The following is a 57,671-nucleotide window of genomic DNA, read 5'->3' as shown; positions in this document are numbered from 1 at the left end:
ATCGGCCAGTCGTTCGGCTTCGTCGATGGCCTGCCCCGGTGTCCTGGCGAACACTACGACGGGTGATCGACCGTCGGGGGACCAGGTCTGCCAGTAACTGCTCACTTTCCCGTTCTTGTCATCGAGGATCACATGGGGCAGGCCCATGAGCAGACACAGCAGGTGGGCATGCAGCCGGTCAGTGATGACGACCCGGGCGGTGCCGAGCAGACGGCAGCCACGCAACAGTTGCTGTTCGGCATGTCGGTCGTAGGCATTGAGCAGACCGGTAACGGAATAGGCCGCCGATCCCGCCTGTTCCATCGTCTGCTGAGTGGTTCGCAGCCGCAGATTCCAGCTTGGCTCGGCGCCTTGTGCGCCGGTCCAGTCGGTAGCGTGCATGCCGTCGACCGGCGGCGGATCGCCACCGTTGGCGGACTCGTGATCTGTGCGCTTCAGCCAGAGAATACGGCGGTGCGCCACCGCGGGAGGGGGAAGCTCAGGCAATGCCATGGCCGAATCCGGACAGAGGATGCAGCGAGCCCGAAACGCCCTGCGCGCCTGGCGAAGACTGCGTCGGTCGCGCAGCAGCAAGGTCAGGTCCGGGTGAGCGTCGAACACGGCACTGGCCCGAGAGAGGTTGTCGGGGTCTTCGAAATGCACAGACTGCGGTAGTTGGATGATCCGATGCTGGGCAAAGGAACCGATGATCTGCTCGCGCAGCCGCTGATGGTGCGGCCACAGATCGCCCAGGTTTCCCCCGCCGTGCACCAAAATGGTGTCGCCAGGCGGCACACGGTCGGCCAGCTGATCCGCCGAGTAGGTGCGCAGATCGCAGGTGTAGACGAGATCAACCCCTAATGCATGCAGTAAAGCCCGCTCTCCCAACCAGATTGCACTGTCGCCGACATTGGAATGCCGCGGAAAGTCCACCAGAGCGCACCGGGAACCCGGATCGAGCAGGCCTGCGAGGACGGTGGCGACTCGGCGTGCGGCGTGAGTTGTCATCGCGACCGCCCGGACTGTGCTGAGGACTGCCGCCGCAGCGCTTCCTCGGCGGCATCGGCGATGTCGAGCCGCCGACGGATCCTGGCGTCTCGGGCAATCGATCGCATGGCGTCGGCAGCGTCCGCCGACCCCATCGACACCCCGCGGAGCAGATCCAGATCGAGGTGGTTCGGTAGGGTCTGGCACCGATCGAGGCACCCGGCGAGTTCGAGGGCGATCATCGTCCGCAAACACTTTTCGCAGACACCGCAGTTGTGCGCCGGTCTGCTCCGCCAGCACACACCGAGGTTCGCCAGCGCCAGCGGCGAGTGGGCGAGTTGGCGTTCCACCTTCTGCGTGCGGGTCGCCTCGGCGCCGTCGTGCACGACCTCCAAGCGCTCGCTGGACCACAAGTGGTCCAGCACCGGGTGCGAGCCGAGCGCGGGGAGGTGGCAGTAGTGGTCACTGGCCGCGATCACACATCGGCCGAGCAGCCCGGACAGCGCCAGTGCGACGCTGCCCAATGCCGCACCGTGATAGGCCTCCCATTCCACCGAGAGGTCGGTCATGGCACGAATATTGGTGTCCACCACCACGGTTCGGCACCCGGTCATGGCAGATATCTGCTGGACACGACCGAGCAACCGGTCGTAGTCGGGACCGGACTGCTGCTCGAAGTTGACGAACAACAACTCGGTGATCGGCTCATAACCAGGTTGCGTGCCACGTTCGCGGTCCTTGAGCAGGCTGTAGAAGCAGTCCACACCGGTGGTGAAGAACAAACCGACGCTGTTGCCGCTGTGCGTCGACGCTGCCACTTCGGCCGTCGCGAGCCGGATTCCGTGGAGTTCACCCCACCAGGCCGCATAGATATCCATCACGGTGTGCACGGATCTCAGCAGGCGAGGCGATACCGGTGCGTCGATCACCAGTTCCTCACCGAGGCTCATAGCCGGCATCAGAAGCGCCGCGAGGAACGCGTCGCCGCGCTCGGGCATCCAGTCGGGCATACCGCCGTGGACTTCGAAATAGAGCCGACTCGCGGCCAGCCTCGGCCTAGCGCGGACTGCGGCCGACAGCCGCCAACCCTGTGCGGTTTCCTGCCGCACGACATCGTCGACAATCATTCCCCCGCCCACCTCTCCGCTACGAGTAGACATTGCGCGCGGCTGCGAGTACGTCTCGGGAGTTGTTGTGCCGCTAGATGATCAGCATCGAGTCACCGAATTCGTAGAAGAGATATTCGCGGGGGATCAATTCTCTCGCGTAGATGTCGAGGAGGGGTTCGCGGCCGGTGAAAGCGGAGGTGAGCAGCAGTTCGGAGCTCTTCGGCCGATGCAGATTGGTCAGGAACGCATCGACGGCCAAGAACTGATGTCCCGGAACGATTGTCAGCGTAGTGAAGCCGGTGGCTGCCGTGATTCGGCCGTGTTCTCCCGCGACGGTCTCCAGCGTACGCAGTGCCGATGTCCCGCACACCACGATCCGGCCTCCGCCGGCTCGCCGCTCGTTGATCAGTTCGGCCCCGGCTGCGGAGACCTCGTAGCGTTCGGCCCTTGGGAAATCGAAACCCTGGGTCTGGGTGGCCCTGTCGACCTCGTCTTCGGCTGCGACATCTCCGACGCCGCCCGCGGCGATCTGCTGCTTGAACAGCTCACGCACGAAGAAATGCGTCCTGGCGGCGAGCCATAATGTCACCTCGGCCACGGCAACGCCCTTGGCCCGCAGGTCGTTCAACACCGCTGGAGTGAAATGGCGACCGGCCGACGGAAAGAGAACAGCACCCGGTCGCGAGCCGTAAACAGTCTGGTAGTGCTCCGGATCCGCAGGGACCTGCTTGAGATAACCGGGATAGATCGGCTCCGCCAACCGGTAGAGGGTGTCACCGTCGGCCGGGTCGAGGTCGATCTGCCACACCCCCGCATCGGCCTCGGCAAGCAAACGGCCCGTGACCTGACGGTCCGGGCCGAGTGCGAATTCGCTGCCGGGATGACAGACCGCCGCGGGCGCCACCAGACAATGCCAGGTGCCATCCTCCCGCGGCGAATGGATGCTCACCGCGACCACACGCCCGTCCTGGTCCTCACCGGACAGCAGAGTCGGCACCACCCGGGCATTGTTGACGACGAGCACGTCCGACGGTTCGAAATACTCGACGATGTCGTGGAATCCGCGATGCTCCACCCGATCCGTACCCCGCCGCACCACAGCCAGACGCGCGTCACTGCGCTCACCACCGCGAGCTTCGGGCGGTTCCTGCGACACCAGCCCGTCAGGAAGATCGAACTCATAATCTTCGGGATTCTCAATCGATCGCACAGCCGTCCCCTCCTTTCCCTGCGTCCCACCAACGAAGTCCGGAATATCAGGGAGACACTCGTTTTCGATAACTCATCGTGACAGACCAGCAGCGGGCTCCGAAGCGTTTTCGATCACATCGCCCGCATCGACCCAGACCGCGACACCGATGGCAGCCAGCAACAGCGGTGATCAGGTAGCGACGGGAACCGTATCCTCGTAGTAGTCGTCTTCGGATCGCTCCAGCGGCTGCTCTCCAGCCTCGGGGATAGTGAGCTTGGCCCACCGTTCGTGGGCGGATCGGTGCTCATGCCTGCGGTCTTGCCGATGGTGCTCCAACTCGCCCCGGCGGCGCGGGCCTGCCGCACAGCCTCGGTGAGCAGTGCCTGGGCTACGTCGACCTCGCAGGCAGCATCTTCCACCGATTCGACGGCGGCACCTGAACGCTCATGCTCCGCCCGTGCGAGGTGTCGATCTGGGGTACACCCCAACACCACATCGGTGATTAGCCGGAATGCCGTCGAGGCAATGTCTTTCGCTGAATTTCTTGACAACAGTCCGCCAGGCTCATGGAGGCCATCTGGTCAGAGGGATGAACGACTTGACCCCCGAACCCGCTGATCGCAGTTCGGGGGCCGCAGCCGTGCCTGGGCAGACAGCGGCTCATCTTTGTTGCCAGGTGGAGGTCAGCCGCGGCGCTGTGGTGGTTGGTCAGGCACTGACCAGCTCGAACTCACCGCTGGCGGCGAATCGGTCGGCGGTCACGTATGCCTGCCTCACTGTGTCTATGCCGGGGTGGTGTGCCTCGCAGACCACGACCATGCGCCCTGACGGCTGGGGCTCGAGGTGATCGACGTGCAGCATCCGCTGCTGGCCGTCGGTCTCGCGCCACGTCTGTCCGAGCGCCACCAGCACACCGCCGGGCAGTCGGTAGGACACCTGGTGGCCCGACAGTGCCGCCAGCGCCGCGGCGCACGCCTGCCCGCTGTCCAGCGACTCGCGTAGCAATTGTGCGATCAGCCCTGCAGACCGCTCAGCCCCAGCTGCAGCGATCAGCGCACCCATCCCCGCACCGAACTCATGATCCGCAGTGTGATCAGCCATGATTCATTCTCCTTCTTCGTTATTCGGTTTGGTCGCTGTCGGCGAGTTCGGCGAGGTAGCGGTACAGGGTGGCGCGGGAGACGCCGAACGCGGCGGCGACCTGCTCGACAGGCTGTTCGTCGGCCAGCGCGGCGCGTGCCGCGGCGAGTTGGGCGTCGGTGAGCTTGCGTGGCCGGCCCGCGCGCACGCCTCTGGCGGCGGCGACCTCACGGGCGTGGGCGGCGCGTTCCCGCATGAAAACTCGTTCCATGTGTGCGAACAGCGCCAGCAGGGCAACGGCTAGTTCGGCCATGGGTGAGGCGTCGCCGGTGTCGATCGGGATCGGGTCCTTGAGGGTGGTGACCCCGACACCCTGCTCGCGCAGTTCGTGGACGATGTTGAGGCACTCGCGCAGGTTGCGGCCGTAGCGGTCGAGGTTGGTGGCCACGATCCGATCCCCCTCGCGCAGCATCTGCTGCAGACGAGCCCATCCGGGGCGGTCCATGGTGGCGCCGGTTTTGCGGTCGGTGTAGATCCGCTCGTCCGGGATGCCGTACTCGCGCAGCGCGACGAGCTGTCGTTCGAGGTCCTGGTGGGTGGTCGAGACCCGGGCGTATCCGAATTCCATCAGCACACCAGCGCCTGTTGGAACAGGAGTTCTTCCTTGTGGCGGGTGGAGGTCAATCGGCGGGCGGTGCTGATGGGTCCGTGGCGTCCCTGCACCAGCACTGTGCTCTGAGCGCTATGGGTGTGCACGACCCAGATGTCGGCAACGTCGAATTCTGTGAGTGTCCACCGGGTCGGGCCGTGGAGCCCGGAGGCGATCCAGAGTCCGGCACCGTATCCGGCGAGGGAGTCGAGCGCGTGCAGCGCTGATGCCGGCCGGGTGGCTGTCGAGATGAACCCGACGATCGAAACCGCTGACCGGAGTGGCGGCTTGCCGAGGTCGGCCGTCCAGGCTTCCCAGATGGCGAGGGTGGATCGGTCGAGCTCTGGTCCCTGTCGTTTGGTGACGCGTTCGGTCCAGACGGCCGGGTCGATGTTGATGACCGGATACACGGTGTAGTCACTGATTCGGGTTTCGGGCAGCACGATCCCGGGCCACCCCGCTGCCCGAAGTCCGGCGTGTACGTGTTCGGGGACTGCGGATGCGTGGCGCGCCATCTCTTCTCCTGCTCCTCAGATGTCTCATAATTTTACCCCGTAACGGCTTTTCGCGACGTAATTTCGAGATTAAATTTCGAGACTCGATGACCTGGGATTCCATGGGCGGCAAGCGCTTCCCGAGGCTGCGTCTCGAATCCTTGGTTTCAAGACACATGGTGTGGTTCATGTCGGAGGCCCCGTCTACCGGCTCGATTCCGCGCTCCGATCACCGGCCGCGCGTTTATGCTCGCGGCTGTGACTCGCGGCGGAAAGTGGCGGTGTTTTCGCGGTGCCAAGTGGCGTGTCCCTGCCCCGCGGCCTGTGGCGCTGTCAGTCGATGGCGGCGACGACCAAGGCGAGGGTTCCGGCGGTGCGGTCGATGAGGACGAGCTCTTGGAACTCCCACAGGACCCAGCCCCAGTCGTGGAGCGCGGACTCGCCGAGGTCACGTAACCGATAGACGGCCCTCGACGCGTGATCTTGTAAAAAACAGCGGTAGCGAAGATCGGTTCGGGTCTTGGTGTGATGGTGTCGGCGCTGTCGTAGGCCGGTGCCATGATGGGGCGGTGAGGCCGGTGTCCGGTTCCCCTTCCGGGACAACGGTCGGCATGGAGGGAGTCCTGGTCTGTGTTTCCGGGGTTCCCCTTGGCGTCGCGAGGCGGGGATGTCGCCGGGTGTTTCGCATAAATGACCGGATGTGCGAGTTCTGAGAATCGGTCGGATCGACCGGAGTTCCCCCAGGTCGAGATTCGCAAAACATCTCTCATATCCCGCGTGTTCTGCGACTACATTTTTGCGAGAATTCTGGAGTGCAATTGACTCCCGAGCAGGCCGCGACGGCGGTCGAGCGCCATCGGTGCCCGAAGTGCGACGCCCCGGCAGGCAGCGCGTGCCGAACCCGCGCCGGCAAGGTCGCCGCCAAGTACCACACTCCACGGTTCATTTTGGTGCCCGCGGTGCGCGAGGATCTGGCGGTGCCCTCCCCGCCCGACCGGCGGCCGGGCTCGGTGTGGAAACCGGGTCCGGCGGTGGAGCCCGCGGCACCGATCGCGACGGCCGCGCCGATCCGCATCGGGTACGCCCGCTGCTCGACCGCGCAGCAGGATCTTCAGATCCAGCTCGACGCGCTCGCGGACGCGAACTGTCGCAGCGTGTTCTCCGAGAAGATCTCCAGCCGGATCAAGCACCGGCCCGAGTTCGACAAGGCGCTGACGTTGGCGCGCGACATCAAGGCGGCCGCGCCGGATCAGGCGGTGATCCTGTGCGTGCACGAACTCAAGCGCCCGGCCCGCAACGCCGCCGAGTTGATGGAGCTGGCGGCGACACTGGACACCGGCGGCATCCAATTGGAGTTGCTGACCGGGCCGATGGCCGGGATCTACGACCCCAACGGCATGGGCGCGATGCTGTTCGCGGTCCTGGCAGTGGCGGCCCAACTCGACCGCAACTACATCCGGGAGAAGACCCTCGAGGGACAGCAGGCCGCCGCCGCGAAGGGCAACCACGGCGGGCGGCCGAAGGTCATCGACGACGACATGCTGATCCTGGCCCGCGCGCTCAAGGACAAAGGCGTGCCGATGAACGCGATCGCCGGGCGTCTGCGGATCAAGATCGGCAAGAACGCTGGCGAGCATCCCTCGGTCGCATCGCTCTACCGTGCCCTGGCCGACGCTGCGCGCTGACCGTGTCCGAGCCTGGGGTTGCCCTGCATGTCGAGCATTCGCAACTCAGGTAAGCCGTTCGAAGATCTGACGGAGCAGACCGGGTTCGCGGTTGTCGAGCGCGATCTGGTGCAGCAGAAACGGCACCGCCATCTCGCCATTCGGGATGAACTGGTCCAGGAACGGACGACCGACGAACATGTTGTCTCCGTCGGGATCACCGGGGCAGTAGCACCATTGCGCGCGCATCGCCGGCCGCAATACCTCGCCGAGGTACCAGCTCGATGCCGAAACTTCGCCAGTGCTACCCACTTATGTCGCTGGGCCAGCCAGCAAACTCCCAGAAGCCGTCGACGCCGAGACGGAGCGCAGGGAGCGGGTTGCCATCATCGTCGTGCGTCGAGTTGGGGTAGCGGATGATGTCGTCGGCGAGGGGGAGTGTCCACGCACGATCGAGAAGGGCTGGCGGGAGGTAGTCCGAGGCAACGGTGAGCGGTAGACCGCGATCGGTAGCGAAGCAGGCCAGTGCGAGCAGATGCCAGGCGACGAAACCGGCTGATATCGGGCTTCTTTCGTTCGTTCCCGAGAAGCTTCTGTACTGCCACAGGGCGTCGAGAAACGCGGTGTTGAACTCGGTTGCCGTACCACTGACGGCAGCCTGTAGCGCCTGGATCGCTGGAGCTGCGCAGAGGGTAGCGTACTCGTCGCCCGCCGCCTTGGCGGCACTCTGGGCTGCGTGCAAGGTGTCGTGGACTGCCGGGGCGCCGCAGTGGATTTGTTGCCACGCCAGCCCCCACAGACTCGCGTAGTCATTCGTCTCAGCGAGCGGGTAGCCGGGGCGGTCTGCACTGCCCAGCAGAAACATCAGCAGCCGTGGGTTGCGTGTGACAACGCTGATCCACAGGGCGGACAGAAAATCCGAGGCCGGCAACGGTGGTGTCGTGCCGCCCGTAGCCGGGATCTGGTATACGTCGTCATCGATGATCATCGAGACGTAGCCAGCACCTACTGGCTGGCGCGCCGACTGTAACCGGGCCACCAACGCGTTGGCGGCCGAGTCAGCGTGGGAACGGACAATTCCCGAGCCTTCACCGAATTCGCCGCGGCTGAAATACCCTGCGAGACCTAGGAAATGGGGGGCGACGTCCTGCAAGGCGGTGAGCGGGCTGTCGGTCAAGCGCTCAGCCAGAATGGTTCGGGCGGTCCGCTCAGAATCGACCACTTGGTGGTGCACGATATCGGTGACAATATCGCTGGTATCGAGGAAACCGTCGTAGTGGGTTGTCGAGGTCATGTGGTCTCCCGATGTCGCAACGCTCTGCGGGTCCCGATCCATCGATTCGGTCGTCACAGCCGCCTCGGAAAGGCGGGACCATGCAACGGGGTCGGGCCAGTCGACCGCACGGTATCGAGTCGGGCGAAACCCAGGGATCGGCGTGATGCCGGTGATCTCCACCGCGGCCTGGAACGGAACCATGAGTGTCTGTTCCATGTCCTCACATGTGAAAGCGATGTAATCCGCCTCGGGCAGCGACGTGTGTACCCCTTCGCCCCACACCGTCACCATCTGTGGCGAACTATCCTCCTTCTGTTGCCGCACCATGATGTCGGCGACAAAGAGAGACGCAGACTCGTCATCGTCGAAGTCCCCGTCCACCACCGCGTCGGAGTTGTATTTCTGCTGCAGCCAGTCGCGCTGCGCTTCGTATCGGTTGTAGGCCAGCAGCGTGCGGGCTCGGTCGACGGCGGGCGGCAACGGTCCGGTGATCGCCCGATCCAGTGGGACCACCATCCCGTTGTCGTCGACTGTGTAGGCCTGCGGTGACAGGGGACGGGCGGCGTCACGGACTTCCTGCTCCACGGTCTGATACAGATGCTCGAGCAGTTCCGGATCACCTGGAGCGACGATCAACGACGTGTAATCCGGAATGAATGCCACCGGCCGATGCCGGTAGCTGCGGGTACACGCCGCCAGCCAGCCCGGGACGAGCAGCCACGACGGGAGATAGCTCGGGTCGTCGACGACGATGCGGACTATGGCATCCTCGTCGAACTCGGTGGTGATGACCGTTTCAGCGAGATTCTGCCGCGCGGCCTCGAACACCTCCTCCGCGCCCACGCCCCATTCGACCAGCTGCTGTTGTGCCGGGAGTCGGATCCGGCCCGGCTCATCGATTGCCACCATCTCGTCGATGAACGGAAAAGCCGGCCGCTGCAACCGGGAATCGGAATCTTCGAGCATGTACGCGGCGCAGGGCCGCAGAACAGGTCGCAACAGCGGACGAACCTGGTCCCAGCTCGACAGTGCCAGAGCTGGAGCGAGCATCGCGGCGACGAACCGCTCCACCTCAACCTGTTGTTCCGCGGCAGAGAAATCCCGCACCTGCTGGAAGATGTTGCTCAGATTGAGCACCACGCCGTCGTTGTATCGGATGACGAACTCATCCGAGTCATACGCCACTGCACTGGCGCCGACCTTCATCATCTCCTGATAGACCTGCAACGCGAACTGCCGTTGCGCAGTCTGCTCCGAGGGAATCGACATCCACACCTACCTTCACGCCACATCCACCGACCCACCTCAGAAACGGATCCTTACCCCGTCGGGGCGACCATTCCGCGCTGACATCCCAGCACAACCTCAGGCATCCACCTTTCCCACCTCTGGAAACCAACTGGCGGGGCGGGGCTCAAAGAAGGCGACAGTTGGACACGCGACCTCACCAGTCCGGAACGACGACCTCGCCGAGGCCATCGCGGCGCGCGAACACGTTCAGTCTTCGTCCGCGGCGGGGTCGCGCAACGGCCTGATCGCGGCGTCGGGGTCGGGTGGGGAGAACGCGTAGTGGCCGTGGACGTTGATGTGCGCGTACAGGTACGGGTGCAGGCGAGCGACATCCTCGTCCCGGACTTCGTGACCGCTCTCGCGGAGCTGGGTGAGGATGCGATCCAAATAGACTGTGTTCCACAGGGTTATGCAGCCGATCACCAGGCCCAGCGCGCCGAGTTGGTCCTCCATCCCGGCGTGGTACGCCTCCCGTAGCTCGCCTTTGCGGCCGTGGAACACGTGCTTGCCCAGCCCGTGGCGCTCTTCTTGGAGGTTGCGCATTCGTTTGATGTCGCGCCGGTAGGGTTCGGCGTCGACGTAGGACAACACGTGCAGAGTTTTGAAGATGCGCCCGAAATGCGCCAGTGCGATACCGAGTTGGGTCGGGTTCCCGCCGTGCTGCAACATGCGCATCACGTCGGAGGCGGCTACCGCGCCATCATGCACCGAGCCCACGATCCGCAGAATGTCGGGCCAGTGCCGCGCTACCCGTGTCAGGTCGATCTTTCCCCGGGCGGCGGGATCGAGCAGACCGTAGTCCGCGCCCTGATCCACACGCCACAGCTTCTGATCGGGCAGGTCTGCCAGCTCGGGGCGGTAGTCGACGCCCAGGAGTTTGAGCAGTCCGAACACCATGTCGCTGTAGGAACCGGTATCGGAAATCAGAACTTCCGGTCTTCGGCCGCCGTCGCGCCGATACATCAGGTCCACCGCGTAGAGGGAGTCCTTGGGCGTGCCCGAGAGCACCATCGCCGAGCTGCCGACGGCCTGATCGTTGATCATGTTCAGAAGGGTGGCGCCCTTGCGCCGGTCGAAATATTTCGGGTTCGGTCGGGCGTCGTTGCTGCGCACGGGCACCACGAACCGGGTGCCGTCCACCGCGGCGACCAGCCCGCCGCCCCACAGTTGCGCGGTGGCGATCCCGGCTTGCCCGGCGATGAGATGGGAGTTGGCGGCGGCGTGGGTTTCGGCGCGGACATAGTTTTGGTAGACGTGGCTGATCCGGGCCTTGCTCACCGCGGCCACGCCCGGGGTGATCACCGGGCCCCAACCGACGTTGAGCGCTTGTGCCGTCAGTACCGCCGCCACCGTGACAGGTAGGTCACCGAGGCGGGGTTCACCGCCGGACAGGTGCGTGTAGGAGGCCACGAAGCCGGGATGCCAGCCCATCACCTCCAGGATCAGATCGCCGATATCGACCCGTGGCATCATCGCCTTGCACCGGTTGCGCAGCTCGATCAGTGTTGCGGGGGCGTCGATGGCTTCCAGCGCCGCGGTGTGCACCCTGCCCTCGGCGTCGACGCTGAGGGCCCCGGCCGCCGCACGGGCGGCCATGTATCGCCATGTCGCGTCGAGCTGCTCGGCGTAGCCAGCCAGCAGGTCGCCGGGGTCTTCGGGGAGTTGCAGCTCGTCGAGCAACGCCTCGCGTTTGGACTCCCACACCGGCGCACTCAGCAATTGCGCGCGCGGGTCCGCCCAGCCGGCGGACGCCGCGGCGAAGATGTCGCGGCGCTTGAGCCGCTGATGGAACAGGTGCAGCACACAGAACACGTACCCGTTGCGGTCCACCGTGGCTTCGGGGCGGCCCTCACGAAACACCTGCACACGCCAGCCGGCAGGGACGATGTCCACATCGACCTTGCGTGCGTCCAGATACCCGGCCGGTACCCGTTTCGTCGGCCCGGCGTCGAGCAGATCGGGCAGCGCGGTGAACGCAGCCAAGATCGGGGCCGCGTCGGTGCTCGCCCCGAACTCGATCGTCTCCACGAGGCGCCGCAGAAATTTCCGGACCAGCGGATAGCGGGTCATCAGCACCGAGCGCCATTCCCCGTCTGGGTCGGTTCCCGGCGGTATCACGGCGTTGATATTGGCCACGCAGGCGTGCAGCTCGGCGCGAGACACCACGTTCTCGATCGCGTCCCACACCACGGTGAGGGTGACGTCCTCACCCCACTCGCGTGCCTCCAGCAGCACCGCCACCGCCGCCGCCAGGCGGCTCGCGTCCCTGCTCACGCGTGGATACCGTTTGATTCTGTCGTCGTCGGTTCGGCGTTGCGCGCGGGCTAGCAGCTCGTGAGTCATGACGACGTCGAACAGCTCCAGGGCGTCGTCGGTGGCCTTGGCCTGCAGCCACACCACCGTCGCCAGCAAGATCCCCAACTTCTTCGGGTACCGCTTGCCCCGCAGAGTGGTCGCGGTCGCTGCCCGACCGTACTTGGCCAGCTCGATCACCCGCCGCCGCGGCACCACCGACAAGTCCACCTCCCCCAGCCCGATACCGGCCACCGCGGCCACCCGCCCCAGCGCGGCGACCAGCGCCTTCGCTGTCGTGTCGATCTGCCCCTTGCGCAGCCGTTCCAGCGCCGAGACCCGCTCTCCGTCGCCGACATCGAGCAGAGCCAACAGCAGCCGCGCCTGCTCGGCGGTGATCAGGCCCAACAAGGTGTCGAACAGGCGAGTCTCCGCCGCGGTCACGACTTGCCCGATCAGCCGTTCCAAGGTGCTCATCGCCGGCAGCAGCACCCGGCGGTGACGAAGCCACGCCAGAGCACCGTCGAAAATGGTGTTGCGGCCATCGCCCGTCGTCCACGCCCGCCGATCCACATGTAGCCTCAGCAGCTCCCGGAAATCGGCGTAGTCACCCCAGCCGTCGACCCGGGCAATCTCCCACCGATGCTCCAACCGGGTCTGATCCCGCCGCACGTACGTTTTCACGCACGACACATCCGCGATCCCGAGCTGCTCGGCCAGATACTCCACCACGACCAACGGAACATCGATCGGATCCGCCAGGAACGTGCCGAGAAAACGCACTGTCGTCAACTGCAACGCAAAACCCAAGCGCGAGCTGTCATCTCGCCTCTTCGCGATCAGCTTCCGATCCGCGTCGTCGAGGACGAAGAAACGCTCCAGCTCCTCCTCCGACGGAGGACCACCGAACCTGCCGTACAGCGCGACCTGCCGAGCAGTCAGGAAGCTGTCCTCATCCAATGACACGAATCATCAACATACGCAAAACCATCCATGATCACATGCGGATGCGATCCGACCCGAACAGGCTTCGCTACCGCTGTTTTTTACAAGATCACGCGTCGAGGGCCCACACCCGAACAGCGCGAGCGGTTCCTGGCCGCCATGCCCGGCCCGGTAGCAACGCTAAACAACCTGCTCTGGGAACATTGATACCGCACCCGGAGGCTGTGGACGCACTGACCGGTCCACAGCCTGTTCGCGAACCGATTGTCGCCACGTCCGATGATCAGAACAGAGTGTCGCGGACCCGTAGCGGCCGGCAGCCGGTGGGACCGAGCTGGGCGAGTTCGGCGTCGATGTCGAACGCCAGATCCGCTGGGCTGAGGGTGAAGCACCGGAACAGCTCTTCACGGCTGATCTCCGGGAACTCCCGAAGCCGTTGCAACTCCTCGTCCGCGAATACCCCCCTTGCCACGAACCCAGCCCTCGGGCACCCCGACCAACCTCATCGGCAGCCAAGCCGAGCATCAACCACCGCCCGCCGCATCCGGAACCGGCGAATCACCCTCTACTAGTGCACATCCAGAACTTCGTGGGATTTTCGGCGAGTCCGGGACCCCCACTGACCGACGGTGAGCACAACAGGGACCGGTATGCCAGACCAGAAGCCCCCAGCGTCGAGTTTCCTTGCGACACAACAAAACCAACTGGAGGCTTCCGCAATTCTCGAACACTGTCCAGTGCGCCGCCCTTCAGGGCGGTGGTGAAGGTCCACCCGGGAGGCCTGCCAGGGCCGGGCGCGCCCTGAACCGGGCGGTCCTGCTGCTCGATGTGCTGGTGCAGCACCGGGATAGGGGCACCGCCTACAGCACCGCTTGGGTCTGGGTCACCTTCGCGACCAGCTTGTCGGCGTCGTCGCGGATCACCGTCTCGACCACGATGAACGAACGCCCGGCGTGCAGCGGGGTCGAGGAGGCGTTGGCGTATCCGGAGCGGACGGCGCGCAGGAAGTTCGTCTTCGACTCGACCGTGGTGGTGCCCTGCTTGCCTTCGGGCAGGTTCAGGAACGCACACACCGCACCGGTCGCGTCGGCGAGCGACATCAGTACCCCGCCGTGCAACACGCCGCCGAGGGTGCAGAGCGATTCGCTCCAGGCGAGCCGGCTGCGCACCAGCTCGGGTCGGTGCTCGACGACCTCGACACCGAGACGCTCGGTGAACGGCATGGTCTGGTGGAACAGTGTGGTGCCCGTCGCATCGATCATGGACATGATCCTGCCCGAGGCCTGCGCGCCGAGTCGACTACTCCGGAGGTAATGGTCACCGATCCGGCGAGGTGCGTCCCTGTGCGCGGTGTGCCCACAGGGCCGCTATCGCCAGCGCGGCGGTCACTCCGCCGAGCGCCATAACAGTGCTGGGCGAATCGTGGTCCACGACGATGCCGCCCGCGAGCGCGCCGAGCGAGATCGTCGCCTGGAACGAACTGGTGAACAGCACCGCCGCCGCCTCCGGCGCGTCAGGCGCCGCCTTTGCGAACCACGCCTGGGAGGAGACCGGCACCGCGCCGTACCCGACTCCCCACACGACCAGCAGAACCAGTGCGCCGAATCCCCACCGGCCCGGCACGGGCAGCAGCAGCGTGGCGCCGGCGATCAGCGCCGCGGCCGCGGCGAAGGTGGCGCGGGGCCTGCGCATGATCCAGGCGCCACCGAGAAAGTTGCCGAGAATGCCCGCGGCGCCGTAGCTCAGCAGCAGGATAGTGACCACGCCGGGGCCGACCAGCGTGACCTGTTCGAGGAACGGCGTCACGTAGGTGTACGCGCCGAAATGGGCTAGCACGATGAGAAATGTTGCCAGCAGGGCGAATCGGATGTCGCCGCGGCGCAGCAGCGCACCCAGCAGCGCGGGCCGCGTGATCTTGCGGGCGGGTAGCGCGGGCAGGAAGGTGACCAGCATGGCCGACACGACAGCCGTCAGGACGCCGACCACGACGAAAGTCGTTCGCCAACCGGCGATTCCACCCAGCAGCGTGCCCGAGGGAACACCGAGCACGGAGCCGAGCGGCACCGAGGAGAAGATCACCGCGTTGGCCTTGCCGACCGAATCGGCGGGCACCAGGCGTTCGGCCAATCCGGCCGCGATAGACCAGAAGCCGCCGACGGTGACGCCGACCAGCACCCGCGAGACCAGCACCACCCAGTATTCCGGTGCGGCCGCCACCAGCGCGTTGGCGAGGACGAGCAGAAACATGAACAGGCACAGCATGAGTCGCCTGTCGATACGCGCGGTGGCGACGGTGACGACCGGCGCCGCGACGGCGGCGACCAGTCCCGGCATGGTCATCATCAGCCCGGCCATGCCGTCGGAGATGGTGAAGTCGGCGCCGATCGAGGTGAGCAGCCCGATCGGCAGTATCTCGGTGGTGACGATCGAGAAAATCGCGAGCATGACCGAGACGACTGCGGGCCAGCCGGTCAGCGTGGTGCGGCGGGGCGTCGGTGCGGTGGTGTGAACTGTGGACACGAGATCGAGTCCAGCAGTCACGTGGTGCTCGAGCTGGCGGGTTCACGCCAGCACCGTCGGCCGTGGCCGAGGTCACTCAGCCGCGGGCGGACCGCATCGGGGCCAGGAACTCCGCGTTGGTCTGGGTTTTGCGAAGGCCCGCCAGCAGCAGGTCGAGTGCCTGCTGCCCGTCCAGGGGAGCCAGGGACGCGCGCAGCTTATGGGTCGCGGTCAGTTCGTCCGGAGTGAGCAGCAGCTCGTCTTTGCGGGTGCTGGACTTTGCGATGTCGACGGCGGGGAAGACGCGCCTGTTCGCCGCGGCGCGGTCCAGTTTGAGTTCGGCGTTGCCGGTGCCCTTGTACTCCTCGAAGATCACCGTGTCGCCTAGGGAGCCGGTCTCCACCAAGGCGGTGGCGATGATGGTGAGCGAGCCGCCGTGCTCGATATTGCGGGCGGCGCCGAGGAAGCGTTTGGGCGGGGCGAGCGCGGCGGCATCCACGCCACCGGACAGGATGCGGCCCGATCCGGGGGCGGCCACGTTGTAGGCGCGAGCGAGGCGAGTCAGTGAGTCGAGTAGGACGACGACGTCGCGTCCCATCTCGACGAGCCGCTTGGCGCGTTCGATGGCCAGTTCGGCCACCGCGATGTGCTCGCGCGGCGGCTGGTCGAAGGTTGCGGCGGCGACATCGGCGGACACCGCCCTGGTCAGGTCGGTGACCTCCTCGGGGCGCTCGCCGACCAGCACGAGCAGCAGCTCGCATTCCGGGTGGTTCTTCACGATGCCGTGCGCAATCGCTTGCAGCACAGCAGTTTTTCCCGCCTTGGGCGGCGCGACGACGAGCGCACGCTGCCCCTTGCCGATGGGCATGACCAGGTCGGTGACACGTGTGGTCATAGCATGCTGTTCGGTTTCGAGGCGGAGGCGTTGGTCGGGATAGATCGGGACCAGATCGGCGAACTCCGGGCGGCCGCGCAGCCGGTCCGGCCGCTGCCCGTTGACGGTCCGCACCGTGTGCAGTGTGGCGGGCTTGTCGGATCGGGAATCGGATTGCGCTGTGCCGGTGACGAAGTCGCCGCGACGCAGTGCGTTCTCCCGGATCAGCCTGGTCGGGACGGTGACGTCGTGCGGACCAGAGAGGTAGCCGTCGACGCGCAGTGCGCCACGGTTGCCCACGATGTCCAGGATGCCGGTCACGGTCTGTGCCTCGTCTTGCCGATCAGGCGACATCTTCTCAATCATGTTGGGGATCATGGTTTTTCCATTTCAGGTAGGTGCGGTTCATGTTCAGGTAGGGGTAGTTCATGGATGCGGCGAATGCCGTGACATGCAGTGGAACTGCGGCGACGATCCCCCGAGTTGCGGAACGATGCACGAGTCCGGTTCGGAACGGGGGCCTCGGAATTCTTGTGGGAGGAACACCTACGTCCACAAGAGCTAGACATTCCTGAGGCTACCGGGGTGCCCGTCGACGCGCAAGGCGGGCGAGCGTGCCTCGACAGCGCGTCGGCAACGCTTCGGTATCGTTCGGCACCGACGGTAAACGAAACTCCCCGCTCGCGCGTATCAGCTGATGAGGCCCGATGAACAGGAGAAACGTGATGACCGACCTCCCGCCGTTCTATCGGCAGGTGCAAGCGCACTACGACCTGTCCGACGAGTTCTACGCGCTATTCCTGGACCCCTCGATGACCTATAGCTGTGCCTACTTCGAGCGCCCGGATATGACGCTCGAACAGGCACAGCGCGCCAAGATCGATTTGGCGCTCGGCAAGCTCGACCTGCAGCCGGGCATGACCCTACTCGATATCGGATGCGGTTGGGGCGCAACGATGGTGCGTGCCGCAACGGTGTACGGGGTCAAGGTTGTCGGGCTCACGCTCAGCCGCAACCAGTACGAATACGTGCAGGCCATGATCGACCGGGAGCGCATCCCGGGCGCCGAGGTCCGGCTGCAGGGCTGGGAGGAGTACGAGGGCGGCGCCGACCGGATCGTCAGCATCGGCGCATTCGAGCACTTCCGGCGTGAGCGCTATGAGGCCTTCTTCGAGTGTTGCTACCGAATGCTTCCGAACGACGGGCGGATGCTCCTGCATACCATCATCGGCCACACGCTCAACGACCTACGGCGCATGAATATTCCCGTCACCCGGGACAACGCCTTGTTCCACATCTTCATCAAGCGGGAGATCTTCCCGGGCGGACAGCTGCCGCAGCCCGCGGTGGTGACCCGGCTCGCCGGTCGCGCCGGGTTCGGCACGGAGAAGATCCAGGAGTTGCAGCCGCACTACGCGCGCACACTCGACTGCTGGGCCGCCGCGCTACGCGACCACCGTGACGAGGCGATCGCGCTCGCGTCCGAGGAAGTCTACGAGCGCTATATGAAGTACCTGACCGGCTGCGCGGCCAACTTCCGCAGCGGGCACATCGACGTCATGCAGTTCACTTTGGTGAAGTGAGCCGCCGAGGGCGCGCCGTTCACCTCATCCGCGCCACGACGGCCTCGGGCAGCTGGGGCAGCACCAGATCGATCGATCGCCACGGATGCCGGGATGGGCAGCCATGCGCTCGTCATGCGGCCGACCCTAGTGCCTGTTGAACGTGAGTCGATACGCGGACGAGGCGTTTCCCCGCGCGGTCAGCCGCCGAAGGATCCGGTGCTCGGCGGCGGGGGCAGTAACCGCCACGGGCCGCAGTTCTCGGTCTTGAACGCGACATCGGTCGGCTTGATCTCCACTCGCACGGGGCTGAGGCGGGTGAAGTTGTTCGCGATGATGTTCTTCATGTCGGTGTTGTCGCCCTCGACCTTCCACAGCCTGCGCCAGTCGCAGCCGTAAGCCGGATCGGGGGTGCCCGGCGCCTCCCAGGTGCCGGGGAAAATGTCGACCCCGACCAGGTAGAGGCCGTCGTCCGGCATGGTGTTCGCGGGTTCGGCCGCAGCTGTTCCTGCTCCGAGCAGGGTCGCCGCGGCGGCCATGGCCCCCGCGGTCAGGAGCGTGCTTGCACGCATGACGATGTTCTCCTCGACTGTCTTCTGCTGCCGCGTCGCGGCTGACGAGGGAGATCCCCGAAATCTCCGGGGGCAAGGTTTACCAGAACCGCCCGAGGTATGTGATCGAAACCGGAATTCCGGTCGACGGCAGCACTGAATCGTCGGCGATGTTGTCATCCGGTCGGATCGCCGCGATATCCCGGTATGAGATGTGCTCGGCTTGCCTCCCGCGTCGGGCAGGTGCGCTCTGTCCCGTGTGGCCTGCGTTGCGCGCGATTGTGCACCGACGAGGGCCTCGCCACCGTGCTGACCAGCGAGCGTGCGCTGCTGCACTGGCGGGCCTCGCGATCGTTGGACGATCCGGGGCTCGCAGAACAGGCGGTACAGGAAACCCTGCTGCGCGCGTGGCGTTCCTGTGGGAGGTTCGACGAAGCCAAGGGCGCGGTCCGGACCTGGCTACTGGCCATTCAGCGCAACGTCGTCATCGACATGGCTCGCGCGCGGGCCGCACGGCCCTGGGATGCCGACTGGGACGAGGTCGACGAACTGACCAATTCCCGGTATGCGCACCCCGATTTCACCGACGGGCTGGTCGACGGCCTACTGGTGGCGCAACTGCTGGCCCTGCTGCCCGCCGCCCAGCGGGAGGCGGTGACCGAGGTGATTCTGCGGGACCGGGCCTACCAGGAGGTCGCCGACGACTTCGGCGTCCCCGTGGGCACGGTGAAGACGCGGGTGCACTACGGCCTTCGGTCGCTGCGCAGTCTGCCGCTGGCTTCTGAGCAGCCCGAACATGCCATTCCGCTGAGTAACGGTTCGATAACTGGCCTTGCTTGCTGATACCCACGTTGCAAGAGTGACTATTGGGTTTGGTGTTACTAGTGGGAAGGGAGGGGTGCCCTGTCTCGGGGCGCCGACCGCACATGAAGCCAAGCATCATCAAGGCCGGTAGCTGTACCGCCGTCACGGCCGCGGTGACATTGACGCTCTCCGGACTGCTCCCGATAATTGCGCAAGCTACACCGGCAGCGCCGGACATAACGAACAAACTCGCAGGCAAGACCATATTTCTCGATCCCGGCCACCAGGGGTCGAATCACTCGGAGGACCTGGCCAGACAAGTCGGCGATGGTCGCGGCGGTACGAAGGACTGCCAGACCACCGGTATGACCACGATGAACGGCATCCCCGAGCACACCATCAACTGGAACGTCGCGCAGTTGGTCAAGGCGTCGTTGGAGAGTCTCGGCGCGCGCGTGGTGTTGAGCCGCCAAGACGACACGGGCTGGGGTGGCTGCATCGACGAGCGGGCGCGTGCGGCCAACGAGTCCGGCGCCGCGGTCGCCGTGAGCATTCACGCCGACAGCGCTCCCGCGGAGTACCGGGGCTTCCACCTGATCATTCCAACACTGCCGATACCGGACGGGACGGTGAATCAGGTCCAGTCCGGATCAGGATATGCCGCATCGAAGTCGGTCCGCGACGCTTACCTGCACGCCGGGTTCCCCTCGGCGAACTACGCGGGTGTGGCGGACGGGCTACAGACCCGCAAAGACATCGCCGGACCCGCGCTGACCGCCGTCCCCGACGTTTTCGTCGAGATGGGCAACGGCGCGAACCCTGAGGACGCCGCCCTACTGGAGAGCCAGGAAGGGCAGCTCGAGCACGCCATCGCGATCACTACCGGCTTGGTCGGCTATGTGCTCGGCGCTCCGCAGACCGGCTCGTCGTCGGATCGGCCCGGGGCATTTCCGGGCGCTGCGCGGTCGGGTGTTCCGTCGGATCGGCCAGCGATGGCGCTGAGCGTGCCGCAAGCTGTCCCGGGCGCACTACCCGGTCAGACGGTTTCGACTGAGCCGCAGTCTCGGATCATTCCGGATGTGCCGCCGGGCCAGGCAGTTCCAGGTGAACCGCAAGCGCGGATCATCCCGCTGCCGGGTCAGGTTGTTCCTGGTGGGCCGCAGTCTCAGGTTGTTCCTGGTGGGCCGCAGTCTCAGGTTGTTCCTGGTGGGCCGCAGTCTCAGAGCACGCCCGGTACCCAGCAATGGGCCGGTCCCGAAGGGAGCGCCGGCGGGAAGGTCGTTGAGCTGCTGATGCCGTTGGCGAGGTCGCTCGGCATCGACACCACCGTCATCACCCCCGAGTTGGTCAATCTGGCCGACACCCTGTTGGGCCTGCTGCACGGCCCCTCGAAATAGTCCGCACACCGAACCCACCGGACGCCATCCTCGCCACATCGAGGGTGGCGTCCGGCTTTGCAGGCGGCACCGCGCCGCGCAGTAGGCTGAGCGGAATGGCTGACCGGATTCCTGTTGTGCTCGTCGCGGGGTTTCTCGGCTCCGGGAAGACGACCTTGCTCAACCACTTGCTGCGCGACAACCTGGGAACCCGGATCGGGGTGGTGGTCAACGACTTCGGGGCGATCAACATCGACTCGATGCTGGTCGCCGGGCAGGTCGACGCCATGGTCTCGCTCGGCAACGGCTGCGTATGCTGCGCGGTCGACGTCACCGAACTGGATGAGCTGTTCACCCGGCTCGCGCAGCCACGTGCCAAGATCGACGTGATCGTGGTGGAAGCCAGCGGCCTCGCCGAGCCGCGCAACCTCATCCGGATGGTGGTCGGCAGCGACAACCCCCGAATCCGCTACGGCGGATTGGTCGAAGTGGTAGACGCCGAACAGTTTCCGCTCAGTAGCGCACGTCATCCCGAGCTGGTCACGCATCTGCGGCTGGCCGATCTGGTGGTGGTGAACAAGGCCGACCGGGTACCCGCCGCACAGCTGGCCCGGCTGCGGAACCACATCGCGGAGCTCGTCGGCCCGGTGCCGGTGTACGCGACCACGCACGGCCGGATCGATCCCGGACTGCTGTTCGACGAGCCGCTCCGCGAGATACCGCGGGTGGCAGAGCAATTGAGCTTCGATGAACTGCTCGTCGAGCACAACCACGACACGGACCACGACGACCACCGCCATTTGCACGACGAGTACACCAGCGTCTCGTTCACCAGTACGCGAGACCTGGACCCGCGCCGACTGATCGGTTTCCTGGAGGACCCGCCGCCAGGTCTGTTCCGGGCCAAGGGCTTCGCGACATTCGGTGTTGCGGGCGAACGCAGGAAGTTCGGCTTGCACATGGTTGGCCGCCACATCGTCTTCGAACCGGGTAGCTGGGCGCGCGGCGAATCTCGCGGCACGCAGCTGGTGCTCATCGGGGCGGGCCTGCACACCGACACCGCCCTGGCACGCCTGCACGACACGGTGCATGCCGCCACCGATCCGCTCGATCCGCAGACCATGCTCGGCGTCTGGCGCCGCGTGCCGCACTAGCAGGCGTTCACCCATTCCGACAGGCCGTCGGCGAACAGTTGGCGCTTCCAGATCGGCACCTCGTGTTTGATCCGATCCACCAATTCCGCGCACGCGGCGAAGGCCTCGGCGCGGTGTGCGGCCGCGACCGCGACCGCGATCGCGAGATCGCCGATGGTCAGCTCGCCGACGCGGTGCACCGCCGCGACGGGCAGGCCGCGGGAGGCGGCCAGCTCCGCGCACACTGTGCGCAGGAACCGCTCCGCCTGCGGGTGCGCGGAGTATTCCAGGGCCGAAACAGCCTGTCCGCCATCATGGTCGCGGACCTTACCGGTAAACAGAACGACCGCGCCGTAGTGCGGTCCGGTCACCGCCGCATCGACCTCGGCGGGATCGAGTAGGCGGTCGCTGATCCGCGCGAGCCGGACGGTCGCCTCAGCTGTTGTCATGATTGCCGCCTCCGGCCACTTGTGCGAGTAAATGAATCAGTAGCGGTTCCAACACCGCGATGCCGTCTTTGACGCCGCCGGGCGAGCCGGGCAGGTTCACGATGACCGAGCGGCCCGCGAGCCCGGCCACGCCCCGGCTCAGCGCGGCGAGCGGGAACTCGGCAGTGCCGCGTTGCCGGATCGCCTCTGCCACGCCGGGCAGTTCGCGGTCGAGTACCGCGAGAGTGGCTTCCGGTGTGGCGTCGGTCGGGGAGGCGCCGGTTCCCCCCGTGGTGATCACGAGCGCGGGCGCGAAGCGCAGCGCGTCGGCCAGGCCGACCTCGATCTCGGCATCGGCGTAGACCAGCGGCCCGCGCACCGAGAAGCCGAGGCCTGCAAGCCATTCCACGAGAACAGGGCCGGTGGTATCGGCGCGGATGCCCGCCGCGGCACCCGTGGAGGCGACGAGGACCACGGCCGAGAGGGATTCCTCGCCGAGCTCCCGATCGATCTCCTGGTCGGTGTCGGGAAGCTCACCGGCCGAGGATTTTTCGTCACCGATCAGCCGATTCGTGGCCTCGCTCGGTGCTTCGGCGGCGGGACGCTCCCAATGGCCGTGCTTGCCGCCCTCCTTGGTGAGCAACCGCACCGCGTCGAGCGTCGCCGCCGGGTCGACCGCCTTCACCATGTCGTGCAGGGTGAGCCCGGCGACAGCGACAGCGGTCAGTGCCTCCATCTCGACGCCGGTGGGGCCCTTGGTCTTCGCGGTGGCCTCGATAGTTATCGCGGCCTCGGTGAAACCGAACTCGACCCGCACCGAGGACAGCGCCAGCTGGTGGCACAGCGGAATCAGTTCCGAGGTCTTCTTCGCGCCCGCGATGCCGGCGATGCGCGCGGTGGACAGCACATCCGCCTTCGGCAGGTTGTCGGCCCGCACCAGCGCGACCACCTCGGCGGTTGTCCGCAGTTCGCCCGCCGCGACGGCGATCCGGGTGGTGTCGGTCTTCGCAGTCACATCGACCATGCGGGCGCGACCTTCCCGGTCGACATGGGATAGCTCGCTCACGTCTCCGCCTCGCTGGCGCTCGGCTCCGCCGCGACCGAGCGATGCTCGGCTGCGCCTACTGTTCGCTCGCTGCGCTCGCTCACGGTCTCCGCCTCGCTGGCGCTCGGCTCCGCCGCGACCGAGCGATGCTCGGCTGCGCCTACAGTTCGCTCGCTCATAGTGACCACACTCGCACAGTCGCGCCCGCAGGCAATGCGGAAACCTCGGCAGGTACGTCGATCAATGCGTCGGCCCACGCCATGCTCGCCACCAGGTGCGAGCCGGGCCCGGACACCACCTCGACCGCGATCGGATGTCGGAGCGAACCGGGAGGATCCCCGGACTGTCCGCGGACCAGCTTGCCGCGCAGGAACTGCCGCTTACCCTCCGGCGAGCGAGGCACGGTGGTGCGCAGCGGTAGCTCATAGGTCTCGACTTCGGGCAGGCCCGCGAGGTGGCGCAGGATCGGTCGCGCGAACACCTCGAACGACACCATCGTGCTGACGGGGTTGCCCGGGAAGCTGAGCACCGGGACGCCGCCGACGACGGTCAGCCCCTGCGGTCCGCCGGGCTGCATCGAGACCGAGCCGAACTGCCCGCCGAGCGGCTCGAGCACCTCCTTCACCACCTCGAAGTCGCCCTTGGATACCCCACCGGAGGTGAACACCACATCGGCCGCGCTCGTCGCGGCGGACAGCAGCGCGCGAAAGCGCGCCGGATCGTCGGTGCTGTGCGTGACCGAGACGACCGTGACGCCGTTCGCCGCCAGTGCCGCGGCCAGGGCAGTGCCGTTGGAGTTGTAGATCTGCCCTGGTCGCAGGATGGTTCCCGCGGCTACCAGTTCGTCGCCGGTGGTGATGACCGCTGCGCGCACCGCGGCGAACACCGCCACCATCGGGATGCCGACCGCGGCCAGTGCCGCGATGTGCCGGGGCGCCAGCGCGGTCCCCGCGGTGGCCAGCAGGTCTCCGGCCCGCACGTCGGTGCCTGGTTCGCGCACGAATTCGCCCGCGCTGCGGCCGTGTTCGACGGTCACCGTGTCGCCGTCGGCGTGCGTGTCCTCCACCGGAATCACGCAGTCCGCGCCCGGCGGGAGCGGGGCGCCGGTCATCACCTTGACGGCCGCGCCGGGCGGTAGCGGTGTCCGGCCGGGAGCACCTGCCGCGACCACGCCCGCGAGCGGCAGCGTCACCGGCGCGATTGCTACCGACTCGGCACGCACCGCGTACCCGTCCATCGCCGAGTTACGGAACACCGGAAGATCGATCGGCGACCGGATGTCGTCGGCCAACTGCCGGCCCAACGCCTCCGGCACCGGGGCAGACTCGACCGCGCGCGCGGCCAGCGGCCGCAACAGCTGTTCGATGCTGTCGCGGTAGTCGTCGACGAGCCGGGTCGAGACACTGGCGGGCCGAGGGTTCATGCGAGTCAGCCTAACGCCGGATGCAGGGACTTTCCGCCTCCGCCGACGGCCGCCGGCCCGGTGATCCAGGCGGGCCGGCTGGTGCGGAACGCACACTCGCCGCCCCGCTACGGTGAGCGATTTCGGTACCTTGCGCCGCCGACGATTCTCGGCAGGCCGTCATAATGGACATGTGACTCTGGTCGAGGTCGGGATTCCCGTCGTGCGTTCGGGGCGTCCCTCGCTCGACGGCCGCCCCGACACGCCCTACTTGCTGGATCGGTTCGGACGTGTCGCCCGTGATCTGCGCGTCTCCATCACCGAGAAGTGCTCGCTGCGCTGTACCTACTGTATGCCGGAGGAGGGTCTGCCGGAGATTCCCCGACACGAGCTGCTCACCACCGACGAGATCGTGCGGCTGGTCGGTCTCGCGGTCCGCGAGCTGGGGGTGCGGGAGGTCCGCTTCACCGGAGGCGAGCCGCTCATGCGCCGCGACCTGGAGCAGATCATCGCCGGATGCCACGAAGCGGTGCCGCACATCCCGCTGGCCATGACCACCAACGGCGTCGGGCTGGAGCACCGTGCCCGCGCGCTCGTCGTCGCCGGGCTGCACCGGGTGAACGTGTCGCTGGACACCGTCGACCGGGTCGGCTTCGCACGGCTGACCCGGCGCGACCGCCTCGACTCCACGTTGGCGGGCATCCGCGCCGCACGGCTGGCCGGTCTGGCGCCGGTCAAGGTGAACGCCGTGCTGATGCGCGAAACCCTTTCGGGTGCACCAGATCTGCTGCAGTGGTGCCTGGACGAGAGTTGTGAGCTGCGGTTCATCGAGGAGATGCCGCTGGACGCCGACCACGAGTGGGCTCGCACCAACATGGTCACCGCCGCCGAGCTGCTCGACGTGCTCGGCGCCCGGTTCGAACTCACTGCGGTGGGCCGTGCTGATCCGTCGGCGCCCGCGGAGAAGTGGTCGGTCGACGGCGGCCCCGCGACCGTCGGCATCATCGCGACAGTCACCCGCAAGTTCTGCGACACCTGCGACCGCACCCGGCTCACCGCGGACGGCATGCTGCGCTCCTGCCTGTTCAGCGATCAGGAGTTCGACCTGCGCCAGGCACTGCGTTCCGGTGCCGACGACGACGAGCTCGCAACCCTGTGGCGTGGTGCGATGTGGAGCAAATGGGCAGGCCACGGCATCGACTCCGAAGGGTTCGTCCCCCCGGAACGGACGATGGGAGCCATCGGTGGTTGAGATCCGATACTTCGCCGCCATCGCCGACGCCGTCGGTAAGGACCGCGAGACCCTCGAATTCCCGGCCGGCGCCACGATCGCCGACCTGCGCGCCACCCTGTCCGCCTCCTATGGCCCCGACCTGGACAAGATGCTGTCGGTCTGCGCCTACCTGATCGGCGACGAACTCACCCGCGACCCCGGTGTCGCGCTGAGCCCCCAGGTGGACGTGCTTCCGCCCTTCGCAGGCGGATAATTACGCGGCGCCCCGGCTGTCTGCGTGCTGCTCTCCAGGGGAGAGCCGGTGCCAGTTCTTCCCGGCGCGGCTAGGAACGCCACCAGGTGTCCAGCGGCGTGACCGGGACTGTGCGCTTGTGCCGGGTGTTCAGGAATATCGCTTCGACCTTGGCCGCGACTTCCGGCGTCACGTCCTCGCCCTCGAGGTAGTCGTCGATCTCGCTGTAGCGCAGACCGAGCGCTTCCTCGTCGGGCAGTGCAGGCCGGTCGTCCTCGAGATCGGCGGTGGGGACCTTGGACCAGATGCTGGCGGGTGCGCCCAGTTCCTGCAGCAGCGCCGCGCCCTGACGCTTGGTGAGGCCGGTGAGCGGCGTCAGGTCGACGCCGCCGTCGCCGTACTTGGTGAAGAAGCCGGTGACCGCCTCTGCCGCATGGTCGGTGCCGACGACCAGCAGGTTCTCCTGGCCGGCCAGCGCGTACTGGATCACCATGCGCTCGCGGGCTTTGATGTTGCCCCGCACGAAATCACGCAGCTTGTCCGCCTGAAGCGCCGACGCCGCCTCGGCGGCCACCGCGTTCGCGCCGGGGCGGACGTTCACCGCGACCGACCGATCCGGCTGGATGAATTTCAGCGCGATCCGGGCGTCGTCCTCGTCGGCCTGCACGCCGTAGGGTAGCCGGACGGCTAGGAAGGTCGCGTCGACACTGTCCGCGCGCAGCTCCTCGACCGCGAGCTGGCAGAGCCGTCCGGTGAGCGCGCTGTCCTGCCCGCCGCTGATGCCGAGGACGAAACCGCGCGCGGGAGTGGCGTTCAGATAATCCTTCAGGAAATCGACCCGGCGCCGCACCTCGGTCTTCGGTTCGACGCTCGGCTGGACGCCCAATTCGGTGATGATCTGTTCGCGCAGGTTCCGCATGGCGCTCGAGTCTACTGGCGATTCACCCGGTGACAACGCGCCGAACGAAGGCCTCCCAGTTGTCGCCGATCTGCTCGCGGGTGTAGCCCTGGACGTGCATCTGATGCAAGACGAGCGCCGCGCTGAGTATCGCCAGCAGCGAGTCGACGATCAGCGGAATCTGACCCTGTACGTCGGCCTGGCGCAGCAGCATGGCCACGTGGGCGCGCAGAAGTCCGTAGGGCGCGCCGGAATAGCGGTCCCCGGCTTCGCCGATCTCGGCCGCGCGGTGCAGCTCGCCTTCCACCTCGAGATGCATCAGCCGTTCCCGTCCGAAGGCGACCAGCCGTTCGACCGGTGGCGCGCCGGGACCGAGCGGCGGCGGCCCGAACATGAACGCTTCCTGGTTCTTCCGCTCCGAGTGGTCCAGCAGCGCGTGCATCAGGCCTGACCTGCTGCCGAAACGGCGGAACACTGTGCCCTTGCCGACCCCGGCGCGCTTGGCCAGCGCGTCCATGGTCAGGCTGTCTACGCCATGCTCGCGCACCAGCTCTTGTGCCGCGTCCAGCAGGAGTTGCCGGTTGCGCGCCGCATCCGCGCGTTCGGTGGGCCCCGCCGTGCCGGGCAGCGGAGCGCCGATGCCGAGCAGGCGGCGCTCGTCCGGCGCCGGCGTGCCGGGTGTGGGGTAGTTCACAGCGCTCACGCAGACTCCGCGGGAAATAATCGGACCATGGTCCGGTTGATGTGAGTGGAACGTTCGGAAACCACATTCAGTACACCAGGAGTCGTCATGAGTCAGACCCGCATCCTCGCACTCGTCGGTAGCCTCCGTGCCGCCTCGATCAACCGGCAGCTTGCCGAGACCGCCGTGCAGACCGTCCCCGAGGGCGTCGAGGTCGCCATTTACGAAGGTCTCGGCGATATCCCGTTCTACAACGAAGACATCGACGTTCCCGGTGCCGTCCCCGCCGCCGCGCAGGCGCTGCGTGACGCGGTCGCCGCGGCCGACGGCCTGCTCGTGGTGACTCCGGAATACAACGGCACACTGTCGGCGGTGCTGAAAAACGCCATCGACTGGGCCTCGCGCCCGTACGGCGCGGGCGCCATCAAGGGCAAGCCTTCTGCTGTCGTCAGCGCGTCGATCAGCCCGAACGCCGCTCGGTGGGCGCACGGCGACGCGGTCAAGGCGCTCGGCGTCGCGGGCGCGCGCGTGGTGGAGTCCGCGCATCTGCACTTCGGTGTCGTAGGCGAGCGGTTCGGTGCCGCGCATCCGCGCGAGGACGCCGAGGCGCTGACCGAGCTGGCGGCCACGGTGCGCGAACTGGTCGAGGCGGCGCGCGGCGAACTGGCGTCCGTGTAAGCTCCACGTCCGGTCTCGAGCGAGGGCCACCGCTGCTGGAGTAGCGGTGGCCCTCGCCGTGTGCCAGAAGGTTTGCCGAAAGTAAGCTGCTTGGTCAAATTGTGATCTGCGTCACTGTTGTGTCGAGTTGCGAATCGAGCGTCCTGGTACTTCTCCCGTTGGAATTCCATCCGTGTGACTCGCTACATGTCGTGTTGGATGAATCTGTCGGCCACTAGGTGTAGTGTCTTCGGTACTGGAAGCGGCGCGAGACCTCGCTCGAAAAATGTCGGCCACACGTGGCTGATCAGGGGATTCAAGACCGGATCCAGGAGTTTGCGCAGCATACGTCGGATTGTGCATCGCTAGCGACTGCTTGCAGGTCGCTCGAAACGATCGGCTCGAGCGATCGGCATACGGATCAGAGGCTGTGGATCACAAGGAGAGAGGGATATCAATGACCGTCACCGTGTACACCAAGCCCGCTTGCGTCCAGTGCAACGCCACCTACAAGGCCCTCGACAAGGCCGGGGTGGACTATGAGGTCGTCGACATCTCCGTGAGCGACGAGGCGCGCGACTACGTCATGGCCCTCGGATACCTACAGGCGCCGGTAGTGGTGGCCGGTGACGAGCACTGGTCCGGCTTCCGGCCCGACCGCATCAAGTCGCTCGCGACCGTGGCGGCCTGACCGCTTCCGATTCGTCCGAGGGCGAATGCCGGACGGTCCACTGCCCGGTACTCCGGAGAGGAGGAAGTCGACCATGTCCGAAGGGGCGGCGCTGGTCTACTTCTCCAGTGCCTCGGAGAACACACATCGTTTCGTCGAGAAGCTGGGTCTCCCGGCGACTCGCATACCACTGCACACCGCCGATTCGCTGCGCGTAGACGAACCGTACGTGCTGGTCGTCCCCACCTACGGGGGCGGTCGGCACGTACTGGGGGGTCACCGGTCCGACAAGGATTTCGTGCCGCGGCAGGTCGCCAAGTTCCTCAACGATCCGCACAACCGCGCCCTGCTGCGCGGTGTCATCGCAGCGGGCAACACGAACTTCGGCGATACCTATTGCTTTGCGGGCGAGGTGATCTCGCGCAAGTGCGGGGTGCCGTACCTGTATCGCTTCGAACTCATGGGAACCGCTGAGGACGTCGAACGCGTCCGCGAGGGATTGGGATTGTTTTGGCAACAGCAACGACAGCGCCGACCGGAAAAACAGCTCGCTTAGAGCAGCCCCCGGTCCGCGGCGGCGACGCGGGCGAGATACTGGACTACCACGCCCTCAACGCGATGCTGAACCTGTACGGCCCGAACGGCGAGATCCAGTTCGACAAGGACCGCGAAGCCGCTCACCAGTACTTTCTGCAGCACGTCAATCAGAACACCGTCTTCTTCCACAATCTGGACGAGAAACTGGACTACCTGATCGACGAGAACTACTACGAGGCAGAAGTTCTCGATCAGTACAGCCGCGGGTTCATCAAGAAGCTGTTCAAGCAGGCGTACGCCAAGAAGTTCCGGTTCCCGACCTTCCTCGGCGCGTTCAAGTACTACACCTCGTACACGCTGAAGACCTTCGACGGCAAACGCTACCTGGAGCGGTTCGAGGACCGGGTGTGCATGGTCGCGCTCACTCTCGCCGCCGGTGACGAGACACTGGCGAGCAAGCTGGTCGACGAGATCATCGACGGCCGTTTCCAGCCAGCCACCCCGACCTTCCTCAACTCGGGCAAGAAGCAGCGCGGCGAGCCGGTGTCATGCTTCCCCGCGGGGACCCCGGTGGACACGATGGCCGGTCCGCGGGCGATCGAGACTTTGCAGCCCGGTGACCGGGTACTCTCCCATGACGGTTCCTACTCCGCAGTGGAAACTGTCGTGGAGAACCCGAATGACCAGGCTCTGGTGTCGATTTCGCACTTCGGACACAAGGAGCCCATCCGATGCACGCCTGAGCATCCAATTCTCGTGTGGACTACGCGCGATGTCGATACCTTGATCGAAGGAGATGGCGCGGATCCGTTCAACGGATTCGTGTGGCTGGCTGCCCGAGATGTCCATCCTTCGGATTTCATCGTTACCGCAGCGCCGCTGGAGGGACGCGACCGACGTGCGTACGACCTGATGGAGTATGTCGGGGAAGGTGTCTACGAAGAGGTCGACGGCCTGATTCGCAAGGTGAACATCGACGCGAAGCACCGGAACAAGCAGCGTCATCGAATGACTTTCGTTTCGGTCAATCGCTACGTGGAGGAATCCTACGATCTCGGCCTCATCCTGGGCTGGTATGTCGCGGAGGGGCACGTTTCCAAGCGGGCGGCCAACGGTGGGGTGCTGCCGAACGGTGTCCACTTCACTCTCGGCGCGCATGAAACTGCTTTCCAGGAAGAACTGTCCGGCGCATTCAAGCGAGTGTTCGCAGCGGACCTCTCCGTTCATTCGAACCACTCTGATCACTCCGTGCGCATGGTGTGTAACAGCAAGATCGTGGCGTCGTTGATTCTCTCCATGGCCGGAACCGGATACAGCACGAAGCAGCTGACCCATGATGTTCTCACGGCCGACGAAGACTTCCAGCGTGGACTACTCGCCGGACTGTTCCGCGGGGACGGCTGCTGCACGTCCGGCGGGATGGTTCTGGATCTGGTGAATCCGGGGCTGGTGGATCAGGTGCAGCTGATCCTTCGACGTCTGGGGGTCGTTTCCACAGTTCGCCGGTACATCAACCAGGCGGGGAACCCCACGGGTCAGCTGTTCGTCCCGGGGTTGCCGGGCACGAACGAAGAGTTCATATTCGATGTGGGCAAGAATCTGCACAACTATGTGGGCCGGAAGGGGACATTGCGCACGACGTACCAGGTGGTTCACGGGCGTCATGTGTACGGTATCCGTGAAGTAGTGCGTACCGAGGAAACTCCGGAGAACGTCTACAATCTGCACGTCGAGGGGACACATACCTATACGATTCGCGGTGCGGTGGTGCACAATTGCTTCCTCCTGCGTATCGAGGACAACATGGAGTCCATCGGCCGCTCGATCAACTCCGCGCTGCAGCTGTCCAAGCGCGGCGGCGGTGTCGCGTTGCTGCTGAGCAACATTCGCGAGCACGGCGCGCCGATCAAGAAGATCGAGAACCAGAGCTCGGGCGTCATCCCGATCATGAAGCTGCTGGAGGACTCGTTCTCCTACGCCAACCAACTCGGCGCGCGGCAGGGTGCCGGCGCGGTGTACCTGCACGCACACCATCCGGACATCTACCGGTTTCTGGACACCAAGCGGGAGAACGCGGACGAGAAGATCCGCATCAAGACCCTCTCGCTGGGCGTGGTGGTACCGGACATCACGTTCGAGCTGGCGAAGAAGAACGAGGACATGTACCTGTTCTCGCCCTATGACGTGGAGCGGATCTACGGCAAGCCGTTCGCCGACATCGACGTCACCGAGAAGTACTACGAGATGGTCGACGACAAGCGCATCCGCAAGTCGAAGATCAAGGCGCGCGAGTTCTTCCAGACCATCGCCGAGCTGCAGTTCGAATCCGGCTACCCGTACATCATGTTCGAGGACACGGTGAATCGGTCCAACCCGATCGCGGGCAAGATCACGCACTCGAACCTGTGCTCGGAAATCCTCCAGGTGTCCACACCGTCGGAGTTCAACGACGACCTGTCCTATGCGAAGGTGGGCAAGGACATCTCGTGCAACCTCGGCTCGCTGAACATCGCCAAGACGATGGACTCACCCGATTTCGCGCAGACCATCGAGGTGGCCATCCGGGCGTTGACCGCGGTGTCGGACCAGACCCACATCTACTCGGTGCCGTCGATCGAGCAGGGCAACAACTCCTCGCACGCTATCGGCCTCGGGCAGATGAACCTGCACGGCTACCTGGCGCGGGAGCGGGTGCGCTACGGCTCCGAAGAAGGCATCGACTTCACCGACATCTACTTCTACACCGTTGTCTACCATGCGGTCCGGGCCTCGAACCTGATCGCGAAGGAGCGCGGCACCTATTTCGGCGGGTTCCCCGAATCGAAGTACGCCAGTGGTGAGTACTTCGACAAGTACACCGAACAGGTGTGGGAGCCGAAGACCGAACGGGTCCGTCAGCTCTTCGCCGACGCGGGTGTGCACATCCCGACTCAGGACGACTGGCGTGCGCTGAAGGCCTCGGTCATGGAGCACGGCATCTACAACCAGAACCTGCAGGCGGTGCCGCCGACCGGCTCGATCTCCTACATCAACCACTCCACCAGCTCCATCCACCCGGTGGCGTCGAAGATCGAGATCCGCAAGGAAGGCAAGATCGGCCGCGTCTACTACCCGGCGCCCTACATGGACAACGACAACCTCGAGTACTACGAGGACGCCTACGACATCGGTTACGAGAAGATCATCGACACCTACGCCGCGGCCACCAAGCACGTGGACCAGGGCCTGTCGCTGACGCTGTTCTTCAAAGACACCGCTACCACCCGCGACCTGAACCGCGCCCAGATCTACGCCTGGCGCAAGGGCATCAAGACCCTCTACTACATCCGCCTGCGCCAAATGGCTTTGGAGGGAACAGAAGTCGAGGGCTGCGTGTCCTGCATGCTGTAATTTCGGCCGCGGCGTGTTCGCGACCCCTGATGGCTCGTGGCCGAGCGATCGAGACTTGCGCTTTCGGCGTATCGCTTCGATCGCTCGGCTGCGAGACGTAGACGACGTGGCCGTACCAGGTGCACACGGTGAATGCCTCCAGCCGGCAGGTAGTCGGGCCTCGGCCGGAGGTGTCGAGGCCGGTGTCTACCAGCCAGCTCCGCAGGCGGGAGCTCAGCACTGTGAGACCTCGGAGCCTGCGCTGCGGGCAGGAGGACCGCCGGCCTCGATATTCGAGCGGAGCTCGCGCAGATTGGCCTTCTCGGCGACGAGTCGCTCGATGGCGGTGTCCAATCGGCGTGTGCGCTCGTCGAGTTGCTCCAACACGGCATCGCGTTCGTCCTCGGATGCACTCGATGGGGCGGTGCACGCAATGTGCAGCATCGTGTAGGACTCGGTCAGCGACAGTCCTGATGCCAGCAAGCAGCGAATATCCTCTACTGTCTTGACATCCTCGGGGCTGTAATGTCGATAGCCGTTGGGATCTCGCTGAGGCGAGAGGACACCGGCGGCCTCGTAATGACGGAGCATCCGAGGGCTCGCGCCGGTGATACGACTCAGATCGCTGATCCGCACCCGGCAACCTCCTTGACATTGACGTTAGTGTCATACTTTAGCTTGGCCGTATGACGAACGAAGACGGTCGACCGAACGTCGTATTGGTGGTTGCGCACCCGGATCACGACTCCACTACCTGGGCCATTGCCAGAGCAGTCGAACAAGGCATTCAGGCGGATGGAAACACCACTGCCACAACACACGATCTGACAACATCGGGATTCGATCCGGTCTTCGGCGAGCAGGATCTGGCGGTGCACCGTCTACGCAACGGTGTTCCCGCCGATGTCAGGCGTGAGCAGGAGTTGCTTGACTCGGCTGCGGAAATCGCCGTTCTGTTCCCGGTGTACTGGTGGTCGATGCCGGCCTTGGCCAAAGGATGGATAGACCGCGTATTCGCCAGAGGCTGGGCCTACGACACCAGCTCGGAGAGCGGTCGGAGTGCAGTAAAAGCTTTGCATTTCATCGCAGTTGCCGGTCTCGATGAAGGTACCTACGACCGGCGCCGATACAAGGAGGCGATGACGACCCAGATGGTGCACGGCATTGCCGGATACTGTGGGATAGCCGAGTCATCCATAGCGTTCCTCTACGGCACCGAGACCGACGACTCCCAAGCTCACAAGCAGTTGATCGACCAGGCATACCGGATCGGTGCCGATTTGGCCCAGCGCGCGCAATCGGCTGTCGATCAGGAAGCTGCGTAGCGGGCCCGCCTGCGCCAAATGGCTTTGGAGGGAACAGAAGTCGAGGGCTGCGTGTCCTGCATGCTGTAGTTTCGGCCGCGCGTGTTCCGGATAATGTGCAAATACCTTCGCCCTGCGTCGATCGAACGGGTGGTCGATTGCGCATTACGGTGCCGCCAAAGCCGGTATTACTTCGCGTTCGAAGAGTTCGATACTCGAGGAATTGTCAATACCTGTGGATTAGGTGTGGGCGTTATGGTGCTTCGGATTCCTTCCGGTTGGCGTTATCGAGCTGCTGGCGTAGGCGTCTGACTTCGTCGATGAGTCGTGGGACGGCTTGGCGTGCGTGGGCGATGAACAGAGCGTTGTCGTCCCAGCGTTCGTCGGCGGTGTCGACGTATCGAGGCTGCTGGATGAGGGTTGCTGCCACGATTTGGTGGTGGTCGAAGGTGGGCCACCGTTCGCCGAGGCCGGTGTCGGGGACGGTGCTCACGGCGACCAGGTTCATGGCGTGTTCGTCGTCGAGGAGTCGGACGAACCACGGTCCCGGTGTTGCGGCGCGGGCGAGTGCATCCAATTGGTCGAGTTCGGTATCGGTGAGCGGTTCGGGGAGCGTCATCAGGCCGCCAGCTCCTCGCGCTCGACCAGCAGTCCGCGTTCGAAGCGTGCGCCAGCGCGCACGAGCGCGACCAGGTGGGCGCCGTTGACCGCGCGCCAGCGGAGCAGATCGGCCCAGGACTCGATGGACTCGCGGTAGCCGTCGCTGATGGCGATGAGTTCCTTGCGTCCGTCGGCGCGCACTCCGATCATCACCAGCAGGCACAGCTTGTCCTGTTCCAAGCGGACCTTCACGTGAATCCCGTCGACCCAGCAGTACACGTAGTCGACATTCGAAAGGTCCCGCTGGGCAAAGGCTTTCGCTTCGTCCTGCCACTGCGCGGTCAGCCGGGTGATCGACGCCGGTGACAAACCGGCCCCCGAGCCGAGGAACTGGGTCAGCGCCGGAGCGAAATCGCCGGTGGACAGCCCGTGCAGATACAGCAGCGGCAGCACCTCGGTCATCGTCGGTGACCGCCGGCACCAGGCCGGCAGGATCGCTGAGGAAAACCGTCGCCGCACACCGGTTTCCGGGTCCACCCGCTTGTCGTTGACCCGAGGCGCGCGGACCTCGATCGCGCCCGCACTGGTAGCCACGCTGCGCTCGTTGTGGTAGCCGTTGCGGACCACCAGCCGGTGACCGTTCTCGTCGAGCTGGTCGGTGAACTGGGCGATGTAGGCGGCGACCTCGGCCTCGAGCGCTGCGGCCAGCATCCGCCGCGCGCCCTCACGCACGATCTCGTCGATCGGCGAGCGACCCGCCGCGGACACGCCGTCCTGGTTGGAGCCGCAGCCCCCGTCGATTACCTTGAGCATCGGGACGTACCTTCCTGCCGGCGTTGGCGCGCCGGACTGATCGAATCCTTTGACCGATAGTCATCCTGGAAGGTACCTCCTTCCCAGTCATCCACAGGATTCGAGCATTCCTCGAGTTCGATGCCGGAAGTGTCGTAGGCGGCTTTCGGGAAGTTGAGGATGGCGTAGCCGAGGCCGAGGTTGCGCACCTTGCTGAGGTTGTCGACGATCTGCTCGGGGGTGCCGACGGCGGCGGTGCCGCGGTACAGGTCGTCGATGTGGGTTGCGGTAACTGGCCGCGGTACACATCTGGCCCAAGTGGAAGCGATGTATTCTGCAAGGGACGCGGCTGTCCTGAGTCCGCGGCAACGACGAGAAGGAGGTGGGGTTGCGATGCGCAGCGAACCTCCCAGTCGAACGCCGCGCGGCGCCGCCCCTTCTCATTTCTAGATAGTCGCGACGGCAGGGGTCGGCGCCCGCGGTGTGAATTTCGCCTTCTCCATTCACTCACGCACGTGCTGAGGTCCTCCCATGTCGCAGACCGATATCATCGAAGTACGCCCGACGCTGTCCGAATCCCTGCAGGACATCGTCGAAAGCCGCCGTGTGGACGCCGCACTCGACTGGCTCGACAACCATCCGCCGCACGTCATCGCCGACCAGCTCGCCCGCATGGACGCGGTGCGGGCCGGGATGGCGTTCCGGCTGCTCGACAAAGACCTGGCGCTGGCCGTGTTCGAGGAACTCGAGCCGGTGGACCAGCAGCAGATCTTGCAGAGCCTGCGCGACCAGAGCTTCCGCGACCTGGTCGAGGGCATGGCACCCGACGACCGGGCCCGCATGTTGCGCGAAGCACCCGCCAAGGTTGCCAAGAAGGCGCTGGCCGGGCTCAGCCCGCGCGAGCGGCGGATGACCGCGAGCCTGCTCGGCTACCCGGAGGGCTCCGCCGGGCAGTACATGACGCCCGAGGTGGTGGCGCTGCCGCGCGATCTGACCGTCGCCGAGGCGCTCGGCATGGTGCGGGCTGAGGGCGGCAACGCCGAGACGGTGTACACACTGCCCGTCGTCGACTCGGGCAGGCGCCTGACCGGCATCGTCGAGCTGCGCGAGCTGGTGCTCAGCGAGCCGGACACGATGGTGTCGGAACTGGTCGTCACCGAACCGGCCTTCGCGCGCGCCACCGGCTCCGCGGAGAAGGCCGCTCGGTTGATGCGTGAGACCAACGACATCAACCTGCCGGTCGTCGACAGCGAGGACCGGCTGGTCGGACTGCTCACCATCGACGACGCGGTCGAGGTGATCGAGGCCGCCGACAGCGAGGACGTGGCCCGACAGGCGGGTTCCGCGCCGTGGGAGGGCCACTACATGGCGGCCGGGGTGTTCCAGCTGGCCCGCTATCGCGCGCTGTGGCTGCTGCTGTTGCTGTTCGCGGCGACCCTCACAGTGAGCGTGACCGACTTCTTCGAGGGCACCCTGCAGCAGGCCGCGCACCTCGCGTTGTTCATCCCGCTGTTGATCGGGGCGGGCGGCAACGCGGGCGCGCAGGCTGCCACCGCCTGCGTACGCGCGCTGGCCGTCGGCGAGGTCAAGGTGTCGGACCTGTTCAAGGTGATCTGGCGGGAATGTCGGGTCGGGCTGGTGCTCGGGTCGCTGCTGGCCGCCGCGGGGCTGGTGATCGGCGCCCTGTTCGTCGGCCCGCGCATTGCCCTGGTCGTCGGTATCACGCTGGTCCTGATCTGTGGCTGGGCCGCCACCATCGGCGGCACCATGCCGCTGCTGGCGAAGAAGCTGCGGATCGATCCCGCGGTCGTCTCCGCGCCGATGGTCACCACTCTGGTGGACGCCACCGGCCTGATCATCTACTTCACCACAGCCAAGCTCGTCCTCGGGATCTGACCGAATCCTCCTGCGCTGCAGACAGATCCGGCCCGGCCCTCAGGGCCGAGCCGGATGTGGTCGATGCTGCGAAAGGATCAGAACTCCCAGTCCTCGTCTTCGGTGTTCACGGCCTTGCCGATCACGTAGCTCGAGCCCGAGCCGGAGAAGAAGTCGTGGTTCTCGTCGGCGTTCGGGGACAGCGCCGAGAGGATGGCCGGGTTCACCTCGGTTTCGTCCTTCGGGAACAGGCCCTCGTAACCGAGGTTCATCAGCGCCTTGTTGGCGTTGTAGCGCAGGAACTTCTTGACGTCCTCGGTGAGGCCTACCTCGTCGTAGAGGTCCTGGGTGTATTCGACCTCGTTGTCGTAGAGCTCGAACAGCAGCTCGAAGGTGTAGTTCTTCAGCTTTTCGCGCTCGGCCTGGGAGACCAGCTCCAGGCCCTTCTGGTACTTGTAGCCGATGTAATAGCCATGCACCGCTTCGTCTCGGATGATCAGCCTGATCATGTCGGCGGTATTGGTGAGCTTCGCCCGCGACGACCAGTGCATCGGCAGGTAGAAGCCCGAATAGAACAGGAAGCTCTCCAGCAACGTCGAGGCGACCTTGCGCTCGAGCGGATCGTCGCCGTTGTAGTACCCCAGCACGATCTCGGCCTTGCGCTGCAGGTTGCGGTTCTCCTCCGACCAGCGGAACGCCTCGTCGATCTCGCGACTAGAGCACAGCGTGGAGAAGATCGAGCTGTAGCTCTTGGCGTGCACCGACTCCATGAACGCGATGTTGGTGAGCACCGCCTCCTCATGCGGGGTGAGCGCGTCCGGGATCAGGCTCACCGCGCCGACCGTGCCTTGAATGGTGTCCAGCAGGGTGAGGCCGGTGAAGACCCGCATGGTCAGTTGCTTCTCATCGGCGGTCAGGGTGTTCCACGAGGGAATGTCGTTGGAGACCGGGACCTTTTCCGGCAGCCAGAAGTTGCCCGTCAGCCGGTCCCAGACCTCGGCATCCTTTTCGTCGGGCACCCGATTCCAGTTGATGGCCGACACCCGATCGATCAGTTTCATCCTGCCTCCACGCCTTTCCCGAGCATGCTTCTGTTGGGGAACGCCTACCGTTGGAACACTACTCCTTGTGTCTGACGAGTCCGCACAGCACAACACCTTGTGTCGCCGAGCTCCAAAGTAGACCCGCAAACCGCCGATCAACGCACTCCCAACCCCGTCGGGTGCGAGTCTTACGAGCGCCGCGAACACGCAGTGCCGTAGGCGCTGCAAATCAAACACAGCCCCCTATTGTGCGGCACGCCGAGCATGGCGACCGCATCGGTTCCGACAGCTCATATCGATCGCTAAAAGTTTGCCTATCGGCGATCGCTGGCCTGACTCAACACGCCGCCGACACTCGGCACAGGTGCGGATGCTCCGCTCGCATCGGCCGCGAGACTGTTGCCGGACGCGACGATTCGCAGATCAGCCCCCACCATGCCGGAAACCGGCAGTGCCGGAAGTCACCTTCGGACTCGACCGACACCCGCGACCGGCCGCCGCGTCCCGACAGACCCTGGCTCCGTGCCTCGCCGACGTGGCGCCGGGCGGGCGCCCCGGTGACCCGCCCCGCCACTTGCACTGATTCGACCAGGTGAGCGGCTACGTTGGGCCGACAGCTGTACCACGCGTTACGGAAGGAGTGTGTGCCATGACCAGTCCCGGCCCGATCAGCACCCGTCCGGTGCTCAGCGATATGACGATCTTCGCGGGCGTGCTCATTCTCGTCGCCGGTGTCCTGCACCTGTTGACGGCCATCGCGGCGATCGCGGGGCGTGACATCTTCGTGGTGACCGAGGACCAGGTATTCCTGGTCGATGTCACCGCGTGGGGATGGGTCCACCTGGTGATCTCTGTGCTGTTTGTCGGTGCGGGCGTCGGCATCGTGACCGGGAAGACCTGGAGCTACCTCGCGGGCATCGTGATGGCGGCGATCAGCATTCTGGACAACTTCTTGTTCGCGCCGATCTATCCGTTCTGGGCACTGGTGATGATCGCCATCGACGTGCTGGTGATCTGGGCGCTGGCCCGGCAGCTCGCAATCGAATAGTCGAGCGTCCGAACGAGTTTCGGCCCCGACTCCGTCGAGGACGGGCAGGGCCGAATTTCTACCTGGGCGGCGGACCGCCGGGTGCGCCACCGCCGGGCCCGCCGGGCGGTCGGCTGCCGGGCTGCGGACCTGAACCGTTGCCCGACTGGGTGTTCTGCGATTTCTCGGCGACGCCTACGGTGAGCGAGACCGTCATCCCCGTGGCGGGTGCGCCCGCTACCGAGGCCAACTCCGCGTCCCAGCCGTCGCCGAACACACTGTCCGAGGCCAGCGTGACCTGCGACAGGTTGGAGACGCTGCGCGAGTACCCGGAGTCGTAGGCGAACACCGTGGTGCATGCTTCCTGCGGAAGCGCGATCTGCGAGGTCAGGCGCACGTTCTGGCCCGCGACCGCGGTCTCCAGCGAGTCGTAGATCTCGAAGTGGATGTGCGGCCACCAGCCGGAGTAGCAGGCCGGGAAAATCGAGGTGAAGGTAACTTTGCCGTCGGCATCGGCCACCTGCACGCCGCGCAAGTAGTTCTGCTCGGTGACAGTGCTGCTGTAGAGCGAGTAGTTGCCGTCCCGGTCGCAGTGCCACACATACACCGCCATCCCGGCGCCCGCGGCGCCGCTCCTGGCCAGGTCGCGCAGCGTCAGCTCGAGCTTCATCGGAACGCCCCGCGCCACACCGGAGTACGACCCGAAGGAAGTGGTGATGTCGCTGCGCACCACGCCGGACTCGACGAGCACGTTGGGTCCGTTCGACCCGTCACCCGGATACGGTCCCGCGGTCTCCTGTGGCGCGGCGGCCGTGTCGCCGGTCGTCGTTCCCGTCGCTGTGCCGGTTCCGGTCGTCGTTGCCGTCGTGCCGGTCGAGCCCGACGCGCACCCGGCCGCCACCGCCGCCGCGCCGGCCGTCGCGCCGAGGAAGAACAGGGCACGGCGACGGGACACCATCACCTGCATATCGTGCGCGAGCCCGAGATCGTGCTCATGCACCTCGCCGTTACCCCGTCGTGCGCCCACTGTCTGTCCTTCCGTCCGTCGGCCACTGCCACCGCTGACAGTAGGAACGCGTGCTCGCGGTTGGCTGGGCTTTCGCTGGGACTCCGCTGTGAGCCGGAAGTGGCTGTTCACTGCCTGCTGGCGCGGCGATACCCGACGGTCGCCGGAATGGCGAAGAGAATGATGGCGCCGAGGGACCATGCGAAGGTGAGGGTCAGGAGATGGGCCACGGGTCCGCCCTGGGCGAGGGCGCGCATGGTGTCCACGGCGACCGACATCGGTTGGTTGCGCACCACCGGCTGGATCGAGTGCGGGTAGGAAATCAGCGGGACGAAGCCGGTGCTGAAGAACATCATCAGGGAGGTGAGGATCGTGATCCCTTCCACCAGCGTCGCTTTCGCTGTGAAGACGGCGATCGCGGTGACGATCGTGGCGAAGGCCAAACCGAAAAGGATCGGGATGAACAGGAAGACGATCGTGGCCATGACGCCCTGGTGGAAGCGGAACCCGAGCAAGAAGCCGACCAGGACCACGGCGAGGGTGCCTGCGAAGATCCGGCAGCCCTCGGCGAGGATTCGAGAGGCAAGGCCGGAGGCGCGGTGCACCGGCAGGACCCAGAAGCGGGCGAGCAGACCCGCGTCGCGCTCCCGGCCGAGCAGGATGCCGCCGGCGACCGCACCGGATAGCGCGCCGACGATGGTGACCATCGGCACCGAGCCGAAGAGCGCGCTTTCGCCGGTGAACTTCTCGATCTGGTTACCGACCACGGTATTCAGCATGATCAACAGCAGGCACGGGATGATCAGCGTCTCCAGCAAAGTGACCGGATTGCGGGCCCAGCGCAGCAGCAGACGCTGCGTCTGGATCAGCGTGTGCAGCACCAGTGCCGACATCGACACCTCCGAGCCGGTGTGGGTTTCCTCCGTGCGATCGGCAACCAGTGCCATCACGCCCTCCTCGAGTTCAACCGGATGGACAGCGGGATGCAGAGAACCAGAGTGCCGATCGCCCAGGCCACCGGCGGGCCCATCAGCGTCCAGGTCACCTGCCCCGCGTTCGGCATAGTGTCACCGGCGAGCGCGCGCAACGCGGTGACGTACTGCGAGACCGGCTGGTTGCGCACGAACGGCTGCACCCAGTCCGGAAACTGGCGCGCCGGAGCGAGTCCTGTCGAGAGCATGCCCAAGATCAACGGCGGTAACACCAATGCCTGCGTGGTCGCCTCCGGGCTGCGCGACGCCATCCCGATCACGTCCCCGCCCAAGGTCAGTACGATCCCGATGAGCAAGGAGAACAGCAGGAAGCCGATCGTGTGCACGGTGTCGAGGTAGAAGCGGAAGCCGATGACGTACCCACAGATCACCGCGGTGGTGAGCGCGATGACCACACGGAAGACATTGCCGGACATCCGTGCGGCGACCGGGACGAGCGGGCCGACCGGCATGGAGCCGAACCGCCGGTTGAGCCCGGCGACCGAATCGGTGGCGGCGCGGAAGGCCGCCGAAATGGCTGTGAACGAGGCGGCCTGCATAATCAAGATCGGCATCATGAATTGCGCGTAGCTGCTGAACCCGGTGCCCGCGAACGTCATCACGGTCTTCAGCGGAATGTAGAAGCTGGCGGTGAACGCCACCGGCGCCAGCACCGAGGCGAGCACCTCGCCGGTCTGCACTGACGGCACGATCAGCCGCGTGGTGAGCACCCACCACTGCTGCGTGCGCATCGGCGCGGCGCGGGTCTGGGCGAGCCAGGTCGCGGCCGTCACGACACGACCTCCGGCACCTCGATGGCCTCCACCGTCGACAGATGCCCGGTCAGCTGGAGGAACACGTCATCGAGCGAGGGTCTGCGCAGCGCGATGTCGACCAGTTCGACTCCGGAGCTGTCGAGTCGCCGCAGCGCTTCGGCAAGGGTTTTGGCGCCATCCGGCGCCGGGATGGCGATCCGATCGGCATCGGCGGTCAGCGCGGCCCGATTCTCCTGCGGCAGCAGCGAACCCAGCGCAGCCGCGATGGCGGGCAGATCCTTCAGATCCAGCGGCACCACCTCGCAGTAACTTCCGCCGGTCCGCGACTTCAGCTCGTCGGCGGTGCCATGCGCGATCACCACACCGTGGTCGATGACGATGATCCGGTCGCTGAGCGCGTCGGCCTCCTCCAGGTACTGGCTGGTGAGCAGCGTGGTGATGCCTGCCTTCTTGAAGTCGGACACCAGATCCCAGACCCCCTGCCTGCTGCGTGGATCCAGCCCGGTGGTGGGTTCGTCCAGGAACACCACGTCCGGGCGGACGACGAGGCCACACGCGATGTCGATGCGCCTGCGCATGCCGCCGGAGTAGGTACCGACCCGGCGGCCCGCCGCACCTTCGAGATCGAACTCGCCGATCAGTTCGTCGGCGCGGGCGCGGGCGGCCCGCTTGCGCAGGCCCATCAGCCTGCCGAACATCACGAGGTTCTCATAACCGCTGAGCATGTCGTCCAGCGCCGCGTATTGGCCGGTCAGCATAATGATGCGGCGCACCGCCGCCGGGTCGGCGACCACGTCGTGCCCGGCGACCAGCGCGCGACCGCGATCCGGCGCGATCAGCGTGGACAGGATGTTCACCATCGTCGTTTTGCCTGCGCCGTTCGGTCCGAGGATGCCGAGCACCTCGCCCGGTTCCGCCGCGAAATCGACGCCGCGCAATGCCTTGACGGCTCCGAACGATTTCTCGATTCCTTCGACGACGACTCCGTGATCAAAGCTCATCCTCGGCCTCCCATATGTTCGTCGAGCACGCGCGCGATGATCGGCAGCACCTGCGGCGCCGTCAGCTCGTCGTGGGTGACATCGATGTCGTGGTTGATGATCTCGCCGGTCACATACGGCCGCCAGCCGCCGGGACCGAAAATGTCGGAGGTGTCGACGGTTGCGCTGAAGTACACGATGTCGCCGTCGAACACCGGGCGTCGATAGCCGGTTCTGGTCCGGGCCGACGCGTTGAACGACCCGGCCATCCGCTCCAGGGTGGTCGCGTCGATCAGCGATACGCCGCCGAGCCGTTCGCGGATCAGATCGGCCGCCTCCTGGGCCGTCGCCTCGGCGGGCACGTCGTGGATGCCGAAGACCGAGCCGAACGCGTTGACGAAGCCGCCCGGAGTGAGCCGTTCGATGCTGTCGCCGTCGATGTCGGTCGTGTCGGCGTCCAACAGCGCGACGACGCCGACGGTGGCGCCGTCCGCTTTCAGCTTGGTCGCCATCGCGTGGGCGATGAGTCCGCCGAACGACCAGCCGAGTAGGTGGTAAGGCCCCTCGGGTTGCAGGGCGCGGATCTCGTGCACGTAGCGGTCGGCGAAATCCTCGATCGAGCGCGCGGGTTCGTGGCCGCTGAGGTCCGGCGCCTGCAAACCGTAGATCGGCCTGCCCGGCGCCAGCACATCCGCGAATCCCAGATAGGTCCATGACATTCCGGCCGACGGGTGGACGCAGAACAGTGCGGGCTCGGTGCCGCCGAGCCGGATCGGGAGCACAATGTCCAGTCCTAGCCCGCCAGGCACGGGCGTTACCGGGGTCGTGGCCGCGGCCTCCTCGGCGGCGGCGGTGCGCGCCGCCGCGGTCTGCGCGAAATGGGCTGCCGCGCCGAGCGTTTCGACCCACAGGTCGGCCAGCTCGGCCACCTCGTCCTGCGCGAGCAGGGTCGAGGGGAAGCCGAAGCTCGCGCGCAGCCGGTCGCCGATCGCCACGGCGTTCACGTCGATCGCCGACTGCAAGGGCACGTCGGCATGCTCGGCGGCATGCAGATCGCCGAGTTCATCGGTCGGCAGCCAGCCGAGACCCTCCAGTCCGGCCGGGATGTCGCCGGTCGAGTACCTGCCGAGGTAGTTGAAGCCGATGCGGCCGGGCAGCGGCGCCGGAAGATGTTGTGCCGTTTCCTGATTCAGATAGCGGAGCAGGCCGAACCCGATGCCCTTGTCCGGCACGGCGAGCAGCTGGTGCTTGACCGCGCGGATCGCCGCGCCCATCGCGGGTCCGCCGGCGAGCGCGTCATCGACGTCGATGTTCGCCAGGTCGAGCCGCACCGGGTAGATGCTGGTGAACCAGCCGATGGTGCGGGACAGCTCGGCGCCGGGGACCACCACCTCCTCCTGCCTGCCATGGCCTTCCAGTCGCACCAGCGCCGTCGATTCGGCGCTGTCGCGCCAGCGCACCAGCGCGAGCGCCAGGGTCGCCAGCAACGTGTCGTTGACGCCGCCCTGGAAGAGGCCGGGCAGTGTGGTGAGCACCGCTGCGGTGACCTCCGCGGACACCTCCCGCTCCACCATGCGCAGCGTGTCTGTACGGTCGACCGCGGGATCGAGCTCACGGCCGCCGATCAGCGGATCAGGTCCGGCGAGCACGTCCTGCCAGTACGCCAGCTCGGACACCCTGCGGTCGGAGCGCGCCTCCTCGGCCAATGCGTGCGACCAGCGCCGCATGGAGGTTCCGGTCTCGGCGAGAACCGGGAGGTTGCCGACCGACACCTGCGCCCACGCGGCGAGCAGATCCGGCACCAGGATGCGCCAGGACACGCCGTCGATCACCAGGTGGTGAGCCACCACGAGCAACCGTCCCGCCCCGGTCCGCGTACCCGCGTCACCCACCGGGTCGAGCCAAATGAATTGCAGCACGGTGCCGTTCGCCGGGTCGAGCCGGTTCGCCGCGGCGTCCAGTTCGGTCGCCGCGAATTCGCGCAGCTCGATCGGGTCGGCCAGATCGAATTCGACGCGGTGCACGAGCGCGTCCACGTCGACCGAGCCGGGCGGGCCGACCAGCAGGTGCGCGCCGTCGTCGGCGTCGGTGACCAGCCGCGCCCGCAACATGTCGTGCCGATCCACCGCGGCGGTGAGGACCGCGACGATCTGAGACCGTTCGATCCCGACCGGCAGTTCCAGCACCGCGGTCTGGGTGAAGCGGTCGTGGTTGCCACCGCGCTCCAGCATGTAGTGCGCGATCGGCGGGAGCGGTAGCTCGCCGACGCCGCCGCCGGGCAGTTCATCGAGTGTCACCGCCGTCTCCGCGGCGTCGGCGGCCGCCGCGAGCGCCGCCACCGTGCGATGCTCGAACACCTGCAGCGGCGTACAGGTGATGCCCTGCTGCTTCGCCCGAGACACCAGCTGGATCGCCAGGATGCTGTCGCCGCCGAGCCCGAAGAACGAATCGTCGGTGCCCACCTTCTCCAGGCCGAGCAGCTCGCCGAAGATCTCGGCAAGCACCTGTTCGGTCAGCGTCTCCGGCGCACGGTACTCGGTGCGGTCCGCGGTGAATTCCGGTGTGGGCAGCGCCTTCCGGTCGAGCTTGCCGACCGCGGTGAGCGGGATCTCGTCCAACACGACGAACGCGGAGGGCACCATATAGCCGGGCATGATGTCCGCGGCAAACGCGCGCACCCGCGCGACGTCGAGGTCGACACCGGGCGTGGGGACCAGGTAGGCGGCCAGTGCGGTCGCCCCGGTGGGGCCGGGCACACCGAGCGTGATCGCGAAGTCCACGCCCTCGGCGCGGCCGAGCACCGCATCGATCTCGCCGAGTTCGATGCGCTGGCCGCGCACCTTGACCTGGAAGTCGGTGCGGCCCAGGTACTCCAGTTCCAGCCCCGACCCGGCGCGGATCCACCGCACCAGATCGCCGGTGCGGTATATCCGTTCGCCTGCCGCGCCGAACGGGTTGGCGTGGAAGCGTGTGGCGGTGAGGCTCGGCCGCGCGTGGTAGCCGCGGGCGAGCGCGGGACCGGCGAGATACAGCTCGCCCGCCACCCCAACCGGGACCGCGTGCAGCCGGTCGTCGAGCACAAGGGCGGCCGCGCCGTGCACCGGCGTGCCGATGGAGACCGGCGTGCCGACCGACAGCACGGAGCCGGTCGCCAAGATGGTGAACTCGGTCGGGCCGTACAGGTTGACCATGGTTCGGTCCGCGGCCCAGCGTTCGACCAACTCGGCGCCGACTGCCTCCCCGGCCACCGAGAGCACCCGCACGTTCGTCACCTCGGCGGGATCGAGGGTGGCCAGCGCCGAGGGGGTGATCACCAGGTGCGTCACCTGTTCGGCATCGATCAGCTCGGCGAGCGCGCTGCCGCCGACCACCTCCGGCGGCGACACCACCGACGCGCCGCCGGAACCGAACGCCATGATCGCCTCGAACAGCGACGCGTCGAAGCTCGGGGATGCCACCTGCAGCACCCGGGAGTGCTCGTCCAAGCCGAGAGAAGCGTGCTGCGCCGCGACCATGTCGGTGATGCCGCGGTGGGAGACCGAGACACCCTTGGGGGTTCCGGTGGAGCCCGAGGTGTAGATCATCCATGCCGGATTGTCCAGTCGGATAGGTCCGAGCAGTTCGCTTTCGCGCGGCGCACGGCTGCTCGCGGCACCCCAGCGTTCGACAAGGGCCAGGTCGTCGAGCACCAGCCACTCCGTGCCGTCGGGCAGCATCGGCCGGAATTCGGCGAGGGTGAGGCCGACCATGGCGCCGGAATCGGTGAGCATGTGGTCGATGCGCTCGACCGGGTGCTTCGGGTCGACCGGAAGGAACGCCGCGCCGGCTTTCGCAGCGGCCCACATGCCGGTGAGCAGCTCCGCTGAGCGCGGAAGACCGAGTGCCACCACGGTTTCCGGGCCGGCGCCTGCGTCGATCAGCACCCGCGCCAGGCGATTGGCGTGTGCGTCGATCTCCCGGTAGGTGGTGGTGTTGCCGCCGACCACGAGCGCCGGGCGATCCGGATACCGCCGGGCGGTCTCGGCGAGCAGCTGCGGAAGTGTTGTCGTCCCTGCGGTTTCGGGACCGCGCACCGGAATCAGCGTCGCGCGTTCGGCGTCGTCGAGGATGTCGATGTCGGCGATGCGCACCTCGGGCTGCGCGAGGACTTCCGCGAGTACCCGCCGCCACCGGAGCGCGAACGAGGACACCGACGCCTCGTCGAACAGGTCGGTCGCATAGGTCAGCACGGCGTCCATCCCCGACGGCCCCGCCTCGGTAACATGCTCCCGCAGCTCGAGGGTCAGATCGAATTGCGAAGCATTGCGGTCGAAGTCTTCCACCTCGAAACGCAATCCGGGCAGCTCCAGCACCGGTTCGACGAAGTTCTGCAGGCTCAGCGTCACCTGGAACAGCGGATGGTGCGCCGTCGAGCGGCTGGGGTCGAGCACCTGAACCAGCCGCTCGAACGGGACGTCGGCGTTGGCGAAGGCGTCCAGATCCGCGGAACGGACGGTGTCCAGGAACGCCGCGAATCCCAGACCGGTCTCGACCGGGGTGCGCAGCGCCAAGGTGTTGACGAACATGCCGACGAGCTCGTCCAGCGCCTCCTCGCCGCGGCCCGCGACCGGCGTACCGATCAACACGTCGTCGGTGCCGCCGAGCCGGGCGAGCAGCACCGCCAGCGCGGCGTGCACGACCATGAACGGGCTGACGTTCCGTGCGGCGGCGAATTCCACCAGCGCGCTGTGTGTTTCGGCGTCGACGGTGAAGGGGAAGTCCGCGCTGTGCATGGTCTGCACCGCCGGGCGCGGGCGGTCGGTGGGAAGTTCGATCACATCGGGCACACCCGCAAGGGTCTCTCGCCAGAATCGAATCTGGTGTGCCGCAGTGGATTCCGGGTCCGCCTCGTCGCCGAGCACCTCCCGGTGCCAGAGCGCGAAGTCGGCGTACTGCACCGCGAGCGGGGCGCGCGTGTCGGGCGCACCGGTCGTGCGTTCCGAATACGCGGCGACCAGGTCGGCGGCCAGCGGCGCCATCGACGCGCCGTCTGCGCTGATGTGATGCACCACCAGCACGACGACGTGCACCGGCGTCGGCTGGGGTGCATGGTCCACCGAGTAACCGGAGGAGACCGGCGCGATCCCCGCGGCGGGGCCGGACGAGACGGGTGCGGTTCCGGTAGAGGGAGCCGACGACACCGGCCCGGCACCGGTGAGCGCCTCCGCCGCGCTGTGGACCCGGTACAGGCCCACTCGTAGCGGCGGTTGGGTGGTGATGTCGAACCCGTTGCCGGCCAGTGCGGTGATCCGCTCGCGCAGCGCGGCGCCGTCCTCGGTGTCGAGTACTGGCATGGCAGGCGCGGCCACATCGACGCCGACCACCACTTGCCGCGGGCCCTCCGCGTCGGCGGGATACAGGGTGCGCAGGCTCTCGTGCCGGTCGACCACGTCGGCGAGCGCGGCGCGCATGGCGTCGACGTCCAACTCGCCGGTGAGCCGCAAAGCGACTGCGATGTTGTAGGCGGGCGAGGACGGATCCATGCGGTTGAGCACCCACATGCGCTGCTGGGCAGGGGACAGCGGAACGCGGTCCGGCCGGATCCGCGGCGCGAGCGCGAACCGGCCGGGCGCGTCGCCGGTGGCGGGAATCACCCGGGCGGACAGCTGGGCGACGGTCGGTGCGTCGAACAGATCGCGCAGCGCGATCCGCGACCCGAGCCCGGCGTTCACCCGCGCGACCACCTTGGTCGCGCTCAACGAGTTGCCGCCCAGCTCGAAGAACGACTGGTCGACGCTGACCCGCTCGCTGCCGAGCACCTCGCCGAACACGGCGGCCACCGCCTCCTCGACCGGCGTGCGCGGCGCGAGATAGGGCCGGCTCGTATCCGAGAAGTCCGGTATCGGAAGGGCTTTGCGGTCCAGCTTGCCGACCGGGGTGAGCGGAATCGACTCGAGCACGACGAGGTAGCCGGGCACCATGTAGCCGGGCAGCTCGGCGGCAGTCTGCGCACGCAGCCGCTCGACATCCAGCTGAACACCCTCGGCGGGCAGCACATAGGACACCAGCACGGTGCTCCCGGCCGGGCCCGCGCGCCCGATGGTCACCGCGTACTCGACCTCGTCGTCCCGCGACAGCACCGCGTCGATCTCGCCGAGCTCGATGCGCAGCCCGCGGATCTTGACCTGGAAGTCGCTGCGGCCCAGGTACTCCAGCTCGAGATCGCCGTCACGGCCGATCACCCAGCGCACCATGTCACCTGTGCGATACATTCGCCCGCCGGGTTCGCCGAACGCGTCGGCGACGAAGCGGCTCGCCGTCATCTCGAATCGGTTGAAGTAGCCGCGGGCGAGCGCGGGACCCGCCAGGTACAGCTCACCGGCCACGCCCACCGGCACCGAGCGCAGCCAGGTGTCGAGCACCATGATGGCCGCGCCGCGGATCGGACCGCCGATCGTGATCGGCTCGCCCGCGACGAGCTCGCCAGGGCCGGTCGCCCAGATGCTGAACTCGGTGGGGCCGTACAGGTTCACCATGCGCCTGCCCGTCGACCACCGCTCGATCAGCTCCGGCGTGGCGGCCTCACCCGCGACCGACAGCACGCGCAGATGGTCGAGTTCGGTGGGATCCATGGTGGTCAGCGCCGAGGGCGTGATCACCGCATGCGTGACCCGTTCGGTGCGCAGCAGGCGTTCGAGTTCCGCGCCACCGTAGACGTCCGGCGGCGACACGACCAGCCTGCCGCCCGCGCCGTGCGCGGTCAGCAACTCGAAGACCGACGCGTCGAAGCTGGGCGAGGCGACCTGCAGTGCGCTGGCAGTGTGGTCGAGACCGAGCGTTTCCCGTTGCGCGGTCACGAGGTTCGCGACACCGCGGTGGCTGAGCAGTACGGCCTTCGGCTTGCCGGTGGAGCCGGAGGTGTAGATCAGGTAGGCGGTCTGGTCGACGTCGATGGGCCCGCCACGCTCCTCGTCGGTGATCGGCGCATCGGAGACGGTCATCGCCCGGCGCATCGTATTGAGGTCGTCGAGTAGCAGCCAGTCGACGGTGCCAGGCAGCGTCTCGCCGGTCGCGGTCACCGTCACGCCGATCGGAGCCTTCGAGTCGGTGAGCATGTGCTCGATCCGCTCCACCGGGTAGTTCGGGTCGAGGGGAGCGAACGCGGCGCCGGTCTTGGCCAGCGCCCACACCGCGACCACCGATTCCAGTGACCTGGTGAGCGCGAGCACGACGAACACCTCGCGCCCGACACCGCGGCGCAGCAGCACCCGCGCGAAGCGGTTGGACCACGCGTCGAGTTCTGCGTAGGACATGGTCAGCTCACCCGCGGTGACCGCGATGGCATCACTGTCGATCCGTGCGCCCTCGGTGAGGATCTCCGGCAGCGTGCGCAGCGGCACCGACTGCGGGCCGCGGACCGGAAGCAGCGCGGCGCGCTCGGCGTCGTCGCAGTATTGCAGCTGGGAGACCAGCGCGCGGGGATTGTCGGCGAGCTGGGTCAGCAGCCGGACGAAGCGATCCAGCAGCGGCCGTGCCGCCTCGGGCGGGAGCTGGTCGGTCAGATATTTCACCGTGATCTGCAGCGTGTCCTGGCCGTCGGGGTCGTGCAGTGGAATCACCATGAGGTTCAACGGATACGGCGCCGCGTCGGTCACCGCGACGTCCAGCACCCGCATGCCCGCGATGTCCAGCGCCTGCGACAGCGCTTCGCGATCGATCGGATAGGACTCGAAAACGGTCAGAGTGTCGAACAATTCGGCGAGACCGACCGCCTGGTGGATCGCGGCGAGGCCGACGTGCTGGTGGTCCATCAGCCGCGCCTGCTCGGCCTGCAGGCGCGCGAGCAGGTCGACCACCTTCTCCGCCGGGTCGAGCCGGACCCGCACCGGCAGCGTGTTGATGAACAGGCCGATCATCTCCTCGACCCCCGCAAGCTCCGGCGGCCTGCCGGAGACGGTGCCGCCGAACACCACGTCGGTGCGGCCGGTGAGCATCGCGAGCAGCATTGCCCAAGCGGCCTGCACCAGGGTGTTCACCGTGGCTCCTGCTTCGCGGGCGGTGGTTTCCAGCCGAGCCACCGTCGCACGGGTCAGGTCGGTGGAGACCATGCCGGTTTCGGTCGATTCGATGCCGGCGAGAGTGGGCACCGCACGGGTCGGCGTGTCCACGCCGGCCAGCGAACTGGTCCACGCCGCCAGTGATTCCGCGTCGTCCCCGGACTGCAGCCAGGTCAGGAACTCGCGGTAGGAGTGCGCGGGCGGCAGCGTGGACGCATCGCTTTCGGTGACGTAGAGGGTGAGCAGTTCACGCACAAGCAGCGGGGCCGACCAGCCGTCCAGTACCAGGTGGTGGTTGGTCAGCACGAATTGGTAGGCCTCGGGTCCGGTCCGGATGAGCGTGCAGCGCAGCAGCGGTGGGCGGGTGAGCTCGAACCGGGTGCGCGCGTCGACGGCGATCAGTCGCTGTAGTTCGCGACCGCGCTCGTCGTCGGCGATCCCGGTGAGGTCCACGTCCTGCCATTGGATCTCGGCGTCGGCGAGGACGAGCTGACGCGGACCGTGCTCGGTCTCCACGAAGGCGACGCGCAGGTTCTCGTGTCGTGCCACCAAAGTCTTTGCGGCGCGATGCAATCGGGCCGAATCGACCGCGCCCGCCAAGGTGAGTATGGATTGGACGGTGTAGTTGTCGGCGGTGTCGGAGTCGTAGAGCGCGTGGAAGAGCAGGCCGTACTGCAGCGGCGAGAGCGGCCAGACGTCGGTGAGGTTGGGGTAGTCGCGTTCCCAGGTGTCGACCTGCTCCTGGGTGACCGCCACCAGATCGAAGTCCGAGGGAGTCCGTCCGCCAGAAGCCGCGGACTCTGTGTGCGCGGCGATCGCGCCGAGGGCCTGTGTCCAGAGCGCGGCGAGTTCGGCGAGGTCGGCCTCGTCGAGGAGACGGGAGGCGTAGGCCCAGGTCACGTCGAGGCCGGAGTCGGTGCGGACGGCGGTGATGTCCACCACGGCGGCCAACGGCGCGCGGTCGTCCTGGGTCGCCACGAAACGTCGCTGCAGCCAGGGGACAGTGTCGCTGCCGGTGGTCGCGCGACCGAGATAGTTGAAGCCGATCTGCGGAGTCGGCGCGTCCGCGAGCGCCGCCGAGCCTTCGGGGTCGAGGTAGCGCAGCATCCCGAACCCGATGCCCTTGTCCGGCAGGGCGCGCAGCTGTTCCTTGGTGGCCTTGATCGCGGCGCCCGCCGCGGCGCCGCCCGCGAACGCGTCGGCGAGATCTATGCCGGCCAGGTCGACGGCGGCGGGATAGACGCTGGTGAACCAGCCGACCGTGCGGGCGACGTCGGCGCCCGGCAGGATGGTCTCCGAGCGCCCGTGGCCCTCGAGGGTGAACAGTGTCGACGTTCGCCCGCGCCAGCGGGCCACCGCCATCGCGAGCCCGGCGAGCAGTACGTCGTCGGCACCGCAGTGGAATCGGTCCGGTGCGGTGGTGAGTACGGTGTCCGCGATCTTCGGCGCGATGACGGTCGTCAGGTGCGCCACGGTGGCCACCACGTCGACATCGGGGTCCATCCGCGCCGAGCCGAGGGCGGGGTCCGGTGTGGCGAGTACCCGTTGCCACAGTGGCAGTTCCGCGACGCGACCGGCCACGTGCGACCGCTGGCCGTGCGCCCAGCGCCGGAACGAGGTGCCGACCGGTGCGAGCGCGCCGCCCCGCGCTGCGGTGGACAGATCCGGCAGCAGGATGCGCCAGGAGACGCCGTCGGTCACAAGATGGTGCAGCACCAGCCACAACAGCGGATCGCCATCCGCGCGCTCGATCAGGACGAAGCGCGCGACCACGCCCGACTCGGGGTCGAGCAGGTCGGCGGCGCGCTGCAACTCGCGTTCACAGGTCTGTTCGGTATCCGCGCCCACGGTGACGACCTCCAGCAGGCCGTCGGCATCCACCGTGCCCGGCTCGCCGACCATCCAGCTCCAGCCATCGCCGGTGCGCCGCAGTGCGGAGCGCAGGACGTCGTGCTGGTCGAGCAGCGCCTGAATCGCCGCGACCAGCCGGCCGCGCTCGGTCCGCCCGGGCAGCCCGATCAGCACCGCCTGGGCGAACCGTCGCCAGGTGTCGCCCTGCTCCAGCATGGCGTGCACGATCGGGGTGAGTTCCACCTCACCCACCCCGCCGCCGGGTAGCTCGTGCACGACCTTGGTCGGCACGTCGGTGGCGACCGCGGCCAGCGCGGCGACGGTCTTGCGCTCGAACACGTCCCGCGCGCTGAACCCGATCCCGGCCGCCTTCGCCCGCGACACCAGTTGGATGGAGACGATGCTGTCACCGCCGAGCGCGAAGAAGCTCTCGTCGACGCCCACCGACTCCAGCCCGAGCACTTCCGCGAACAGCGCGGCCAGTGCCTCCTCGCGCGGCGTGGACGGCGGCCTGCTCACGATCGTGCGCGTGCGGAAATTCGGTGCGGGCAGGGCTTTGCGGTCCACTTTGCCGAGCGGCGTCAGCGGAACACTGTCCAGCACCATCACCGCGGACGGGACCATGTACGCTGGAAGCGATTCTTCCACAGCCGCTTTCAACGCTTCGGGATGGACTTCGGCCCCCGGCTTCGGCACGACATAGGACACCAGTGCGGTGGTACCGGAACCGGTTTCGACGCCGAGCGTGAGTGCGAAATCGATGTCGGGCTGTCGCTGCAGCGCGGCGTCGATCTCGCCCAGCTCGATGCGGAAGCCGCGCACCTTCACCTGGAAGTCGCTGCGGCCCTGATACTCCAGCTCCGCACGGCCGTCGCACTCGACCCAGCGCACCAGATCGCCGGTGCGGTACATGCGCTCACCCGTGGCGTACGGGTTGGCGACGAACCGATCGGCGGTGAGCCCGTTGCGCCGGTGGTAGCCGCGGGCAACGCCGGGACCAGCGAGGTAGAGCTCGCCGGTGGTGCCAGGGGGCAGCGGACGCAGCCACGGATCCAGGACGATGGCCGACACACCGCGCGCGACGCCGCCGATGGTGACCGGTGCATCGGGTGTCAGCGGCGCGCTCAAGGTCACGGTCACGGTGGTTTCGGTCGGACCGTAACCGTTCAACAGGGTGCGATCGGACCACTTGGCGACCAGTTCCGGCGGGCAGGCGTCGCCGCCGACGATCACGGTGCGCAGGTCGGGCAGAGTGGCCGGTTCCAGCGACCCGACGACGGCCGGGGTGACATTGAGGTGGGTCACGCCGTGGGCGCGCAGCACCTGCGCCAGCTCCTCGCCCGCGTACGCCGAGGGTGGAACGACAGCCAGGGTCGCGCCTGCCGCGAGCGTGACGAGGATTTCCTCGACCGAAATGTCGAAACTGGGCGAAACGGCGTGGGCGACAACGGAATCGGCATTCACGCCGAATCCGGCGCTGGACCCGGCGACCAAATTGGCCAGCCCGCGGTGCGCGACGAGAACGCCCTTGGGCAGCCCGGTCGAGCCGGAGGTGTAGATGATGTACGCGACCTGGTCGGGGTGCACCGCGGTCCACCGCTCCGCATCGGTGATCGCCGCCGCATCCTGTTCGGCCACCGCGCGCTCGGTGGTCTCGTCGTCGAGGATCAGCCAGTTCACCCGGTCCGGCAAGAACTTTCGCGCGGCCGCGACCGTAACACCCGCAACGACCCCGCTGTCGCCGACCATGTGCTCGATCCGGTCGGCCGGATAGGTCGGGTCGATCGGCACGAACGCCGCGCCGGTCTTGGCCACAGCGAGCATTGCGAGTACCGATCGGACCGAACGCGGAATCGAGATCGCCACGGTGCGCTCGGGTCCGGCGCCGGCCGCGATCAGCACTCGGGCCAGGCGATTGGTGTAGTCGTCGACCTTCCGATAGGTGAGTGCGGTCGCGCCGTCGACGAGTGCGATCGCCTGTGGATCGCGCGCAGCGCCGTCGGCCAGGATGCCGGGCAATGTCCGCGGTGCGACGCCCTCGGGCCCACGGGCGGGCGCATAGTCGGCGCGTTCGCCGTCGGAGAGTACCGGCACCGTCGCGACCGGCGCGTCCGGTCCGGCGGAGAGGAATCGGTGCAGGAATGACAGGAAACGCCGATGCTGCGCCGCCAGTTCGGCGTCGGTGTAGAGATTGCCGTTGGCTTGGAAGTCGATGTGTGTGCTCTCGCCGCCGACACCCGGATACAGGTTGACGAACAGGTCTTCGATCAACCCGGAGGTCAGCACGTGCAGCCGTCCGGTGACCGTGCCGAGCTGGATTCTGGTGTCGACCATCATCAGATTGACCGAGGGGCCGAACGACGCGGACTCGTCCATCGGCCAGCCGAGGTCGCGGACGATATCCTCCTGGCGGTACCGCTGCCGTCGCAGCGCCCCGGTCAGCTCGCCTTGGGCGGCCCGGATCACATCGCCGACCGTCGTGGTCGGCGCCAAGCGCAGCCGCAGCGGGACGACGTTGGCGATCATGCCGCCGGAACGCCGCAGCGTCGCGGTGGTCCGCGCGGAAACCGGAAGACTCAGCACCACCTCCGGCGCGCCGGTCATCGCGGAAAGGTATGCGCCGAAGGCGGCGACCACGGTCGGCGCGACGCCTGAGGACACCTCCCTCGCCACGCCGTCCAACAGCTCGGCGGTGTCGGCGGGCAGCGCCCCCGCGACCCGACTCGGGTGTGCGTCCACGGCCGCGGTGCGGCCCGCGAGGCTCACCGGGTCGGCCATCCCGTCGAGGTGCTCGAGCCAGAACTCCCGGTCGGCGACGAACCGGCCCGAGCTGCGGTAGGCCAGGTCGGCGTCGACGATCTTGCGCAAATCCTCCGCTTTCGCCTGCGGTGGTTGTCTGCCCTCGACGGCGGCGTTGTAGAGCTCTCCGGTGCGCTGCACCACGGTCAGTGCGCCCATGCCGTCGAGCACGATGTGGTGGATGCGCGAGTACCAGAACCAGTGGTCCGCGCCGATCCGCAGCATCGCGACCCGCACCAGCCGATCGTGGGTCAGATCCAGCGGCGCCTCGTACTCCGCGCGCATCCACGCGTGGGCGGCGGCCTCCGGGTCGGGTTCGGCGCGGAAGTCGATGATGTCCAGGCTGTCGTCGAGGGTGGTGTCGACGAACTGGAATGGATGCCCGTCGAGCTCGATCAGGCGCAGGTATCCGGTGCCGAACTCGCGCCCTGCCTGGCGCGCCGAGCGCGCGAGCAGATCCAGGTCGATCGGTCCGATCAGTTCGACGTACTGGGCGATCGAGATGGGGGTGTCGCCCGCGATGTGCTGAGCGAACCAGATGCCGCGCTGGGCCGCCGACAGGGCGAAGGCACCGTGCGGAAGAACTGTGTCGGTTTCGGTTATCGAAAGGGAAGGCTGTTGCATGAGGTGTCCTACATTCCGACCGCTCCAGCTACCCGGGGTAATGACCGCCCGTAGCCACCGCGGTAGTGGTAGTACCTGCCGCCGCACAGCATGCGACAAGTTAATTCTGAACCGGTGTGGTCTGCGCCGAGGGGGTATTGCCAACACTGCGCGACCCGAACATTGCTGTCCGGGTCGCGGAGGGGGGTCGTTCCTGGTCAGGCCGAGATCGGCAGGGGATACAGGTCGGCGTCGTCGAGCGGAGCGTCGGAGCTGGTCAGGTAGCGCTGGAGGGTGGAGCGACCGTCCAGCATCAGCCAGTCGATCTCGTCGGTCAGCTCGGGACGCCTATCCTTCGTGGTGATCCCCACCGTGGTGCCCAGAGCGAAGGAGTTGTCAGCGGAGACCGGGATCGTGATGGCGCCGAGCTTGACGGCGGCCCGCTCGGCCACCACGGACTCGATCGGCTGGTCGATGGCGAGCGCGATGCGGGAGCCGGGGCCCGCGCCGATCCCGAGCAGCAGCCGGGCGAGGCGGTTCGACCAGCGATCCAGTTCGGTGTAGGTGAGGTCGCAGTCGTCGGTGGACACCACGACCGCGTTCGGATCGACCTCGGTAACGGGCCGCGGCGACGGCAGCACGAAGAGGTTGTCGGCGAACGATTCGGTCAGCGTGTGCATATCGTGTCCCTCGGGTCGGATAAGAGGTGAATTGCGTGTACCTCTGAATCTCGTCCTCGAGATGGACTTTCGACAGGAACCCCAGCGTTGGTCGGAGCACTCCGAGGGTGGGCAAAACCTCACCCAAGGGTGTGCTCGGTGCCGAAGTCGGTCAGTCGGTGACGAAGCCATTGAGCGTGTTACGCAGGTCGGTGAGCAACGCGCGGGCCGCGGTGAGGCCGTTGCCATGCCAGACCGTGTCCTCGACGGCGAACACCCGGCGATCGGTGGCTGCGCCGAGATCCTTCCACTCGTCGGTGCGCAGCACGGACTCACCGTGCTGCTTCCCCTCGGTGCCCGCGAGGATCACGTAGATCAGATCGCCCTCCACCTCGGTGGCGAACTTGCCCGCAGGCACGTCGAACGAGGCGTCGCGCTG

43 protein-coding genes and 5 pseudogenes (2 of these 48 running past the window's edge) are annotated in these 57,671 nt (G+C 66.7%); 17 read left to right on the top strand and 31 right to left on the bottom strand.

Translation table 11 applies throughout. The features are described 5' to 3' along the window. From AB4Z47_RS01190 to AB4Z47_RS01165, 6 genes are all read right to left on the bottom strand, one after another. Positions 1-912 carry the 5' portion of a polysaccharide pyruvyl transferase family protein gene (locus AB4Z47_RS01190; RefSeq protein ID WP_441947264.1) on the bottom strand. Its footprint begins 18 nt before the window's first position, so 912 of the gene's 930 nt are visible here — the first part of the coding sequence; the start codon lies at positions 910-912; the stop codon falls past the left edge of the window. Between the two features lie 71 nt (positions 913-983). Beyond that, positions 984-2,093 carry a hypothetical protein gene (locus tag AB4Z47_RS01185; protein WP_441947263.1) on the bottom strand — a complete coding sequence of 370 codons (1,110 nt, stop codon included), beginning with the start codon at positions 2,091-2,093 and terminating at the stop codon, positions 984-986. Positions 2,094-2,166: 73 nt separating this feature from the next. Further along, entirely contained in the window at positions 2,167-3,285 is a 1,119-nt protein-coding gene (locus tag AB4Z47_RS01180; RefSeq protein ID WP_441947262.1) for an S-adenosylmethionine:tRNA ribosyltransferase-isomerase, read from the bottom strand. 690 nt (positions 3,286-3,975) lie between these two features. Further along, positions 3,976-4,368, bottom strand: a complete 393-nt coding sequence (locus AB4Z47_RS01175; protein WP_441947261.1) for a hypothetical protein — start codon at positions 4,366-4,368, stop codon at positions 3,976-3,978. Between the two features lie 19 nt (positions 4,369-4,387). Next, positions 4,388-4,975 carry a recombinase family protein gene (locus tag AB4Z47_RS01170; RefSeq protein WP_441947260.1) on the bottom strand — a complete coding sequence of 196 codons (588 nt, stop codon included), beginning with the start codon at positions 4,973-4,975 and terminating at the stop codon, positions 4,388-4,390. Continuing rightward, positions 4,975-5,511: a hypothetical protein gene (locus AB4Z47_RS01165; protein WP_441947259.1), complete on the bottom strand. Its 537-nt coding sequence runs from the start codon at positions 5,509-5,511 to the stop codon at positions 4,975-4,977. Before AB4Z47_RS01165 ends, AB4Z47_RS01170 begins: the two co-directional genes overlap by 1 nt. A 791-nt stretch (positions 5,512-6,302) precedes the next feature. Here AB4Z47_RS01165 and AB4Z47_RS01160 point away from each other — a divergent pair. Beyond that, on the top strand, positions 6,303-7,175 hold the full coding sequence (locus AB4Z47_RS01160) for a recombinase family protein (RefSeq protein WP_441947258.1): 873 nt from the start codon (positions 6,303-6,305) through the stop codon (positions 7,173-7,175). A 45-nt stretch (positions 7,176-7,220) separates the two neighbouring features. Here the strand turns inward: AB4Z47_RS01160 and AB4Z47_RS01155 are convergent, their stop codons facing one another. From AB4Z47_RS01155 to AB4Z47_RS01125, 7 genes and pseudogenes are all read right to left on the bottom strand, one after another. Further along, positions 7,221-7,403, bottom strand: a complete 183-nt coding sequence (locus tag AB4Z47_RS01155) for a hypothetical protein (RefSeq protein ID WP_441947257.1) — start codon at positions 7,401-7,403, stop codon at positions 7,221-7,223. 55 nt (positions 7,404-7,458) lie between these two features. Beyond that, positions 7,459-9,699: an Imm49 family immunity protein gene (locus AB4Z47_RS01150; protein WP_441947256.1), complete on the bottom strand. Its 2,241-nt coding sequence runs from the start codon at positions 9,697-9,699 to the stop codon at positions 7,459-7,461. Positions 9,700-9,927: 228 nt separating this feature from the next. Further along, on the bottom strand, positions 9,928-12,978 hold the full coding sequence (locus AB4Z47_RS01145) for a Tn3 family transposase (protein WP_441947255.1): 3,051 nt from the start codon (positions 12,976-12,978) through the stop codon (positions 9,928-9,930). 262 nt (positions 12,979-13,240) lie between these two features. After that, a complete protein-coding gene (locus AB4Z47_RS01140) occupies positions 13,241-13,429 on the bottom strand; it encodes a hypothetical protein (protein WP_441947345.1) in 189 nt (62 codons plus the stop codon). 388 nt (positions 13,430-13,817) lie between these two features. Then, positions 13,818-14,219: a PaaI family thioesterase gene (locus AB4Z47_RS01135; RefSeq protein WP_441947254.1), complete on the bottom strand. Its 402-nt coding sequence runs from the start codon at positions 14,217-14,219 to the stop codon at positions 13,818-13,820. 55 nt (positions 14,220-14,274) lie between these two features. Next, positions 14,275-15,477 (bottom strand): MFS transporter, encoded by a 1,203-nt coding sequence (locus AB4Z47_RS01130; RefSeq protein ID WP_441947253.1) that lies wholly within the window; start codon positions 15,475-15,477, stop codon positions 14,275-14,277. 76 nt (positions 15,478-15,553) lie between these two features. Continuing rightward, positions 15,554-16,690, bottom strand: a pseudogene (locus AB4Z47_RS01125) (transcription termination factor Rho, short form); the annotation flags it as partial. A 365-nt stretch (positions 16,691-17,055) separates the two neighbouring features. Between AB4Z47_RS01125 and AB4Z47_RS01120 the strand changes: the two are divergent. Next, positions 17,056-17,913: a cyclopropane mycolic acid synthase family methyltransferase gene (locus AB4Z47_RS01120; protein ID WP_441947252.1), complete on the top strand. Its 858-nt coding sequence runs from the start codon at positions 17,056-17,058 to the stop codon at positions 17,911-17,913. 179 nt (positions 17,914-18,092) lie between these two features. Here the strand turns inward: AB4Z47_RS01120 and AB4Z47_RS01115 are convergent, their stop codons facing one another. Continuing rightward, complete coding sequence (locus AB4Z47_RS01115; protein ID WP_441947251.1) at positions 18,093-18,464, bottom strand: hypothetical protein; 372 nt, start codon at positions 18,462-18,464, stop codon at positions 18,093-18,095. Between the two features lie 258 nt (positions 18,465-18,722). Between AB4Z47_RS01115 and AB4Z47_RS01110 the strand changes: the two genes are divergently transcribed. The 3 genes from AB4Z47_RS01110 to AB4Z47_RS01100 all read left to right on the top strand — a co-directional run bounded on the left by AB4Z47_RS01110 (position 18,723) and on the right by AB4Z47_RS01100 (position 21,777). Further along, complete coding sequence (locus tag AB4Z47_RS01110; RefSeq protein WP_441947250.1) at positions 18,723-19,286, top strand: sigma-70 family RNA polymerase sigma factor; 564 nt, start codon at positions 18,723-18,725, stop codon at positions 19,284-19,286. Positions 19,287-19,369: 83 nt separating this feature from the next. Beyond that, positions 19,370-20,644 (top strand): N-acetylmuramoyl-L-alanine amidase, encoded by a 1,275-nt coding sequence (locus tag AB4Z47_RS01105; RefSeq protein ID WP_441947249.1) that lies wholly within the window; start codon positions 19,370-19,372, stop codon positions 20,642-20,644. A gap of 95 nt (positions 20,645-20,739) precedes the next feature. Then, a complete protein-coding gene (locus AB4Z47_RS01100; RefSeq protein ID WP_441947248.1) occupies positions 20,740-21,777 on the top strand; it encodes a CobW family GTP-binding protein in 1,038 nt (345 codons plus the stop codon). On the opposite strand, the gene AB4Z47_RS01095 is transcribed toward AB4Z47_RS01100, so the two are convergent. Genes AB4Z47_RS01095 through AB4Z47_RS01080 form a run of 4 tightly spaced genes read right to left on the bottom strand, consistent with a single transcriptional unit; the run spans position 21,774 to position 24,652 of the window. Next, positions 21,774-22,205 (bottom strand): molybdenum cofactor biosynthesis protein MoaE, encoded by a 432-nt coding sequence (locus AB4Z47_RS01095; RefSeq protein WP_441947247.1) that lies wholly within the window; start codon positions 22,203-22,205, stop codon positions 21,774-21,776. The genes AB4Z47_RS01100 and AB4Z47_RS01095 overlap by 4 nt on opposite strands. Beyond that, a complete protein-coding gene (gene moaCB / locus AB4Z47_RS01090; protein ID WP_441947246.1) occupies positions 22,192-23,250 on the bottom strand; it encodes a bifunctional molybdenum cofactor biosynthesis protein MoaC/MoaB in 1,059 nt (352 codons plus the stop codon). The genes AB4Z47_RS01095 and moaCB overlap by 14 nt, the downstream gene beginning before the upstream one ends. Further along, positions 23,247-23,408 (bottom strand): hypothetical protein, encoded by a 162-nt coding sequence (locus AB4Z47_RS01085; protein ID WP_441947245.1) that lies wholly within the window; start codon positions 23,406-23,408, stop codon positions 23,247-23,249. The genes moaCB and AB4Z47_RS01085 overlap by 4 nt, the downstream gene beginning before the upstream one ends. Beyond that, positions 23,405-24,652 carry a molybdopterin molybdotransferase MoeA gene (locus AB4Z47_RS01080; RefSeq protein ID WP_441947244.1) on the bottom strand — a complete coding sequence of 416 codons (1,248 nt, stop codon included), beginning with the start codon at positions 24,650-24,652 and terminating at the stop codon, positions 23,405-23,407. The genes AB4Z47_RS01085 and AB4Z47_RS01080 overlap by 4 nt, the downstream gene beginning before the upstream one ends. A gap of 172 nt (positions 24,653-24,824) precedes the next feature. On the opposite strand from AB4Z47_RS01080, the gene moaA reads away from it, so the two are divergent. After that, positions 24,825-25,883, top strand: coding sequence for a GTP 3',8-cyclase MoaA (gene moaA / locus AB4Z47_RS01075; protein WP_441947243.1), 1,059 nt, complete (start codon positions 24,825-24,827; stop codon positions 25,881-25,883). Next, positions 25,876-26,118 (top strand): MoaD/ThiS family protein, encoded by a 243-nt coding sequence (locus tag AB4Z47_RS01070; RefSeq protein ID WP_441947242.1) that lies wholly within the window; start codon positions 25,876-25,878, stop codon positions 26,116-26,118. Before moaA ends, AB4Z47_RS01070 begins: the two co-directional genes overlap by 8 nt. A gap of 70 nt (positions 26,119-26,188) precedes the next feature. Here the strand turns inward: AB4Z47_RS01070 and nadE are convergent, their stop codons facing one another. Both nadE and AB4Z47_RS01060 read right to left on the bottom strand, forming a co-directional pair. Next, a complete protein-coding gene (gene nadE / locus AB4Z47_RS01065; protein WP_441947241.1) occupies positions 26,189-27,016 on the bottom strand; it encodes an ammonia-dependent NAD(+) synthetase in 828 nt (275 codons plus the stop codon). A 22-nt stretch (positions 27,017-27,038) separates the two neighbouring features. After that, positions 27,039-27,635: a TetR/AcrR family transcriptional regulator gene (locus AB4Z47_RS01060; protein WP_441947335.1), complete on the bottom strand. Its 597-nt coding sequence runs from the start codon at positions 27,633-27,635 to the stop codon at positions 27,039-27,041. A gap of 150 nt (positions 27,636-27,785) precedes the next feature. On the opposite strand from AB4Z47_RS01060, the gene AB4Z47_RS01055 reads away from it, so the two are divergent. From AB4Z47_RS01055 to nrdE, 6 genes and pseudogenes are all read left to right on the top strand, one after another. Then, positions 27,786-28,355, top strand: a complete 570-nt coding sequence (locus AB4Z47_RS01055; protein ID WP_441947240.1) for an NAD(P)H-dependent oxidoreductase — start codon at positions 27,786-27,788, stop codon at positions 28,353-28,355. A 436-nt stretch (positions 28,356-28,791) separates the two neighbouring features. Beyond that, the gene (nrdH, locus tag AB4Z47_RS01050; RefSeq protein WP_327120349.1) at positions 28,792-29,025 is read left to right on the top strand and encodes a glutaredoxin-like protein NrdH; all 234 of its coding nucleotides are present in this window, start codon (positions 28,792-28,794) and stop codon (positions 29,023-29,025) included. 73 nt (positions 29,026-29,098) lie between these two features. Further along, positions 29,099-29,560 carry a class Ib ribonucleoside-diphosphate reductase assembly flavoprotein NrdI gene (gene nrdI / locus AB4Z47_RS01045; RefSeq protein ID WP_441947239.1) on the top strand — a complete coding sequence of 154 codons (462 nt, stop codon included), beginning with the start codon at positions 29,099-29,101 and terminating at the stop codon, positions 29,558-29,560. A gap of 35 nt (positions 29,561-29,595) precedes the next feature. Continuing rightward, positions 29,596-30,096, top strand: a pseudogene (locus AB4Z47_RS01040) (ribonucleotide reductase N-terminal alpha domain-containing protein); the annotation flags it as partial. Further along, positions 30,085-31,290, top strand: a pseudogene (locus AB4Z47_RS01035) (LAGLIDADG family homing endonuclease); the annotation flags it as partial. The pseudogenes AB4Z47_RS01040 and AB4Z47_RS01035, both read left to right, overlap by 12 nt. A gap of 24 nt (positions 31,291-31,314) precedes the next feature. Continuing rightward, positions 31,315-32,931: pseudogene (nrdE, locus tag AB4Z47_RS01030) on the top strand (class 1b ribonucleoside-diphosphate reductase subunit alpha); the annotation flags it as partial. A 213-nt stretch (positions 32,932-33,144) separates the two neighbouring features. Here the strand turns inward: nrdE and AB4Z47_RS01025 are convergent. Further along, the gene (locus tag AB4Z47_RS01025) at positions 33,145-33,546 is read right to left on the bottom strand and encodes a MerR family transcriptional regulator (RefSeq protein ID WP_441947238.1); all 402 of its coding nucleotides are present in this window, start codon (positions 33,544-33,546) and stop codon (positions 33,145-33,147) included. 86 nt (positions 33,547-33,632) lie between these two features. On the opposite strand from AB4Z47_RS01025, the gene AB4Z47_RS01020 reads away from it, so the two are divergent. Together AB4Z47_RS01020 and AB4Z47_RS01015 are read left to right on the top strand one after the other, a co-directional pair. Then, positions 33,633-34,235, top strand: a complete 603-nt coding sequence (locus tag AB4Z47_RS01020) for an NAD(P)H-dependent oxidoreductase (RefSeq protein ID WP_441947237.1) — start codon at positions 33,633-33,635, stop codon at positions 34,233-34,235. 6 nt (positions 34,236-34,241) lie between these two features. Continuing rightward, positions 34,242-34,304, top strand: a pseudogene (locus tag AB4Z47_RS01015) (ribonucleoside-diphosphate reductase); the annotation flags it as partial. Between the two features lie 163 nt (positions 34,305-34,467). Here AB4Z47_RS01015 and AB4Z47_RS01010 read toward each other — a convergent pair. Together AB4Z47_RS01010 and AB4Z47_RS01005 are read right to left on the bottom strand one after the other, a co-directional pair. Further along, positions 34,468-34,833: a hypothetical protein gene (locus AB4Z47_RS01010; protein ID WP_441947236.1), complete on the bottom strand. Its 366-nt coding sequence runs from the start codon at positions 34,831-34,833 to the stop codon at positions 34,468-34,470. Next, positions 34,833-35,627 (bottom strand): transposase, encoded by a 795-nt coding sequence (locus tag AB4Z47_RS01005; RefSeq protein WP_441947235.1) that lies wholly within the window; start codon positions 35,625-35,627, stop codon positions 34,833-34,835. Before AB4Z47_RS01005 ends, AB4Z47_RS01010 begins: the two co-directional genes overlap by 1 nt. Positions 35,628-36,137: 510 nt before the next feature. On the opposite strand from AB4Z47_RS01005, the gene mgtE reads away from it, so the two are divergent. Next, entirely contained in the window at positions 36,138-37,502 is a 1,365-nt protein-coding gene (mgtE, locus tag AB4Z47_RS01000; RefSeq protein WP_441947234.1) for a magnesium transporter, read from the top strand. 77 nt (positions 37,503-37,579) lie between these two features. Here the strand turns inward: mgtE and nrdF are convergent, their stop codons facing one another. Next, positions 37,580-38,542 (bottom strand): class 1b ribonucleoside-diphosphate reductase subunit beta, encoded by a 963-nt coding sequence (gene nrdF / locus AB4Z47_RS00995; protein ID WP_441947233.1) that lies wholly within the window; start codon positions 38,540-38,542, stop codon positions 37,580-37,582. A 631-nt stretch (positions 38,543-39,173) separates the two neighbouring features. Here nrdF and AB4Z47_RS00990 point away from each other — a divergent pair. Beyond that, on the top strand, positions 39,174-39,572 hold the full coding sequence (locus tag AB4Z47_RS00990) for a DUF7144 family membrane protein (protein WP_441947232.1): 399 nt from the start codon (positions 39,174-39,176) through the stop codon (positions 39,570-39,572). 58 nt (positions 39,573-39,630) lie between these two features. Here the strand turns inward: AB4Z47_RS00990 and AB4Z47_RS00985 are convergent, their stop codons facing one another. The 7 genes from AB4Z47_RS00985 to AB4Z47_RS00955 form a co-directional block, all read right to left on the bottom strand. Next, the gene (locus AB4Z47_RS00985; protein ID WP_441947334.1) at positions 39,631-40,518 is read right to left on the bottom strand and encodes a dioxygenase family protein; all 888 of its coding nucleotides are present in this window, start codon (positions 40,516-40,518) and stop codon (positions 39,631-39,633) included. A gap of 167 nt (positions 40,519-40,685) precedes the next feature. Beyond that, positions 40,686-41,504 carry an ABC transporter permease gene (locus tag AB4Z47_RS00980; protein WP_441947231.1) on the bottom strand — a complete coding sequence of 273 codons (819 nt, stop codon included), beginning with the start codon at positions 41,502-41,504 and terminating at the stop codon, positions 40,686-40,688. Beyond that, positions 41,504-42,322 (bottom strand): ABC transporter permease, encoded by an 819-nt coding sequence (locus tag AB4Z47_RS00975; RefSeq protein WP_441947230.1) that lies wholly within the window; start codon positions 42,320-42,322, stop codon positions 41,504-41,506. The genes AB4Z47_RS00980 and AB4Z47_RS00975 overlap by 1 nt, the downstream gene beginning before the upstream one ends. Continuing rightward, entirely contained in the window at positions 42,319-43,305 is a 987-nt protein-coding gene (locus AB4Z47_RS00970) for an ATP-binding cassette domain-containing protein (protein ID WP_441947229.1), read from the bottom strand. Before AB4Z47_RS00970 ends, AB4Z47_RS00975 begins: the two co-directional genes overlap by 4 nt. Continuing rightward, positions 43,302-56,594: an amino acid adenylation domain-containing protein gene (locus AB4Z47_RS00965; protein ID WP_441947228.1), complete on the bottom strand. Its 13,293-nt coding sequence runs from the start codon at positions 56,592-56,594 to the stop codon at positions 43,302-43,304. The genes AB4Z47_RS00970 and AB4Z47_RS00965 overlap by 4 nt, the downstream gene beginning before the upstream one ends. Positions 56,595-56,791: 197 nt before the next feature. After that, positions 56,792-57,253, bottom strand: a complete 462-nt coding sequence (locus tag AB4Z47_RS00960) for an AMP-binding protein (RefSeq protein WP_441947227.1) — start codon at positions 57,251-57,253, stop codon at positions 56,792-56,794. A 151-nt stretch (positions 57,254-57,404) separates the two neighbouring features. Beyond that, on the bottom strand, positions 57,405-57,671 hold the 3' portion of the coding sequence (locus tag AB4Z47_RS00955; RefSeq protein WP_441947226.1) for an ABC transporter substrate-binding protein. Its footprint extends 822 nt past the window's final position; 267 of the gene's 1,089 nt are visible here — the last part of the coding sequence; its start codon lies off the right edge, out of view — the gene reads right to left on this strand; it ends in the stop codon at positions 57,405-57,407.

The organism is Nocardia sp. 2TAF39 (genome assembly GCF_052114905.1).
Lineage (GTDB): Bacteria > Actinomycetota > Actinomycetes > Mycobacteriales > Mycobacteriaceae > Nocardia.
The sequence above is the reverse complement of the archived record's forward strand: the minus strand, read 5'-3'. Positions and strand labels throughout refer to the sequence as shown.

Coding starts and splice junctions, on each gene's coding strand:
- AB4Z47_RS01185 (WP_441947263.1), bottom strand. CDS start 2,093: ATGATTGTCGACGATGTCGTGCGGCAGGAAACCGCACAGGGTTGGCGG.
- AB4Z47_RS01175 (WP_441947261.1), bottom strand. CDS start 4,368: ATGGCTGATCACACTGCGGATCATGAGTTCGGTGCGGGGATGGGTGCG.
- AB4Z47_RS01170 (WP_441947260.1), bottom strand. CDS start 4,975: ATGGAATTCGGATACGCCCGGGTCTCGACCACCCACCAGGACCTCGAA.
- AB4Z47_RS01165 (WP_441947259.1), bottom strand. CDS start 5,511: ATGGCGCGCCACGCATCCGCAGTCCCCGAACACGTACACGCCGGACTT.
- AB4Z47_RS01155 (WP_441947257.1), bottom strand. CDS start 7,403: ATGCGCGCGCAATGGTGCTACTGCCCCGGTGATCCCGACGGAGACAAC.
- AB4Z47_RS01150 (WP_441947256.1), bottom strand. CDS start 9,699: ATGTCGATTCCCTCGGAGCAGACTGCGCAACGGCAGTTCGCGTTGCAG.
- AB4Z47_RS01135 (WP_441947254.1), bottom strand. CDS start 14,219: ATGATCGATGCGACGGGCACCACACTGTTCCACCAGACCATGCCGTTC.
- AB4Z47_RS01120 (WP_441947252.1), top strand. CDS start 17,056: ATGACCGACCTCCCGCCGTTCTATCGGCAGGTGCAAGCGCACTACGAC.
- AB4Z47_RS01115 (WP_441947251.1), bottom strand. CDS start 18,464: ATGCGTGCAAGCACGCTCCTGACCGCGGGGGCCATGGCCGCCGCGGCG.
- AB4Z47_RS01105 (WP_441947249.1), top strand. CDS start 19,370: ATGAAGCCAAGCATCATCAAGGCCGGTAGCTGTACCGCCGTCACGGCC.
- AB4Z47_RS01100 (WP_441947248.1), top strand. CDS start 20,740: ATGGCTGACCGGATTCCTGTTGTGCTCGTCGCGGGGTTTCTCGGCTCC.
- AB4Z47_RS01095 (WP_441947247.1), bottom strand. CDS start 22,205: ATGACAACAGCTGAGGCGACCGTCCGGCTCGCGCGGATCAGCGACCGC.
- AB4Z47_RS01085 (WP_441947245.1), bottom strand. CDS start 23,408: ATGAGCGAGCGAACTGTAGGCGCAGCCGAGCATCGCTCGGTCGCGGCG.
- AB4Z47_RS01080 (WP_441947244.1), bottom strand. CDS start 24,652: ATGAACCCTCGGCCCGCCAGTGTCTCGACCCGGCTCGTCGACGACTAC.
- nadE (WP_441947241.1), bottom strand. CDS start 27,016: ATGCGGAACCTGCGCGAACAGATCATCACCGAATTGGGCGTCCAGCCG.
- AB4Z47_RS01055 (WP_441947240.1), top strand. CDS start 27,786: ATGAGTCAGACCCGCATCCTCGCACTCGTCGGTAGCCTCCGTGCCGCC.
- nrdH (WP_327120349.1), top strand. CDS start 28,792: ATGACCGTCACCGTGTACACCAAGCCCGCTTGCGTCCAGTGCAACGCC.
- nrdI (WP_441947239.1), top strand. CDS start 29,099: ATGTCCGAAGGGGCGGCGCTGGTCTACTTCTCCAGTGCCTCGGAGAAC.
- AB4Z47_RS01010 (WP_441947236.1), bottom strand. CDS start 34,833: ATGACGCTCCCCGAACCGCTCACCGATACCGAACTCGACCAATTGGAT.
- AB4Z47_RS01005 (WP_441947235.1), bottom strand. CDS start 35,627: ATGCTCAAGGTAATCGACGGGGGCTGCGGCTCCAACCAGGACGGCGTG.
- mgtE (WP_441947234.1), top strand. CDS start 36,138: ATGTCGCAGACCGATATCATCGAAGTACGCCCGACGCTGTCCGAATCC.
- nrdF (WP_441947233.1), bottom strand. CDS start 38,542: ATGAAACTGATCGATCGGGTGTCGGCCATCAACTGGAATCGGGTGCCC.
- AB4Z47_RS00990 (WP_441947232.1), top strand. CDS start 39,174: ATGACCAGTCCCGGCCCGATCAGCACCCGTCCGGTGCTCAGCGATATG.
- AB4Z47_RS00985 (WP_441947334.1), bottom strand. CDS start 40,518: ATGCAGGTGATGGTGTCCCGTCGCCGTGCCCTGTTCTTCCTCGGCGCG.
- AB4Z47_RS00980 (WP_441947231.1), bottom strand. CDS start 41,504: ATGGCACTGGTTGCCGATCGCACGGAGGAAACCCACACCGGCTCGGAG.
- AB4Z47_RS00970 (WP_441947229.1), bottom strand. CDS start 43,305: ATGAGCTTTGATCACGGAGTCGTCGTCGAAGGAATCGAGAAATCGTTC.
- AB4Z47_RS00965 (WP_441947228.1), bottom strand. CDS start 56,594: ATGCAACAGCCTTCCCTTTCGATAACCGAAACCGACACAGTTCTTCCG.
- AB4Z47_RS00960 (WP_441947227.1), bottom strand. CDS start 57,253: ATGCACACGCTGACCGAATCGTTCGCCGACAACCTCTTCGTGCTGCCG.